The 57671-nt window shown below is 41.6% G+C and carries 50 protein-coding genes and 4 tRNA genes (2 of these 54 cut by a window edge); 20 read left to right on the top strand and 34 right to left on the bottom strand.

Features of this window, described 5'->3' with window-relative positions:
• The 8 genes from mshL to E2H97_RS02450 all read right to left on the bottom strand — a co-directional run.
• On the bottom strand, nt 1-475 hold the 5' portion of the coding sequence (gene mshL, locus E2H97_RS02485; protein WP_133405660.1) for a pilus (MSHA type) biogenesis protein MshL. Its footprint begins 1229 nt before the window's first position; 475 of the gene's 1704 nt are visible here — the first part of the coding sequence; it begins with the start codon at nt 473-475; the stop codon falls past the left edge of the window.
• Nucleotides 476-477: 2 nt separating this feature from the next.
• Complete coding sequence (locus tag E2H97_RS02480; protein WP_133405659.1) at nt 478-819, bottom strand: MSHA biogenesis protein MshK; 342 nt, start codon at nt 817-819, stop codon at nt 478-480.
• On the bottom strand, nt 800-1456 hold the full coding sequence (pilO, locus tag E2H97_RS02475; protein ID WP_133405658.1) for a type 4a pilus biogenesis protein PilO: 657 nt from the start codon (nt 1454-1456) through the stop codon (nt 800-802). Before pilO ends, E2H97_RS02480 begins: the two co-directional genes overlap by 20 nt.
• Nucleotides 1453-2085, bottom strand: coding sequence for a PilN domain-containing protein (locus E2H97_RS02470; protein ID WP_133405657.1), 633 nt, complete (start codon nt 2083-2085; stop codon nt 1453-1455). The genes pilO and E2H97_RS02470 overlap by 4 nt, the downstream gene beginning before the upstream one ends.
• Nucleotides 2082-2975 (bottom strand): type IV pilus biogenesis protein PilM, encoded by an 894-nt coding sequence (locus E2H97_RS02465; protein ID WP_133405656.1) that lies wholly within the window; start codon nt 2973-2975, stop codon nt 2082-2084. The genes E2H97_RS02470 and E2H97_RS02465 overlap by 4 nt, the downstream gene beginning before the upstream one ends.
• A gap of 215 nt (nt 2976-3190) precedes the next feature.
• On the bottom strand, nt 3191-5101 hold the full coding sequence (gene csrD / locus E2H97_RS02460) for an RNase E specificity factor CsrD (RefSeq protein ID WP_133405655.1): 1911 nt from the start codon (nt 5099-5101) through the stop codon (nt 3191-3193).
• A gap of 446 nt (nt 5102-5547) precedes the next feature.
• Entirely contained in the window at nt 5548-5820 is a 273-nt protein-coding gene (locus E2H97_RS02455; protein ID WP_133405654.1) for an HU family DNA-binding protein, read from the bottom strand.
• A 223-nt stretch (nt 5821-6043) separates the two neighbouring features.
• Complete coding sequence (locus E2H97_RS02450; RefSeq protein ID WP_133405653.1) at nt 6044-6439, bottom strand: hypothetical protein; 396 nt, start codon at nt 6437-6439, stop codon at nt 6044-6046.
• Between the two features lie 197 nt (nt 6440-6636).
• On the opposite strand from E2H97_RS02450, the gene E2H97_RS02445 reads away from it, so the two are divergent.
• Nucleotides 6637-7170: a DUF3016 domain-containing protein gene (locus E2H97_RS02445; protein ID WP_133405652.1), complete on the top strand. Its 534-nt coding sequence runs from the start codon at nt 6637-6639 to the stop codon at nt 7168-7170.
• 2 nt (nt 7171-7172) lie between these two features.
• Here E2H97_RS02445 and E2H97_RS02440 read toward each other — a convergent pair whose 3' ends face one another.
• The gene (locus E2H97_RS02440; RefSeq protein WP_133405651.1) at nt 7173-7484 is read right to left on the bottom strand and encodes a prephenate dehydrogenase; all 312 of its coding nucleotides are present in this window, start codon (nt 7482-7484) and stop codon (nt 7173-7175) included.
• Nucleotides 7485-7529: 45 nt separating this feature from the next.
• Here E2H97_RS02440 and E2H97_RS02435 point away from each other — a divergent pair, with 45 nt between their 5' ends.
• The gene (locus tag E2H97_RS02435) at nt 7530-8393 is read left to right on the top strand and encodes a TraB/GumN family protein (RefSeq protein ID WP_133405650.1); all 864 of its coding nucleotides are present in this window, start codon (nt 7530-7532) and stop codon (nt 8391-8393) included.
• 15 nt (nt 8394-8408) lie between these two features.
• On the opposite strand, the gene gad is transcribed toward E2H97_RS02435, so the two are convergent.
• The 4 genes from gad to rpmE all read right to left on the bottom strand — a co-directional run bounded on the left by gad (nt 8409) and on the right by rpmE (nt 12688).
• Nucleotides 8409-9785, bottom strand: coding sequence for a glutamate decarboxylase (gene gad, locus E2H97_RS02430; protein WP_133405649.1), 1377 nt, complete (start codon nt 9783-9785; stop codon nt 8409-8411).
• 96 nt (nt 9786-9881) lie between these two features.
• Entirely contained in the window at nt 9882-10664 is a 783-nt protein-coding gene (locus tag E2H97_RS02425; RefSeq protein ID WP_133405648.1) for a methyltransferase domain-containing protein, read from the bottom strand.
• Between the two features lie 62 nt (nt 10665-10726).
• Entirely contained in the window at nt 10727-11971 is a 1245-nt protein-coding gene (locus E2H97_RS02420) for a malic enzyme-like NAD(P)-binding protein (protein WP_133405647.1), read from the bottom strand.
• Between the two features lie 504 nt (nt 11972-12475).
• Nucleotides 12476-12688, bottom strand: a complete 213-nt coding sequence (rpmE, locus tag E2H97_RS02415; RefSeq protein WP_133405646.1) for a 50S ribosomal protein L31 — start codon at nt 12686-12688, stop codon at nt 12476-12478.
• A gap of 246 nt (nt 12689-12934) precedes the next feature.
• Here rpmE and priA point away from each other — a divergent pair, with 246 nt between their 5' ends.
• Together priA and E2H97_RS02405 are read left to right on the top strand one after the other, a co-directional pair.
• On the top strand, nt 12935-15133 hold the full coding sequence (gene priA, locus E2H97_RS02410) for a primosomal protein N' (RefSeq protein WP_133405645.1): 2199 nt from the start codon (nt 12935-12937) through the stop codon (nt 15131-15133).
• A 152-nt stretch (nt 15134-15285) separates the two neighbouring features.
• Nucleotides 15286-15552 (top strand): hypothetical protein, encoded by a 267-nt coding sequence (locus tag E2H97_RS02405; RefSeq protein WP_133405644.1) that lies wholly within the window; start codon nt 15286-15288, stop codon nt 15550-15552.
• 269 nt (nt 15553-15821) lie between these two features.
• Here E2H97_RS02405 and E2H97_RS02400 read toward each other — a convergent pair whose 3' ends face one another.
• Nucleotides 15822-16640 (bottom strand): DUF417 family protein, encoded by an 819-nt coding sequence (locus E2H97_RS02400; RefSeq protein WP_246029042.1) that lies wholly within the window; start codon nt 16638-16640, stop codon nt 15822-15824.
• 242 nt (nt 16641-16882) lie between these two features.
• On the opposite strand from E2H97_RS02400, the gene E2H97_RS02395 reads away from it, so the two are divergent.
• From E2H97_RS02395 to E2H97_RS02375, 5 genes are all read left to right on the top strand, one after another.
• A complete protein-coding gene (locus tag E2H97_RS02395; RefSeq protein ID WP_133405643.1) occupies nt 16883-17152 on the top strand; it encodes a hypothetical protein in 270 nt (89 codons plus the stop codon).
• 35 nt (nt 17153-17187) lie between these two features.
• Complete coding sequence (locus tag E2H97_RS02390; protein ID WP_133408548.1) at nt 17188-17880, top strand: aspartate/glutamate racemase family protein; 693 nt, start codon at nt 17188-17190, stop codon at nt 17878-17880.
• A 139-nt stretch (nt 17881-18019) separates the two neighbouring features.
• Complete coding sequence (gene argS / locus E2H97_RS02385; protein WP_133405642.1) at nt 18020-19765, top strand: arginine--tRNA ligase; 1746 nt, start codon at nt 18020-18022, stop codon at nt 19763-19765.
• On the top strand, nt 19765-20316 hold the full coding sequence (locus E2H97_RS02380) for an SPOR domain-containing protein (RefSeq protein ID WP_133405641.1): 552 nt from the start codon (nt 19765-19767) through the stop codon (nt 20314-20316). Before argS ends, E2H97_RS02380 begins: the two co-directional genes overlap by 1 nt.
• A 149-nt stretch (nt 20317-20465) precedes the next feature.
• Nucleotides 20466-21008: a dihydrofolate reductase family protein gene (locus E2H97_RS02375; protein ID WP_133405640.1), complete on the top strand. Its 543-nt coding sequence runs from the start codon at nt 20466-20468 to the stop codon at nt 21006-21008.
• A gap of 8 nt (nt 21009-21016) precedes the next feature.
• Here E2H97_RS02375 and E2H97_RS02370 read toward each other — a convergent pair whose 3' ends face one another.
• From E2H97_RS02370 to E2H97_RS02325, 10 genes are all read right to left on the bottom strand, one after another.
• On the bottom strand, nt 21017-23236 hold the full coding sequence (locus tag E2H97_RS02370; RefSeq protein ID WP_133405639.1) for a patatin-like phospholipase family protein: 2220 nt from the start codon (nt 23234-23236) through the stop codon (nt 21017-21019).
• Nucleotides 23237-23239: 3 nt separating this feature from the next.
• A complete protein-coding gene (locus E2H97_RS02365; protein WP_170308225.1) occupies nt 23240-27667 on the bottom strand; it encodes an EAL domain-containing protein in 4428 nt (1475 codons plus the stop codon).
• A 195-nt stretch (nt 27668-27862) separates the two neighbouring features.
• Nucleotides 27863-28315, bottom strand: coding sequence for a 50S ribosomal protein L9 (gene rplI / locus E2H97_RS02360; RefSeq protein ID WP_121838739.1), 453 nt, complete (start codon nt 28313-28315; stop codon nt 27863-27865).
• Nucleotides 28316-28342: 27 nt separating this feature from the next.
• Nucleotides 28343-28570: a 30S ribosomal protein S18 gene (rpsR, locus tag E2H97_RS02355; protein WP_025009344.1), complete on the bottom strand. Its 228-nt coding sequence runs from the start codon at nt 28568-28570 to the stop codon at nt 28343-28345.
• Between the two features lie 12 nt (nt 28571-28582).
• Nucleotides 28583-28888: a primosomal replication protein N gene (gene priB / locus E2H97_RS02350; RefSeq protein WP_133405637.1), complete on the bottom strand. Its 306-nt coding sequence runs from the start codon at nt 28886-28888 to the stop codon at nt 28583-28585.
• Between the two features lie 8 nt (nt 28889-28896).
• Nucleotides 28897-29298 carry a 30S ribosomal protein S6 gene (rpsF, locus tag E2H97_RS02345; protein ID WP_121838737.1) on the bottom strand — a complete coding sequence of 134 codons (402 nt, stop codon included), beginning with the start codon at nt 29296-29298 and terminating at the stop codon, nt 28897-28899.
• A 175-nt stretch (nt 29299-29473) separates the two neighbouring features.
• Nucleotides 29474-30220 (bottom strand): 23S rRNA (guanosine(2251)-2'-O)-methyltransferase RlmB, encoded by a 747-nt coding sequence (gene rlmB / locus E2H97_RS02340; RefSeq protein WP_133405636.1) that lies wholly within the window; start codon nt 30218-30220, stop codon nt 29474-29476.
• Between the two features lie 68 nt (nt 30221-30288).
• Complete coding sequence (locus tag E2H97_RS02335) at nt 30289-31593, bottom strand: protein-tyrosine phosphatase family protein (protein WP_170308224.1); 1305 nt, start codon at nt 31591-31593, stop codon at nt 30289-30291.
• Nucleotides 31594-31762: 169 nt separating this feature from the next.
• Nucleotides 31763-34171 carry a ribonuclease R gene (gene rnr / locus E2H97_RS02330; RefSeq protein ID WP_133405634.1) on the bottom strand — a complete coding sequence of 803 codons (2409 nt, stop codon included), beginning with the start codon at nt 34169-34171 and terminating at the stop codon, nt 31763-31765.
• A 33-nt stretch (nt 34172-34204) separates the two neighbouring features.
• The gene (locus E2H97_RS02325; protein ID WP_133408547.1) at nt 34205-34813 is read right to left on the bottom strand and encodes a tetratricopeptide repeat protein; all 609 of its coding nucleotides are present in this window, start codon (nt 34811-34813) and stop codon (nt 34205-34207) included.
• A gap of 333 nt (nt 34814-35146) precedes the next feature.
• Between E2H97_RS02325 and E2H97_RS02320 the strand changes: the two genes are divergently transcribed.
• The 5 genes from E2H97_RS02320 to E2H97_RS02300 all read left to right on the top strand — a co-directional run bounded on the left by E2H97_RS02320 (nt 35147) and on the right by E2H97_RS02300 (nt 40997).
• Nucleotides 35147-36676: a Re/Si-specific NAD(P)(+) transhydrogenase subunit alpha gene (locus E2H97_RS02320; protein WP_133405633.1), complete on the top strand. Its 1530-nt coding sequence runs from the start codon at nt 35147-35149 to the stop codon at nt 36674-36676.
• A gap of 11 nt (nt 36677-36687) precedes the next feature.
• Nucleotides 36688-38088: a Re/Si-specific NAD(P)(+) transhydrogenase subunit beta gene (pntB, locus tag E2H97_RS02315; RefSeq protein WP_133405632.1), complete on the top strand. Its 1401-nt coding sequence runs from the start codon at nt 36688-36690 to the stop codon at nt 38086-38088.
• A 201-nt stretch (nt 38089-38289) separates the two neighbouring features.
• Nucleotides 38290-39165 (top strand): death domain-containing protein, encoded by an 876-nt coding sequence (locus E2H97_RS02310; RefSeq protein WP_133405631.1) that lies wholly within the window; start codon nt 38290-38292, stop codon nt 39163-39165.
• A gap of 71 nt (nt 39166-39236) precedes the next feature.
• On the top strand, nt 39237-39686 hold the full coding sequence (locus E2H97_RS02305) for a hypothetical protein (RefSeq protein ID WP_133405630.1): 450 nt from the start codon (nt 39237-39239) through the stop codon (nt 39684-39686).
• 87 nt (nt 39687-39773) lie between these two features.
• Nucleotides 39774-40997 carry a sphingomyelin phosphodiesterase gene (locus E2H97_RS02300; protein WP_133405629.1) on the top strand — a complete coding sequence of 408 codons (1224 nt, stop codon included), beginning with the start codon at nt 39774-39776 and terminating at the stop codon, nt 40995-40997.
• Between the two features lie 54 nt (nt 40998-41051).
• Here E2H97_RS02300 and lysS read toward each other — a convergent pair whose 3' ends face one another.
• Nucleotides 41052-42560, bottom strand: a complete 1509-nt coding sequence (lysS, locus tag E2H97_RS02295; protein WP_133405628.1) for a lysine--tRNA ligase — start codon at nt 42558-42560, stop codon at nt 41052-41054.
• Nucleotides 42561-42649: 89 nt separating this feature from the next.
• Nucleotides 42650-43748, bottom strand: a protein-coding gene (prfB, locus tag E2H97_RS02290; RefSeq protein ID WP_170308223.1) for a peptide chain release factor 2 whose coding sequence is annotated in 2 segments (ribosomal slippage) — nt 42650-43672 and nt 43674-43748 — 1098 coding nt in all. Because the reading frame shifts where the segments join, the coding sequence is not laid out codon by codon here.
• A gap of 270 nt (nt 43749-44018) precedes the next feature.
• Between prfB and E2H97_RS02285 the strand changes: the two genes are divergently transcribed.
• Nucleotides 44019-45821 carry a coiled-coil domain-containing protein gene (locus E2H97_RS02285; RefSeq protein WP_133405626.1) on the top strand — a complete coding sequence of 601 codons (1803 nt, stop codon included), beginning with the start codon at nt 44019-44021 and terminating at the stop codon, nt 45819-45821.
• A 16-nt stretch (nt 45822-45837) separates the two neighbouring features.
• Here E2H97_RS02285 and chrA read toward each other — a convergent pair whose 3' ends face one another.
• Nucleotides 45838-46980, bottom strand: coding sequence for a chromate efflux transporter (chrA, locus tag E2H97_RS02280; protein WP_218938231.1), 1143 nt, complete (start codon nt 46978-46980; stop codon nt 45838-45840).
• Nucleotides 46981-47423: 443 nt separating this feature from the next.
• Between chrA and E2H97_RS02275 the strand changes: the two genes are divergently transcribed.
• The 4 genes from E2H97_RS02275 to sseE all read left to right on the top strand — a co-directional run bounded on the left by E2H97_RS02275 (nt 47424) and on the right by sseE (nt 50755).
• The gene (locus E2H97_RS02275; RefSeq protein ID WP_133405624.1) at nt 47424-47897 is read left to right on the top strand and encodes a SycD/LcrH family type III secretion system chaperone; all 474 of its coding nucleotides are present in this window, start codon (nt 47424-47426) and stop codon (nt 47895-47897) included.
• Nucleotides 47884-49494 carry a type III secretion system translocon subunit SseC family protein gene (sctE, locus tag E2H97_RS02270; protein WP_133405623.1) on the top strand — a complete coding sequence of 537 codons (1611 nt, stop codon included), beginning with the start codon at nt 47884-47886 and terminating at the stop codon, nt 49492-49494. Before E2H97_RS02275 ends, sctE begins: the two co-directional genes overlap by 14 nt.
• 14 nt (nt 49495-49508) lie before the next feature.
• On the top strand, nt 49509-50306 hold the full coding sequence (sseD, locus tag E2H97_RS02265) for a type III secretion system translocon protein SseD (RefSeq protein WP_133405622.1): 798 nt from the start codon (nt 49509-49511) through the stop codon (nt 50304-50306).
• 65 nt (nt 50307-50371) lie between these two features.
• Nucleotides 50372-50755, top strand: coding sequence for a type III secretion system effector protein SseE (gene sseE, locus E2H97_RS02260; RefSeq protein ID WP_133405621.1), 384 nt, complete (start codon nt 50372-50374; stop codon nt 50753-50755).
• Between the two features lie 87 nt (nt 50756-50842).
• Here the strand turns inward: sseE and E2H97_RS02255 are convergent.
• The 4 genes from E2H97_RS02255 to E2H97_RS02240 all read right to left on the bottom strand — a co-directional run bounded on the left by E2H97_RS02255 (nt 50843) and on the right by E2H97_RS02240 (nt 51239).
• A tRNA-Pro gene (locus tag E2H97_RS02255) sits at nt 50843-50919 on the bottom strand.
• A 37-nt stretch (nt 50920-50956) separates the two neighbouring features.
• Nucleotides 50957-51033: transfer RNA gene (locus E2H97_RS02250), tRNA-Pro, on the bottom strand.
• A gap of 5 nt (nt 51034-51038) precedes the next feature.
• Nucleotides 51039-51114, bottom strand: a tRNA-His gene (locus E2H97_RS02245).
• A gap of 48 nt (nt 51115-51162) precedes the next feature.
• Nucleotides 51163-51239 (bottom strand) — tRNA-Arg (locus tag E2H97_RS02240).
• Between the two features lie 210 nt (nt 51240-51449).
• Here E2H97_RS02240 and E2H97_RS02235 point away from each other — a divergent pair.
• On the top strand, nt 51450-53312 hold the full coding sequence (locus E2H97_RS02235) for a sensor domain-containing diguanylate cyclase (RefSeq protein WP_133405620.1): 1863 nt from the start codon (nt 51450-51452) through the stop codon (nt 53310-53312).
• 18 nt (nt 53313-53330) lie between these two features.
• Here E2H97_RS02235 and rep read toward each other — a convergent pair whose 3' ends face one another.
• The 3 genes from rep to E2H97_RS02220 all read right to left on the bottom strand — a co-directional run.
• Nucleotides 53331-55343 carry a DNA helicase Rep gene (rep, locus tag E2H97_RS02230; protein WP_133405619.1) on the bottom strand — a complete coding sequence of 671 codons (2013 nt, stop codon included), beginning with the start codon at nt 55341-55343 and terminating at the stop codon, nt 53331-53333.
• Nucleotides 55344-55463: 120 nt separating this feature from the next.
• The gene (locus tag E2H97_RS02225) at nt 55464-57302 is read right to left on the bottom strand and encodes a hypothetical protein (protein WP_133405618.1); all 1839 of its coding nucleotides are present in this window, start codon (nt 57300-57302) and stop codon (nt 55464-55466) included.
• Between the two features lie 146 nt (nt 57303-57448).
• Nucleotides 57449-57671 carry the 3' end of a hypothetical protein gene (locus E2H97_RS02220; protein WP_133405617.1) on the bottom strand. Its footprint extends 1787 nt past the window's final position, so 223 of the gene's 2010 nt are visible here — the last part of the coding sequence; the start codon falls outside the window, past its right edge; it ends in the stop codon at nt 57449-57451.

Below are 57671 nucleotides of genomic sequence, written 5' to 3'. Positions count from 1 at the left end.
TCACTGGGAAGGTTTCCGTTCTCAAGCCTGCTGGATAAACTCGTAAAATGCGGCCTTCACGACTGATCTCATAACCATAGATATCTTGAACAACTTGCAATACTTCCGACAAGGTCACCGCTTTTAGTGATAATGAAATTTTGCCCGTTACTTGCGGGTGTACCACCACGCTCAATGGTGTGTTTTGAACCAGACTGGCAAAGAATAATTTAGCGTCAACATCACTAGCATTAACATCGAATCGACGTTCTTGTGGTACCAATTGATTTGAGCCAAACGTTTGATTATTGGCTAACTCTTGCTCGACTTCAGTTGGCAAAGCCGGTGGTGGGGATAGTGGCTTTTGCTGATTATTTTGAGCAGAGATGGCTTGGCTCAATTCTGCTTTTGCTATCCTAGGCTGAGTTCTTTGTGTCGTTTGACATGCAACAAGCACTAAAGACAACAAAGTGATTAAATAGGCATTCGCTTTCATCTTTAGTGTCTACCCTCTGCTGAAGCAATTGATTCAAACATTTTTATTGTTTTTCCGTTCGCCAAAATCACTTGGGTTGGCTTGATGGCTACCACTCTGCTGCCATTGATGCTATCGCCTACTGATTTGATTTCGTTGTTAATAATGGCAACCGGACGTTTTCCTGAAATGATACTGGTTAACCCTGATTGGCTTTTCTTTACTGTAACTGTGCCTGCCTGCTTAATATTTGGCATCACCGCTGGACGGGTAGGATCATTCAAAGTGGCCGCATGAGAAAGGCCACCACAACTTAAACCGATGATCAGGCTGGCTTTGATTGAGCTATTGAATATTTGCAACACGGATAAGTTCCTTGTTAATGCTCACCGTTTCAAGTTCCAATTCGATTTCAGCCTTTGGATATTGAGTCACTTTGTAATTGACTCGCTTCCAATACAACTTGTTGGGCAATGCATCGATGGCCGAAACAAACTTGATGAATCCGAAATAATCCCCTGTGAGCTTCAACTGCAAACCGTGTCGATAAAGGTTTTCTGAAGAACTATCATCCAATGATAGAACTGGTACTGGTGCCACTGTTGTTAAACCAGTAAGTTTCACATTTGTTGTTTTACTTAAAATATCTTTAAGTAGCGTCGGCATATAGGTCGCCGACACCATATCAACCAGTTGCCCTTCAAGTCTTTCATTTAGTGCATTTTGTTGTTCTTCTAATGCTTGAATTTGAGCTCGATAGTCCTGATTAGGATCGGTTTCGAGTCGTTGGCGATACGTTTGGATCAACTGGTTCGATAATTGGTTTTGTTGTTCAAGCTCTTTATATGCCTGCTTTTGATCACACCACTTTTGATATAAATGTTCTACAGGCAGAGAACACAACCAAAGCAGCAGTATACCTGATGAAGCGGCGATCAGTACTCGTTCTCTTAGGGTTAACTGAGCAAACTTATCTTGCCATTGGCTATAGTTCAATTTCATTGATTCCCCTCAGCAACCGCTGTTGTTGCACTAGGAGCCTTTGAGAAATCAGTGCTTAAATGAAAATGAATCACACCTTTCTCATCTCTTTGTAGCTGTAAATCACTGAATTTTTGCCCTGCAAATGAGTGAGTTTGACTCAAGCGTTGGATCCATGCAGGAACACTTTGAGCCGATAAAGTTTCGCCTGATAACTTTAGCTTGCCTTCATGAACCTCAATATCGGTTAACCACGAACTGCCATCCGCTACTCTAGCTAAATCTTCCAGCATGGCGTCAAAACTGCGACTTTGAAGCTTACTATCATTATTCAGCTCCGCAATCATCTTGTGTTTAATGTCAAGCTGCTTACGTTTTAATTCAATTTCTTGCGCTAATGCTTGATCGGGCTGATGCAGTGCCAGCTGTTGTTCCAGTTGTTTTTGTTGTGCTTGGATTTGCTGACTTTGGTTTTGAAGTAGCTGCATCTTTGCCGATAGCGCATCATCTTTTGCCCAAAGTATGACGCTTAGCCCTACAGATAAACTCAAAATGACGGCAAAAGCCGACAACAAACGCGGTAAACTTAACTTTAGCCGTTTGGGGAGTAAGTCTTCTGAAAGTAGGTTAACCCGAGTTTTTACTGTCATAGGTTAACCTTCTCTGTATCTTCAGTTTGGCTGAACTCTTCTAATGCCAATTCGGCCAACCAAAGCGAGTAATTTTCTATATTTAAGCTTTCAATAGGCTGTTGTAAATTTTGTGCGAGTAATGGTTTTAGATCGTCGCCACGTTCACCCAACACTAACTGAATTTTATTAATTGGTGCTTGACGAGATTGGCTTTCATAAAAATCCATTGAGCGTTGAATTTCGAGACTTAAGGTATCTGCTGCCCCATAACTCAAGTCATCTTTGCTCATGGCGTTTAATGCATGAAACCCACGAATTCGACGCTGTAAACACAATTCACCATCCTTTATTACCACCAAGAGTAAATCAGCCCCTTCTTGATGACACAACATTAACCGCGCTTGCTCAGCTTCACCTTGAGTATTGGATAAGACGATTTCTTCAATACTTATCCCAGTAATAGTGAGATCTTGTTCGCAAGCCGCCGATACCATTTGTTGTAACATTGCTTTCTCGGAAACAACAACATTCAGCTTGTTATTGTTCGCAATGGAATAAGAAAAGTAATCAAGATGTAATTGAGTCACTGGAGTGGAAACCAGATCTTTGATTGACCAAATTAATGCTTGCTTTAGTTCAGCTTCATCGATCTGTGGTTTGTCTACCTGTAGAAGTTGATAACAACCTTGGCCTAGGATGATATGCAGTCGAGCTTGTGGGTAAGTCTCACTGATGGTTTTGAAAATACTGAGCCCCCCCTCATCACGAGTAAAACGTTGAGGTGCATCAAGCTCAACCCCATGTTTGGTAAAACACCATACATGAGTGCTATCTATATAAATCCCTATATTTATCGATTCTGTAGGCTTCTTCCAAAACGCCAATTTTCTGGACAGCACATTACCCATTAATTGCCTTTATCTTCTTTTTATTTTTGACCAAAGCCCCTTATTCAAGACGGTGAAATAAGGCAAACTTTTGACGATTTTCCAACAATTGGCGCTATTTGGTCAAGGAAAACCGAACAAAACTTACGGTTTAGAGTAGAAATTCACTATTTTTTTCAACAGTATGGAACAACATTTTCTGAACAAAACTCACTCAGCCGCATTATGAAGAATGGTTATGACAATTGTGTTAAATCATTAAAAAAACTACCTTGACCAGCACTCACCCCAAGCACTTGTAGTGTTTGCCACTCTTCAAAAGCTTCTACTCCTTCAGCAATGATTTTTGCATCGGTGCGATATAAAGCGCCATATAAGCTTCTTACAAATAACTGATTTTCAGGGCGAAGGTGGATCTGTCTCACAATCGATCTATGTAATTTCACATAGTTTACTTTCAATTCCTTTAGATATTGGCTACCAACCACTTGTTGACCAACACTGTCGATACTGATTTTCGCGCCTAAGGAGGACACCAAAGAAAACACTTGGTTAACTTCATTGGAGTGTTTTACCGCAACTGGCTCTGAAATCTCAAAAATAAGTTGATGCACGTAATTCGATTGCTCAATAAGAAAAGTCTTCAGCCAATTGCGAAATCGCTCACTCAATAAGGAATCCACATGTAAATTAATACAATATTGTGATTGTCGATTTTGCTTTTTACTTAAATGTAATCGCAATAAAGATTCGATGGTTAAGCGGTCGATCTGTGGCATTAACCCGCACTTTGCCGCCATAGCCGTATATTGGGAGGTACGAATAAAACTGTCTTTGGACTCTTTTATCCGTGAAAATACTTCGAAATAGAGGGTTTGCTGCTCAGTATCTATGACTTTTTGGACGAAGGCGACGAATCTTTGCTTTTCAATGGCGTTTTCGAGCAAGCTACGCCATCTTACAGAGCCCTTTTTCACATCTTCAATCACAGACTCTTTTTCATACATAAACCAACTGCTGTTTCCCTGAAATTGAGCGGCCCTTAACGCCATTTCAGCTTCGTCTAAGATTGATTTACTGTCATCGCCGACACTGAAAAATGCGCCACCGATATGGAAAAAGTCATCCATTCTTTTGGAAGTCGGTAAAGGCAGTCGCAAGCAAATTTTTAATATTCGACCCGCTAATTTATCGGCGTCAGACAAAGACAGCTGAGGAACGACAATGGCAAACTGATTAAACGACCGACGAGCAACAAAACTGTTTGCTTGGCTTTGAAGCGCAACGTCAATGGCACTCAAGCACGTCGTCAAAAAACCTCGAATGGCTTCTTCACCTTCTTCTTGCTGCAAAAAATCAAGGTCTTCCATCTCCAAAAAGTAGACCACACCATCGGACATCATGCCCTGTTCGTTAGATAAGGCGGCGAGTCTATTTTTAAGATAAAGTCGGTTACCTATCCCAAGTTCAGGATCTAAAAAGGTGTTACTTCGAATGTATTTATCAAATCGTGATCTTTCTTTGTGGGCGTCTTTGAGCTCTTCTAACAACAAGGTCATAGCATGATTAATGATCCTAGGTTGCCCTCGGCCTTTTTCCGATAGCGCTTGATCAAATCGCTTCTCAAGGATCATTTGCCCTCTCGCAGCTAACTCTTCCACGCCGTTCAGTTGACTTTCTATCCAGCGATAGCCATAAAAGGTAAATAGTCCAATTAACCCCAAAGTAATCAACAATAAAATCAGTTCAAATTGACTGATTTGATGTTGCATGTAAGGAGATTCGAGTTTTAAAGTGGCGTTAATCGTATTGTTTTTATCTAAGCTAAATTGATATTCATTGATAAAACGAGTCTGAATATTGCCCTGATAATGAAACAGCACCTTATTTTCTTTTCTGACCTCAAAGCTTACTGTGTTATAGCTCATCAATACTGGCGGGAGCCAGTCATTTAAATTCCATTGAGTATATTGATGCCGATGCTCAACAAGCATACTTTGCAACTCATCGACTTGTTTATTTTGTAAATGATTAGCAAGATGGAAAAAGCTGATTAAAGAACTAGACATGAACACGACTGCTACGGCCAATAAAGACAGCAGCCAAAATAACGCAAGCTTCTTAGTGAGTACTCGAGTCAGCTTCATACAAAATCCAATGCGGGTGTTATAGCAAGTAAATAAGCTAAATTGTCATTATTGACACTTTTGTAACAATACTTGCTGATTATTCGTGAAGCGGGTGCAAAAGGCAATTGGATCTGGAAAATAGATACTCGTGATACTTGCAGATGCAGGATTTCAGCGAGAATTATTTGCCATTAAGGCAAGGCATTTATCCGTAGGAATAGTTGTGCTATTTCAAGGGTAAATAACGCTGTATAAATGGCAAATAAACTCGCACTGCGTGGGCTTTTCAGCATTGATTCTTCTTTGTTGTGAAAGCTTGAATTAACCCGCTATTACTGTACTTTCACGCCTCGAATAATACAACGCTGAATAAGCCCTGAAAGTTGCATCTTCAAGTATCACGAGTATACAACTAAAACGAACAAAGCCTCCTAATTTGGAGGCTTTGTTGGACTGTGAGCTGTTTACTTAACTCCGTCTTTTAACCCTTTACCCGCTTTGAACTTAGGCACTTTAGCCGCAGGAATTTTGATTTCTTTACCCGTTTGAGGGTTACGGCCTGTACGAGCCGCTCTTTTCGAAACATCAAAAGTTCCAAAACCAAGAATGGATACTTTTTTGCCTGATTTTAAAGCTTTGGTAACTGCACCTTCAAATGCACTTAGAGCACGTCCAGCATCCGCTTTTGTTAGCTTTGCTTCTTTAGCAATGACTTCAATTAATTCACTTTTATTCATATTTATGTCTCTTCTTTCCATAGATGATCAAGATGGTTAAGCACTGTCAGTGTTCGGCTTAACTACCCATAACAAAGAGATAACTGAGCAGAGTGCTCTCTATCCCACCTTATGTGCACTTTATATTGAATAATTTGGACTGAAACGACTTGAATACAGGTTCAATAACGACTAAAGCGAAGCAACCATAGAGTAGGCTGCCTCCCTAGTATAGACACAGTTTTTAATCTGTTGCAGTAAATCTTGAAAAATATTGACGATTTTCTTTAGAAAAAGCCACCCACAGCTGAAAAATCAGCAATAAAACAACAGAAATTGACAAAGGTAGCAGTGGAATGTTCATGCCTTTAAAGTTAACAGCAACATCTTGTGGCGTGATTTGATAAGCGATAATCGCTGTCATCGCTAATGCGCTAACACCCAAAATTTGTATCGCTAAATACACCCTAAGGCAAATCAAGGTCCAAGCTTTATCTTTAAATATCCCATATAAAACCGGAATAACACCGAGTGTAAACAACTCTAATCGACTGGTATCAAGAAAACGCCAAATGGCGGCCAATAAAACCAGAATATATAGCGCTGTTAGCACCTTGAGAGAAATCGTTGAATTTTTCATTTTCCTACATCCAATTAGCCATACTTCCCTCTGTGACTTGAGGAGAATTTATTAACAATAATACACTTAATACCTAGGAACTTAACCTATTCTCAACTATTCTAAGTAAGTACATCCTTGCTACCACCATGAACATTCTCGACTAGAGAGTGACATGGGATACCCCCAACCTAGAAAACAAACTACAGGAGTCCCATATGAAGCACCTCATTTATGCATTCACCGGTCTTTTCTTACTTTCAGGTTGCGCCTCAAAACCTGTTCCAGAACCCGTTACCGTTACAACCACCTCAGGTCCAGTAACAATAAACTGGAAAGACCCTTCAAAATTCACAGACATTAAGTCATCCGGTGAATTGCAAAGCAGATTCGAAAAACGTCTGTTTGATGAACTGACAAAAGACGTTAACAAAACTGCCTCAACATTCCTAAAGCCAGAGCAAAAGTTAACGCTTAAAGTTACTAACTTAGACTTAGCGGGTGACATGCAACCTACTTTTGGCGCAACCAGTGATGATCTTCGAATCGTCAAAGATATCTATCCACCTCGTATCAAGTTCAGCTATAAAGTCACCGTTAACGGTAACATTGTCTCTTCGGGTACTCAGAACTTAACCGATCTGGCCTTCCAAGATCGTCTGATCAGCAACCTTGACAGACCTTTTGCTTATGAGAAAAACCTGATCAATAACTGGTTGAAACGGACATTGAAAAAACAACTAGCTAAGTAACCTTATTTAACTTGCTGTTTAAACGCTTGCTGCATTTGTAATATAACCCCAAGTCTAGCGACAATATCGGTAATATCCGATTCAGCTAGATTTGGGGTTTGTTTTAGGCTATCAAACTCTTCCACCAATTCCAGTACATAAGGCTTAAAACGGTTACTCTTAGTAACAAACCCCATATCTTCTTTAAAGATTTGAGAAAACTTACCCTTACCTTCTTGCTTTAGTCCATCCAATTGATTATCAAGATCAATGGCTTTACGATAAGCTAATTGTAAATTTTGATGGATTTGCTCAAGCACCTTTTGGTATGACATCTGAAAGCTCTAAATTAATCAATAATAAAAGGGATTATATCTGATATGAATCGTCAAAACATGACCCTGTTTGGGCTTATGTTGAGCACTATACTTTTTTGTAGCTCTGCTTGGGCAAAACTCACAGACACGCCTCCTTTTTATCTCGTTGAATATCAGGGCAAAACCGCCTATTTACTCGGCTCCGTTCACCTTGGCAAACCCGATTTTTACCCGCTTCCCAAAAAGATTGAACAAGCGTTTAACGAGAGTAATACGCTTGTGGTTGAAGCTCTGCCCGATCAAAACACCAACAACTTAATTCTAAAAAGCCAAACCGCGAGTACCTTGCCTAAAACGAAATCAGCAAAGTATATCCAATTTTGTGAATTACACTTATTGGTTTGCCAAGCGATTGAGCACCTTCCTATGTGGATGCAAGCCGCACAAATTACCTTATACAGGCTCATTCACTTTGGCTATCACCCAGATTTAGGGATCGATATGCACTTTATTAACCGTGCTAAAAATAAGCATAAAGCTCAGCTGGAAAGCATGGAGTATCAATTAACGCTGCTGAACAGTATTGATAAAAAAACGCAGCGACAGATGATAGACGAGGCCATCACGACCCCAAATGATGAACTGGAAGATCTATTTATCGCTTGGCGTCAAGGTGATAGTGAGAAAATCAGCTCTGTTATCAAGCAATCCATGAATAAAAACAACAATACAGATTTGCTAGACAAATTAGTGTGGAAACGCAATAAACCAATGAGTGATGGGATAATTCGTTTAATGAAAAACACGAAAGCTGGAACATCTATTTTTGTTGTGATTGGCGCAGGCCACCTAGAAGGTGACCACAGCGTCAATCATTATCTAAAACAAGCAGGGGCCCACGTAAAGAGCGTATGGAAAAAACCATAGCCCTTGCAAAAGCCATTAATGCTTAAAGCCTCCCGCTTCATCTTCATTAAGCGAAACACTAACAGGATGAGCCGTTAGGTGCTGGATGGCTTGCTTGTAATCATCAAGCAGTAAGCTTGCAAGATCAAAACTAAAGCCACGTTTAACAAGAATACGCTGCACAATAGTTTCTTGTTCATTAGCAGGCATAGAGTAAGCGGGTACCAACCAACCTTGATTGCGTAACCTGTCTGCTAAGTCATATAAAGTGAAGTCTTTAACATGAGGTTTCAGTTTCCAACTCAGAGCAGGAATACCACCATCACCATTATAAATGATATCGAAGTAGCCTAATTTATTGATTTCTTCGGCCAAAAACATCGCCACTTTTCGGCAGTTATCGTGGATCGCAAAATAGCCCTTTCGTCCTAAATGTAAAAAGTTATAGTACTGCGCGATAATTTGGCCACTGGGTCGAGAAAAATTCAGGGCTAAATCAGGCATATTTCCCCCCAAGTAATTGACATGAAAAATCAACTCTTGGGGTAAATCACACTCTTCATGCCACATGATCCACCCAACCCCCAAAGGCGTTAAACCAAACTTGTGACCTGAAGCATTGATAGAACGAACGCGGTCCAAACGAAAATCCCATTCCAGTTCAGGTTGCAAAAATGGCGCAATGAATCCACCACTGGCCGCATCCACATGCATTGGAATGTCATGACCCGTTTGCCGCTGAAAATCATCTAACGCCAGTGAAATATCTTTTACTGGGTCGTAGCTTCCTGTAAAAGTAAGCCCTAACGTTGCCACTACGCCTATGGTATTCTCATCACAATGCGCCACAGCACCCTCTGGCGTTAGGTGATATTGATCTTTCTCCATTGGGACTTCTCTCAGCGTTACTCCCCAATAGCGAGCAAATTTGTGCCAGCAAACTTGCACAGGGCCAGTCACTAGGTTGGGAGTATCTACTGAGAGCCCTTGGGCTTTCCTCTTAGCTTGCCATTTTCTTAAAAGAGACAATCCTCCAAGCATCGCTGCTTCGCTAGAGCCTGTCGTTGATGTGCCAATGGCGTTTTTGGTTTCTTTACTGTTCCATAGATCGGAAATGATATTGACACAACGACGTTCAATCTCTGCAGTTTGAGGGTACTCATCTCTGTCCACGATATTTTTATCAATCGCAATCGACATTAAATCGATGACTTCTGGTTCAAACCAAGTTTGGCAAAAAGTCGCAAGGTTTTGACGAGAGTTTCCATCAAGTATCAATTCATCTTTGATGAGTTGATGAATAACATTACATGGATGGGTTTCTTCGGGTAAACGGTGCTTTTCCAGCTCATGCTGAGATTCTGGTGAACTGAACACTGAACATTCTGAACTGTCGTGCTTGTTGTGTAACATACTTCCTCCAACGCTTAAAAAAGGCCAAGAAATCACGCTACAAAAAGCTTAACCCATGATCCGATAAAGTACAGTTAACTCATACAACTTCTACTACTATATTGTCAGCTGAGATTCAGTTCTAACCAACATATGCACATAGCGCCCTAAAGGAATGTAGTTTTTATATTTGGAGTACTCCAGCTCCATTCTGATCAGTTGAGTATTATCTAAGGTCTGGTTTTTTCTTAGCTTCAGATAATCATTAATGACTCTCACGCCACTTCGACAGACTTCTTGATAACGCCACTCATCCATCCATGACTCGACATCTTCAATAAGCAGCGGGTATTGTGGAGTCAGTCTAACTGGCTTTTTTACTTTTAATCCGGCTTCAACATAATCGAAATTTCCCGACACTAGGCTGTGAAAACGTTGAGCATCCTTGTTGTAAAACATCAATGATAAGTGCGCGTTGGGTTTTAAAAAATCCAATAGCCCTTTGACTGTTTCTTTGGCATCGGCCAACCACTCCACTACGGCATGACACAGTATTAAATCGAACTGACCTAACGCTTCAACCGATAAATCTTGGATAGAGGATTGAATCAAAGTGATATCTAATTCTTTATCCTTTTCTCGGATTTGCTGCTCAGCCAGTGCCAACATTTCAGCAGAGATATCGCACAATACGATACTATGGCCGAGTTCAGCTAACTGTTGGCTCAAATAACCAAAGCCTCCACCAGCATCTAATATTCTCAATTTACCTGTTGTTAAGCTGGGTATGCTTTCAAACAAATCTCGCTTGAGCACTTCAATACGAATTTGCCCTTTTGCTGTACCGTAGATATTTTTGGAGAACTTAGTCGCTAATGAGTCAAAGTTTTTATCTTGCATAAACACAACGCATAAAAAGAGGGCGCTTGCCCTCTTGTAGTGTAATTTCGTTCGTAACTTAATTATGCCATATAGTTTTCAGGTAATGCGATTTTCGCCACACCTGATTGAATCGCAGCTTCAGCCACGGCTTTAGCTACGCGAGGCAATAAACGAGGATCCATTGGCTTCGGAAGTACATACTCAGCACCAAACTCCATGCTATCTACACCTTCATAAGCGTCCAATACACTTTTAGGTACAGACTCTTTTGCGAGTTCAGCTAGTGCATGAACCGCTGCAACCTTCATTTCATCATTGATTTCTGTCGCTCTTACATCCAAGGCACCACGGAATAAGAATGGGAAACAAAGCACATTGTTTACTTGGTTTGGATAGTCACTACGACCCGTACCCATGATCACATCAGGACGAACGGCTTGGGCTAATTCAGGTTTGATCTCAGGATCAGGGTTTGAACAAGCGAAAATCACAGGCTTATCTGCCATTAATTTAATGTCTTCTTCACCCAAAAGATTTGGACCTGATAAACCTAAGAAAGCATCAGCGCCTTTAATCGCATCTTGCAAAGTACGCTTGTCAGTATTGTTAGCAAATAACGCTTTATACGCATTTAAATCATCACGCTGAGTATGAATAACGCCTTTGCGATCGAGCATGTAAATGTGCTCACGTTGCGCGCCACATTTAACCAACATGGTCATACAAGCAATCGCAGCGGCACCTGCACCTAAACAAACAAAAGTTGCATCTTCAATCTTCTTACCTTGAATTTCCAACGCATTGATCATGCCCGCAGCGGTAACAATTGCTGTACCGTGCTGATCGTCGTGGAATACTGGTACGCGACAACGCTCAATCAAGGCTTTTTCGATTTCAAAACACTCTGGTGCTTTAATATCTTCTAAGTTAATACCGCCAAAGCTATCAGCAATCGCTGCCACGGTATTAATAAAATCTTCAGTCGTGTTGTGCTTTACTTCGATATCAGTAGCATCAATATTGGCGAAGGTTTTGAAGAGTAACGCTTTACCTTCCATCACAGGCTTAGAAGCCAATGGGCCAAGATTCCCTAACCCTAAAATTGCCGTACCGTTTGAAATCACCGCAACCGTGTTCCCTTTTGAGGTATAGCGATAAGCATTTTCTGGATCAGCTGCAATTTCCCGCACTGGCTCCGCCACCCCAGGGCTATAGGCAAGGGACAAGTCATGGCTAGTTTTAGCTGGCTTAGTTAAAGTTACTGCCATTTTCCCTGGTACTGGGAATTCATGATAATCAAGAGCTTGCTGACGAAAATCCGACATGAGTGTGTCCTAAAATGTGTAGCTGAATACGACGTTATAAAAAATAATTCCATTTTTTATGAAAATAAAGACAGCGATCTTCATCACATAAAAATTGTTGCACATTCTAGACTTTGGCAGAGATGCAAACAAGTAATTTCAGGTCGTACATGTCGATAATATCTCATTGATTATATTAGTTTTATTTATGTTAAAAATGTTAATGAAAACACCAAGAATTTAAGTTTTGAAACTGGATTTCAGTTTAGAAATGAAAGTAAAATTTAGACGAATAAATTATGGACAGGCACATCAAAAATAGTAAGTTTTGATCATTGTTATTCAATTTGCTTTTTAAATCACTAACTTTGATTTTTAATAACCTTAATGAGTTTAAGAATGTCATAGCCTTATTTCTTTGCTCTTCAGAAATAACACACTGTAGACATTGAACATTTTAATCTGACTAACGTTAGGCATAAAAAAAGCGCCAATTGGCGCTTTTTAAAAATCAGTAAGCAGCAATTATTTCTTGCTAAGCATACCGAAACGCTTGTTGAACTTGTCGATACGACCACCAGTGTCAACAACTTTTTGAGTACCAGTGTAGAATGGGTGACACGCACCACATACGTCCAAGTGCAAATCTTTACCTACGGTAGAGTTTAGCTTGATAACGTTACCACAAGTACAAGTTGCAGTGATTGCTTCGTATTTTGGGTGGATACCTTCTTTCATTGGATTACCTTTAGCGTTAAGGCCATGTCGCCCTCCCAACCCGAAGTTGGGCACCACATGCGTTAAATTCAAAATTCGTTTCTTTGGATTAACCTACAACAATTAGGCAAATTCCAAGGCGCGAAATTCTACAAGAAATAGACAATTCATACAAGTCCGTTGCATTAAGTGAATTTTACCTAGCCGTTATCTACTCTACTAAGTAAACTAAATATCATGTTTCTATTGGTTTTCTCTTAATACTAAATGTCATCTGCTTTTGTTGAAGTCGCTCTACCTGTGCCTATGCGCCAATGTTTTAGTTATGCTATTTCTGAAGCTCAGCAAGCTTGTGTGCGTATCGGCGCCCGAGTAAAAGTCCCCTTTGGCCGACAAAAGTTAATTGGCATTGTGCTGAATATCAATACCCACTGTGATGTACCAGCCGATAAGATTAAAACGGTCATCGAAGTATTAGACAATCAAGCCTTACTTCCTGAAACCTTAACCAAGCTATGTGACTGGGCGGCTAACTATTATTTTTGTAGCCAAGGGCAGATGTTTTCTCAAGCTTTACCTGTGGCATTACGAAACGGCGGGGATAGTCAAAATGCTAAACGCATCGAATACAGGATCACTCAAGCTGGCCGAGAGATAGACGAAGCTCTTCTTAAACGAGCAACTGCCCAGCTAAAAATACTCAGAACACTGAAAAACCAAGCCCTATCTCCACTTGAAATTAATGACTTAGAACTAAGCAAAGCTGCGCTTAATTCGTTAATCGAAAAAGGCTTAGTCATTAAACTAGAGCTTGAGCATAAAGTAGATTTACGCTGGCGTGAACAATTGGAAATGGGCGAAACACCGCTTCGTCTCAACCCTGAACAAGCTATTGCCGTGTCAGCGATTAATCAACAACAAGGTTATCACTGTACTCTAGTAGAGGGAGTGACAGGATCAGGTAAAACCGAAGTCTACCTTTCGATACTGGAATCCGTATTAAAACAAGGTAAGCAAGCTTTAGTCTTAGTACCAGAAATTGGGCTAACCCCACAAACCATCAATCGGTTTAAATATCGTTTTCAGGTTACTATTGCGGTTATTCATTCAGGCTTAACCGATAAACAGCGATTCGAAGCTTGGCAGTTGGCGAGAAGTGGTGAAGCCGCCATTATTATCGGTACGCGCTCAGCCTTATTTGCACCAATGGCTTTTCCCGGCATGATCATTTTAGATGAAGAGCACGACGCCAGTTTTAAACAACAAGAGGGGGTTGGCTATCACGCTAGGGATTTAGCGGTAATGCGAGGTCACTTAGAGCAAATTCCAGTAATATTAGGCTCAGCCACACCGTCTTTAGAAACTCTGCAAAACGCCTTAACCGAGCGCTATCAACACCATGTTCTTACCAAGCGTGCAGGTGCCGCCGAAAACGTTAAACAAGGCATAATCGATATTCGCAGCCAGCCACTAAAAGCTGGACTCTCGATACCTCTTATTAACGAAATTCGCATCCATCTAAATGCAGGAAACCAAGTATTACTGTTTTTGAATCGCCGTGGTTTCTCTCCTGCCTTACTCTGTCACGAATGCGGTCATTTACATGAATGTGACCGCTGTGATGCTTACTTTACGGTTCATCAAGGATTAAATGAAATCCGCTGTCATCACTGTGGGCAGCAATACGCTATTCCTAAGCAATGCCACCAGTGCAGCAGTACAATGTTGTTTGGTCATGGTGTCGGTACAGAGCAACTCGAAGCTGAACTTACAAAAGAATTCCCAAATTTTCCAGTGGTGCGGATCGACCGTGACAGCACTCGTCGCAAAGGCTCTCTGGAACAACACTTAAATGCCATACACAAAGGTGAATACAAGATTTTAGTTGGCACCCAAATGCTTGCCAAAGGCCATCACTTTCCCGACGTTACTTTAGTCGGTTTATTAGATGTTGATGGAGCCTTGTTTAGTGCAGATTTTCGAGCACCGGAACGCTTTGGACAACTCTATACCCAAGTTGCTGGACGAGCAGGACGAGCCAGTAAACCCGGCACGGTTTTGCTACAAACCCACCAAGCCGACAATCCACTGCTGCGTGATTTACTTCATCGTGGTTATGGTGAATTTGCCAGAACACAATTAGAAGAGCGCAAACTGGCACAACTACCGCCAAGCTGGCACATGGTGTTAATTCGTGCAGAATCGCATAAACCTGAAGATGCCGATACGTTTTTGGCTGCACTCAGCCAATTGCTGCCACAAGATAAGCAATGTGAAGTCATCGGCCCAATGCCCGCGCCAATGGACAGAAAAGCGGGAAAACACCGACGCCACTTAATGTTCCAAAGTAAACACCGCCCTTTACTTCAACAAGTCTTCGAACAAGCTTTAGCGCAAGTGGAACAAATGCCTGAAGCCAAACGCTGCCGCTGGAGTGTGGATAGAGATCCGCAGGATTTGTTGTAGATATTCAAATACCACAAAGTCTAATCACCCAATACCAACAAATGAATAAAAAATTTAAAATTAGTATTTAATTATTTGTCAATAACATACTGATTTTACAACAAATAAAAACAGTGAGATAATTATTTCAAGTAAAGACTTGGAGTAATATCATGCCAATATACAAACTTGTAAAGCCAACTACTGGTCAGTGTTACATTCAGCCATTAACTGATGATTTAAACGAATTAGTTATCGAAGCTAGTCGAGCCGATTTTTCTGAATATATTGTAAGATTTAAAGATCATGCGTGGATCTATGATGAATCTCTTATTAATCAAAATGATGTCGCTAAATGGGAAGAAAATAGAAATTTGATGGCTTACGGTATAGGGATTTTTAATGGTGATAAGAGTCAGATCCAATTGGTTTTCAAGTAATCAAAATTAACGAGCTCCACTTCCCCTCCAAAGCTGTTGAAAATCGTTTGAATATAAAATGCCGTAAGCTCAACATGGATGTTGAGCTAGGTTCTGAGGTACATGGATGTACCATCAGAACCGTTAGGTATTTATTCAATAAGATTTGAAACGTTTAGCTTTGATGGGGCGGCATTGGGGGATCCAAGGGGGAGCTTGCTGCAGAGCTCCCCTTTGGGCGGTGTGGTGTGCAACACCACGACTTTAGATGAATTTAGGAAATATAAATGTTACTCAGCTTCAGACAACTTCCACAAACAGACCAAGTTTGCAATAAACCATAGATCTTTAATTAAGAAATGCCCTGTAGTCGTCACAATGCTATCTGCAGAAAACACACCATCAGCGGTAAATAAAAAGGTTTGAGTAACAACAAATACCGCACCTGACATTAGAACCGCAGGCAAGAGGAATTGGCGCTTAAAAATCGCCGCAATAACTAATGCCATGGCAATCAAGTCATAGACACCAATCAAATTTGAGGTCATCTGTACATCCCAAATCTTGTACATCCATGACATCAATGGCGAAGTGTTTACTAAGCTTTCAATGCCTTTGGCTTCGAGCTCAGTAAACTTCATACCGCCAATCCAGAGCAATACTAAGATCACAGGAAAGGCGGCAATGGCTTTTTGCGTCGTTTTTTCTAAATGAGGTAATAAAATTAATAAACCTACAGATAACAGAGCAAAATATTTGATCACACCTTGACCTGCACCAATGGCAGGAAAACCACCTAATGATCCAATCCACATTTTTGATGAGAACAAGGCAATTAATGGCACTGCACCGATAATGGTTAACCAAACTCCTAACGGTTTTCGGCACTCAATTTTCTTAATACTGAATAGAGAAAATATGGTCACTAATAAAAAGCTGACCGCTGCCGTAACATTAAACACAGCGCCGGAAGCTAACGCTTCTAAATGATAAAAATCGATCACTAAGGTGATATGTCTATGATCTCCCATCAGCAACATACTCAGTCCCATCAAGGCTGAAGATACGGCTAGGAGAATATAAACAGGAGTTGGAATTGAGGCTTTCATGGACTTCGTCTCTTGTCGAGTTCATTGGAATTGTATACCAGACCTGACAAACCCCAATAGAATTTCATGCTGATCACTCTACTGGACGCAAAGTATACAGCGTTTAGTTTAAGTAACGATATTCCCTTCAACTTTTTACAAATGCACTCACCTTTAGCTCATTGATTTTATCTTGTAGAATCGGTAACTTAACGGATATAAGCCTATTCTTAATAAGTAAACAATTTCATGGAGTATCTGAAATGGAAATTTTCACAATCGTCTTAACTTTATTATTTTTGATCTACTTACTTATTGGCTCTGTTTTGACCTTGTATGTTGTCATCAGTTACTTCATTAATGGTTATACCGTATTCGATGCCCCTAGAAAGCCAGCCATTCCTTTTGCCCACAAAGTCAGTTATGTTTTTGTCATGCTTAATATTTTCCCTTATTTCTATGTTGCTTTTCTTAAAGAAATTTTCTCATTGCATAAGAATGTTGCACTTGGAAAAGCTAAGAATGCTGGATAGTGATCACTCAACAACATCAGTCGAATAAGGAAGCTATGAAAACCATTGGCCTACTAGGTGGTATGAGTTGGGAATCGACAGCAAGCTACTACAAAGCCATAAATGAAGGTGTAAAAGCCAAATTAGGCGGCTTACATTCAGCCAAAATATGCTTGTTCAGTGTTGATTTTAATGAAATAGAAACACTGCAGCATCAAGGGAAATGGGATGAAACTGCCACAATTTTAGTACAGGCGGCACAATCGGTAGAAGCAGGTGGGGCTGACTTTCTCCTGATTTGTACCAATACCATGCATAAAGTCGCGTCAAAAATTGAAAGTGCCATTTCCATCCCTCTGGTGCACATCGCTGACGCGACCGCAGAACAACTGATAGCCGATGGCATTACTCGAGTTGGGTTACTTGGAACCCAATTTACCATGCAACAAGACTTTTATAAGAACAGAATGACAAAGCAGTTCGATATTGAAGTTCTTGTACCCAATGAAAAAGACCAAGAACTGGTGCATCAAATTATTTATAAAGAGTTATGTTTGGGGGAAATACACGACGATTCCAGAGAAAAATACCTTCAAATCATCAATAAATTGTTCGCCCAAGGCGCAGAAGCCATTATTTTGGGTTGTACTGAAATAGCGTTATTGATCCAACAGCAACATACCCATATTCCATTGTACGATACCACCCAAATTCATGCAGAGCAGGCCGTAAAATTAGCGATAAATTAACTCATGACACAACCAGTGTTTAATTACGGGATAAACGAAAATATCTGATCATAAAAATCCACCACAGACTATGTTTTTTGTGTAAACAAAAGGATAAAATATCAGGCTAAAATTTTTTCGACGTAATTGAAGACCGCCAATGAAATCACATATTCAATCTTTGCTAGAGCAAACCTTACAGTCCTTAATTGAACAAGGCATTGTGCCAACAGACATTCAGGCACGCATTCAGGTTGACCGAACCAAGGATAAGAACCATGGCGACTTCGCAACCAACCTAGCCATGATGCTGACCAAAGCGGCGCGTAAAAATCCACGTGAATTGGCACAGTTGATCATCAACAATTTACCAGAGTCCAGCCACGTGGCTAAAGTTGAGATTGCAGGCCCTGGTTTTATTAACTTCTTTATTGATGGCAATGCCCTTGCCAATCAACTGCAAGAAGCACTGGTTGACCCTAAATTAGGTGTAACTCTACCTGAGCCTCAAACCATTGTGGTGGATTACTCTTCGCCTAACCTAGCAAAAGAAATGCATGTTGGTCATTTACGTTCCAGTATCATCGGTGACAGTGTAGTCCGCACTTTAGAATTCTTAGGTCATAAAGTTATCCGTCAAAACCATGTGGGTGATTGGGGTACTCAATTCGGGATGTTGCTGGCCTACATGGAAGAGTTACAAGCCAAAGACGAAGGTAAGGCTAGCCTTGAACTGTCTGACTTGGAAACCTTTTACCGCGCGGCAAAAGTTCGCTTTGATGAATCAGAAGAATTTGCCACTCGCGCTCGTAATCTTGTCGTTGAACTGCAATCTGGCGATGAATATTGCAACAAACTCTGGCGCCAATTTAATGATATTTCACTTAGCCATTGTCACCAAGTCTACAAAAAATTAGGCGTGAGCTTAACTCGTGATGATGTCCGTGGTGAAAGTACCTACAACGATGACTTACAACAAGTGGTGGCCGATTTAGATGCTCAAGGATTACTGACCGAAAGTGAAGGCGCGAAAGTCGTATTCCAAGACGAATTTAAAACTAAAGACGGTGAGCCACTGCCTGTCATTATTCAAAAAGCCGACGGTGGTTTCTTATATGCGACCACTGATTTAGCGGCAATGCGCTATCGTGCAAACGTATTAAAAGCTGATCGCGCTCTGTATTTTGTTGATCTTCGCCAAGGTCTTCACTTCCAGCAAGTATTTAGCCTAGCTAAGCAAGCGAAGTTTGTACCAGAATCACTATCACTAGAGCACTTAGGCTTTGGTACCATGAACGGTGAAGACGGTCGTCCATTCAAAACCCGTAGCGGTGGCGTAGTTAAGCTTGTCGATCTACTTGATGAAGCGGTTGAGCGTGCCGTTGAGTTGGTTCGTAGTAAAAACCCAGATATGGATGAAGCGGAAGTTCTGCATATTGCTAAAGTGGTAGGCATTAGCTCAGTTAAATACGCTGACCTTTCAAAAAACCGTGCCAGCGACTATATTTTCAGCTTCGACCAAATGTTGAGCTTTGAAGGTAACACTGCACCATACCTACTTTATGCTTACACTCGTGTTGCGGGTATTTTCAAAAAAGCACAAGATATCGACTTATCTGACGCTAAAATTGTGCTTGAGCATGAAAAAGAGAAAGATTTAGGTACTAAACTTGGACAGTTTAACGAGATCTTGAGCAGAGTTAGTGCTAAAGGTCAGCCGCATGTACTGTGTGGCTATCTGTTTGAGCTGGCTGGAGCATTCTCAAGCTTCTATGAAGCTTGTCCTGTGTTAAGTGCTGAAACGGAAGCTCAAAAGCATAGCCGACTTCAATTGGCTAAACTCACGGCACAGACTTTAAAACAAGGTCTGGCGCTTCTAGGGATTGAAACGTTAGAGAAGATGTAATGAGCCGCGATTACGCTAATCGTAAACCGACTAAACGCGCACCTCGCGCCAAGAAAAAGCAAGCGCCAACGTCGCGCTTGCCTATTCTGCTTTTGCTTATTGTTCTCATGGCAATAGGCGGCTTTGGCTATTTTTTATGGAACATTAAAGACAGTGCTGAAACTGCAAAACCAGCGCCTACGCCAGCAAAAGTTAAGCCAAAGAAAAAAGATGAGCTGCCTCCAAAACCCGATGATAAATGGATTTATCAAGATTTATTGGAAAATAAAGAAGTTAAAGTTGATGTTCCTAAACATCAGCCTAAGGCCAATCTCAGCTATCAGATGCAATGTGGTTCATTTAGGTCGAAAGCTCAAGCTGAAACCATGAAAGCAAACATTGCTTTTCAGGGACTCACGGCTGAAATACGTAAAATTGAGGGCAAAAAATGGACTTGGTATCGAGTTCAGCTGGGTCCATATGAAAGAAAGCGTTTAGCAGAGCGAGATCGTCACAAACTGCAAGCCATCTCAATCAACACTTGTATTATTGTGTCGAAAAAGAGCAAGTAACCTCCTCAGGGATACCTGAAAATTTCGAGGTTCTGTAAGAATTAAGAAGGACACCCTTTCAATATGGTGTCCTTTTTTCATAAACAGTTACCCAAACAGCCAAATTATGGCAATCTAAGTAACCCCATTCATCAAATAGTAAAAATTTCATGGCTAATATCGTCTTCATTGCGACAAGTCTTGATGGTTATATTGCAGATAAAAACAATCAAGTAGACTGGCTTCATGCCATCCCAAATCCTGATAATTTGGACATGGGATTTAACGAGCACATGCAACGTATTGATGCCCTTATCATGGGACGAAAGACGATGGAGTTGGTGATCAGTTTTGATTGTGATTGGCCTTATACCAAACCTGTATTTGTACTGAGCAATACGTTAGAACAAGTGCCTGAAGGTTATGAAGACAAAATACAGCTCATAAGCGGTGAACTACCTGAGCTTATAAATCAACTCAGACGCAGAGGGTTTAACGATTTATACATTGATGGTGGGATCACCATTCAACACTTTTTAAAGCAAGATTTAATTGATGAGATGCTCATCACCACGATCCCAATCGTACTGGGTAGTGGTATTCCACTATTTGGAGAACTTCCTCAACCTCTGGAGTTTCGATGCAAAGTTTCTACTCGTTTTGACAATGGCATCTCTCAGAGTCATTTTGTACGCCATCGTGCTATGCCCTAACCTCTGTCTTAAAACGTTTTTCCTAAAAAGAAGTAAACAGAAGTATTGCCCCCATCAGCAACGCCAACACCTAAAGCGGCTGGGCCAAACTCGGTTTGTGTGCCTAAAAATAAACTACCGCCATAGATGAGATCGTTGAGAGACACATCTTTACGATTTACCCACACATTTCCCGCTTCTATGCTCGTACCTAGGTATAAAGGTAATTCATTTAGTCCTAACACACCTCGACCAAGATCATATTGGTACACCAGAGCAGCCAACACTTTATGATTTCCAAGCAGAGCGTCACGATGATAACCAGAAAGGTTTAGAAATCCACCGAGTTCTGCAGGTTCAGCAACCAATTCACCTTTTGTGTTATTTGCACTTTCTAAATCGAGTTTACCTACAAAAACATGGTTTCCTATATTTACGGCGCCTTTCCAATTCAGTTGGTAATGTAAATTAAAATCCGATGAAAAGTGTTCGTTAGGGCGAGTAACATCATTGCGGCCAAACTCTAAGCCAAACGTAAGCCTATCCCCATCTGTAGGAAAGCTAATACTGTCTAAACCATCATAACCTAGCTCTAAATACCCTCCATAGCCTCTAATATTAAAGCTGGATTTTAAGAGAGCATTGTTTGAGACTCGTCCATATAGGGCTCTCATACCTAACTCAGCAAAACCATCGCGCCCAATGTTTACCCCAATCCCAGATTCCAGTTCGTGAGATCGTCGATTAACATCAAGAGCCAGCTTATTGTCTTCAAATACGCCTTGGTTCTTTTTTATAAAGGTATAACGTGTTCTGAAATACAGGTTTTGAGAGCCATCCAAGGGTTGATAAAATTCGGTCGAAAATCGTTTATTATCTCCAATTTTTAGCTCGTTGCGCCATTCACCACCATTTTGAGTAATATCAGTGAGGGTATAAGCCAAATCTAAACTAATAAACGAGCCGACCTCTAAATCATCTTCCCAATTCAAACCAAACTGAAAGTAATTAGGTCCCCAAGACTTTGCTTTTGTTGTTAATGTTAACACTCGCCCTTGTGGCGTATCGGAAAACTCAGTGGTGACTTTTTCAAATTTATTGAGTGCATATACCCGCTTGACAGCTTGCTGTAGTTGTTGCTTTTTAACAGGTTTCCCTTCTTGGATATCAAACGCATTTAAAATGATACTGGCACTGGTTTTTGAGTTGTTCTTTAGCACAATCTTATAAATGGGCTGGTTCAACGGTGATGTAATTTGCTGCTTCACTTCAGCTTTATGGGATTGATAATGGGCATATTGGGTATCGGATACCGTCAACAACTTCAGTTTTGAGAGTTGTTTTTTTGCCGCTTTTTCACCTAATTTATAAGCCATTGGCAAAATACTAAAGTCTGTGGTGCTTAATGAGCCAACGTTCGGGCGGATCAATATGTCCTTTTTGCTTAACAAAGCAATTTGCTTTTGGGTACTCGCGTTCGTCATTATGGTGGACAGTTGATTTAAAACCGATACAGCATCATTAAGATCTGACTTCTTAGCTAAAGAAGAGCCAATATCAATCGCAATCACAATATCGGCGCCCATAGCTTTGACCACATCAACGGGCATATTGTTGGAAATGCCGCCATCGACCAGTAACTTGTCACCATATTCAAGCGGCTGTAATGCACCTGGAACGGTCGCTGACGACTGCATAGCAAACACTAAGCTTCCTTTATTGATCACCACTGCATGGCTAGTGATCAGATCGGTCGCTACCGCACGGTAAGGGATCGGTAATTGGTCGAAGTTGTTAAATTGATGAACTAATCCGGTTGAATTACGCAATAACTCAGACATGGTCTGCCCGAGAAGTAAACCAGCTGGAGATTTCAGCTTTTCGTCACTGTAGCCCAAAAAAAGCGGTACATTAAATTTATCTCGGTTCTGTTTATCTCTGAAACTTAAATCCTTACGAGCAATGAGATCTGAATACCCTTTGTCCCAATCGGTAGACAACATGATTTTTTTTATTTCGTCAGCACTGTACCCCAGTGCATACATGCCACCTACATAAGCACCAATACTGGTGCCAGCGATATAATCAACAGGAATATGATTTTCTTCTAAGACTTTTAAAACACCAATATGCGCAGCGCCTTTGGCGCCACCACCACTGAGCACTAAGCCAATTTTTGGGCGAGCATTGACCGACTGAGCCATAAGGCTAATGGCGAGCAATAGACTTATTATTAGTGCTTTTTTCATCAGTTAAGTTTCTCTTTCGAGGGCATCTGCATGTTCAAGATATTGCTCAATATGTTTAATATCAAGTGGTTTTGAAAAGTAGTAACCTTGCATAAGGTAGCAACCTCTCCCAATCAAATGCTCAAGTTGTTCATAAGTCTCAATGCCCTCGGCCACCACCTTTAATTTTAGGTTTCGAGCCAGCTCAACAATACTATTTACAATCGCTTGGTCGGCACGATTTTGGGCAATATCAATAATGAATTTACGATCGATTTTTAAGGTATTTACCTTAAAGTTACGCAGATAAGCCAAAGAAGAGTAACCGGTACCGAAATCATCAATCGCGACTTCTACACCCATTGCGTGCAACTCCGATAAATGCGATTGTGCAATATCAAGCTCATTCATCAGCACGCCTTCGGTGATTTCCAAGCCCACACTTTCTGGCTGAACTCCTGTTTGCTCAATGGCAGACTTAACGGTTCTAACATAATCAGGTTGACGGAAATGCGCAGCTGACACGTTAATTGAAAGCCTAAATTTACGTTGATATTTTTTCTGCCATTTTGCCAGTTGTCTCAGTGAAGCAAATAGAACCCAACGATCGATATCGACAATCAAACCACAAGACTCGGCAATCGGGATAAAGACATCTGGTCGAATATAGCCCTTTACAGTATGATTCCAACGCAGCAGAGCTTCCATACCAACCATCTGATCGTCATCTAGCACACTTATCTGCGGTTGAAAGTTAAGCTCAAACTCGTGTTTTTTAAAGGCATAGCGAAGATCGCGTTCCAGCTGTAATTGGTATTGGTTGGCTTGGTATCGCTCTAACGAGTAATACTGATGATTTCCCCGACCTTCGTCTTTGGCGTGATACATAGACAGATCTGCATTTTTGATCAAGGCTTCTGGCGTACTAGCATGCTCTGGGAACAAGCTTATGCCAATACTGGTACTGATATAAAACTCTCGTCGGTTGATGATAAACGGTGTTTCAATTTGTTTTAAAATAATGCCAGCCAAAATATCCACTTGTTGAATATCCTTAACTTGCTTCATCAAAACAACAAATTCATCCCCTCCGAAACGGCATAAAATTGTATTTTCATCAATGGAGTCAATTAATCGCTTCGAGGCCTCCATCAACACAGCATCTCCCATGCTGTGACCGTATGTGTCATTAATATCTTTAAAGCGGTCTAAATCTAAAAACATCAGCGCAAGTTGCTGATTTTCTTGTTTTGCCTCATGAATAGCTTTTGTCAGCTCACGGTTAAATAAAGTACGGTTGGGTAAGCCTGTTAAGCCGTCATAGTTTGCCAGTTGAATCAGTTCCGCTTCAGTGCGCTTACGTTCCGTTATATCAGAAATGACCGCTACAAATTTGGCATCATTACCTAAACTAGAGTGCATCTGAGATAAGTTCATCCATATAGGGCAATAGCGCTGACTAGAGGTTAAAATAGCAAGCTCACCATGCCAACTACGCTGTTCAGCCAACAACTCATGCATCGAACTCATTGTTTGGCTATGCTTAATCATTTCTGAAAACGTTCGACCGTTTAAGTGTCTTGCTTCAAAGCCTACAATCGAATGAGCAGCATTATTACTTAAAATGATTTCTTGGTTTGCATTGAAAATTAATACGCCTTCGGAGGTATTTTCAAACGCTTCAACCATAATGCTAAAGGTATCTTCCAAGTTTCGGGTAGCGGTAATATCAGTGTAAATACCCGAAATCGTTAATATCGAGTTGTCTTCAAGGTTTCGATCAGTAGCCCGTCCTTTCGATCGGATCCAGCGCCATTCGCCACCTTGATTTTTTTGTCGATATTCCGCTTCAAAGGTTTCTTTTTCACCCGAGAGCACCCTATTCCAGCGAATATTCACTCTGTCTTGGTCATCTGGGTGAATCCCCAAATCATTTAATGACTTAACTTCAATGATTTGGTCGTGATTGGATAGTTTATTGTAATTTCCAAGCACTAACTGAGAACTGTCAGTTCTCCACTCCCACAAATCAGATTCACTGTTTTTTAATGCTTGGCCTAAACGCTCTTGGGTCGTTAATAATTCATGGTTTAATCGCTTGGTCTGATTCGCTCGGCTTTGATGACGCAACAGCAATATTAGGCCAAGAATCAATGCTGTAAATGCCAATCCAGTTTTGAATTCATTCGCTTGCCACCAATTTTGCAGTACTTTGAAATGATACTTATGAGGCAGCTGATAATTCAATCCATTCACTTGCCCTTGAAGCTCTAAAACGTAATTGCCAGCAGCCAAAGAAGATAGGTTAATCTGGGATTGCCCTGTTAAATTAACAAAGGCTCCTGGTGTTGATACCCCCTCATTGTAGAAGCGATACTGGACATTACGCAGTTGCCCCTCAAGGTAATCATGACTCGCAAGCTGTAAGCTTAATAAACTCACATCAGGAGCAAATGCATGACTTCGGCTTGGATGTAGAATTAACTCTTCTCTATCTGGGTAATAAGCTCGAATGTGGCTTAGAAATACCCCATCGTTTTCTAATCGATTTTGGATCTTATTAGGATCAAGTAATAACAAGCCACGTGAGGTACCCACATACAATCCCGCCTTAGGATCATAAAATGTCGCTTGTTCATTAAAATCAGCATTAGGTAAACCATCCGCAGGCTCAACAGCTCGAATATTATAGGGCGCTTTGGTTGCGATAGTGATGATCCTATCATCACACCCCACGAGTATGTGCTGCTGAACTTGCTCCATGAAGGTGATTTTCTGGCAGTTGGTATTCCAGCGAGAATTGAGAGGCTGAAGTTTCTGAGTTTGAGTATTATATTCAAACATCCCTTGTGCATAAGTACCTAACCAAAGCGTATTAGGCGACATTTCATAAAGCTGATTATAGGTGGGTAATTCACTCACTCCTATTTTCTTAGGATGTAAATTTTGTAAGTGTCCGTTTTCTATAAAACCAAAAAACGAGGTTCCACTAAGCCAAGTTTTACCGTCCGAAGCTATCATCAGATCTCGAGTAGAACTCAGATCCACTGAGGCATCATGAGTAATGGTGAGCTTCTTTATAATGGACGTTGCTCTATCCCAATAAAAAATATTGTTTTCGACAACAAACCAGATCCGATTTAAAGAATCATCTTTGACCGCCTTGTGGATATGACGATTCTCCAATGACTCAGCACTGTTTGCCCATTGAGCAAAACGAAGGATGCTGTTATCAGTAAGATTTAAAATAAAAAGACCATTACTGCTCGTTAGTAATAAATAGTTCTGATTAATTCTCAACAAGCTGGTTACGGTGTCATCGGAATCTAATTCTGGGATCTCTAATACACTGGCAGTCTTAGTTTCTCGATCAATTTGTAGTAATTGGTTATTTGCGGCAGCCCATACATAGTGGACATCAGCGTATATTTCTTTGATATCTTGAGAAATGAGTCGATAAGGATAGCGGCTAGAAATAAAATCACGAATAAACTCAGGGGTTTCGTTGAATACAGCAATGCCGTTGTAACGCCCAACGCCCCACATCAAGCCCGTCGGTTCGGCAAACAATTTCTTTATCGTGCCAAGGCTATTATCATATTCCACAAAATGAAATTGACTATGCTTGGGAATATAAATCTTTACGCCTGTATCTGTTGCCAACCATAACTGACCTTGTCTATCTTCACTTAAGGAGAACGTCGCATGACCAGTGTGCTGTTCAATAATAGGTGTAGTAAACAGGTTTTGGGCTTGGAAGGTACCTTTACTGGTGGCTAACCACAAGTGATCTTGGCTATCTTGGATTATTTGATTGATGGTGCCGTATTCTCTAGGCCAAGCATAACGACTGATTTGCTGAGTGGTAGGGTTAACCTTGACCAATTGATGCTTGTTGTAAACAAGTAACTGATCAACACCCAACTTGAGCATACCTTTAAATCGAAAATTGGCGTCATCAAGTTGTGCGAGTTTTTCTGCGGGGATTTGCCAATCTTTAACCCGATAAATTAATCCGTGGCTGGTTAACATGACAAAACTGCTATCGTCGTATGTCACGACCTCAGTAAAACCATCCTGAGCTACAGACTTAAAGGCAGGAAAATCGCTAAGCGGCTTAAATTGATTTTCATTGATGTTGAAACGGTAGGCATTAACTAAGGAGCTGACTAACAAATAATTTCTATCAAGCACCTTTCCTTTTACAAAAAAAGAATTTCTAGACTGATGTTTAAGAGAGCCAGCGCCTACTTTAGTGATATGAGAGTTGAGAGTACGATACAGCCCCTTTTCTTTCACCAGCCATGCATAGCCTTTTTTATCAAACAAGACCTGTTTAACAGCAGAATCTAAACCGTCTTGCTTAACGAGGATACGGCTAGTGGTATGCTCAGCTTGTATTGGAAATGCAACCACATAAAGTAACGCAAAAAAGAAAAATACTCTGGACATCTTCATTGAACTTATAACATTTATTGTCTGCAAAACAACTTACTCTAACCCAATGATATTACTAAAAGATTTCAGATGTTAACAACTTATATCATTCGTATCAATTAACTATGTGAATGGTATTATTCAAAAAATTAAAATAGGCAAAAAAAAACCTCGACAAAAGTCGAGGCTTTTTTGAGTTAATGCAAGTTATTAGTCTTCAGCAACAACTGAAACTTTAACGATAGCTTTAACTTCAGTGTGAAGTTGAACGTCAATTTCAAACTCACCAGTGTGACGTAGCGCACCGTGTGGTAGACGAACTTCAGCTTTAGCCAGTTCAACACCAGCTGCGGTAACTGCATCAGCAATATCGCGAGTACCGATAGAACCGAATAGCTTACCTTCTTCACCCGCTTTAGAAGCGATAACAACAGCTTCTAGAGCAGCTAGCTTTTCAGCGCGCTCGTTAGCTACTGCTAATTCACCAGCAAGTTTAGCTTCAAGCTCTTGACGGCGCTCTTCGAAGAACTTTTCGTTTTCTTCGTTAGCAACAACCGCTTTACCTTGAGGTAAAAGGAAGTTACGAGCATAACCAGCTTTAACTGATACTTTGTCACCTAGGTTACCTAGGTTAGCAATTTTATCTAGTAGAATTACGTACATTATCAAATCCTCTATTTTTGACTGCTATTACTGATGTAAATCAGTGTATGGCAGTAGAGAAAGATAACGAGCACGCTTGATAGCGCGAGCTAGTTGGCGTTGATATTTAGCACTAGTACCAGTGATACGGCTAGGAACGATCTTGCCGCTTTCAGTGATGTAGTTCTTTAAAGTGGCAATATCTTTGTAATCAATTTCTGTCACACCTTCAGCAGTGAAACGACAGAACTTACGACGACGGAAATAACGTGCCATATTGACAGTCTCCTAAGTTTTCAATTCGACTTGTTCGGCATGAAGTACGGTCTTTTGTTGACCGTTACGACTGGTTTGTAAAGAAATAAAACCGTCGACTTTAACTTCCATGCCAGCTTCTAAACTTTCAGCTATGAGCGCAAAACGCTCGCCACTTAATACCACTTTCATTTGCAGATAAATGTTACGGAGCATATCGGCTTCATAACGTTGCGATTTGTGTTCCAACAGAATCACCCAATGGGGAATGCCTGATGGACTTTTTAAGCGTTTCAAGCGAGCAATTTCACCTGATAGGCTTAAGTGGTTAGTGGTCACTTAGAAAGTTACTCAGCGGCTGCTTCAGCGCTTTCTTTGGTTTCACTTGCTGGCTTTTCTGCAGCTGGAGCACGACGAGAATCACGCTCTTCTTTTGCTTTAGCCATTGGTGAAGCTTCAGTCACAGCATGCTTAGTACGCATTACCATGCTACGCAGTACAGCGTCGTTGAAACGGAAAGCTGTTTCTAGTTCTTCAATCGCTTCTGCAGTTGCTTCAACGTTCATTAGAACGTAGTGTGCTTTGTGCAGCTCAAGAATTGGGTAAGCCAATTGACGACGGCCCCAATCTTCTAGGCGGTGAACGGTACCGTTTGCAGCGGTGATAACACCGGTGTAACGCTCAATCATACCTTGAACTTGTTCACTTTGATCTGGGTGAACCATAAATACGATTTCGTAATGACGCATTTATTGCTCCTTACGGTTAATTAGCCTCTTGTTGGGATCAGTCAAACCAGTTTGAGGCAAGGAACGGATTATTTGGACTGAATTAGGCGCGAGATAATACAGAAAACCCGCCTAAAACACAAGCGAATAATGGTTTATGGCGGGTTAAAGTGTGACTTAACTGCTTTGAGTTACATTACCGTGATTCCGATCTCTGTCTTACCGCTTCAAATAAACAAATACCTGTAGCAACAGAAACATTTAAGCTCGAAACGGTTCCCGCCATCGGAATCGAAATCAAACTATCACACGCTTCACGGGTTAAACGGCGTAATCCTTTGCCTTCTGCGCCCATAGCAATCGCCAACGAGCCTTTCATATCAGCATGATAAATATCGCTGTCAGCTTCACCAGCGGTACCTAAAATCCAAACCCCTTGTTGCTGAATGTGACGCATAGTACGGGCAAGGTTTGTCACTTGAAATACCGGCACCACTTCCGCGGCACCACACGCTACTTTGCTTACAGTAGATGTAATAGACACAGAGTTGTCTTTTGGAATGATAATGCCATGTACGCCTGCGGCATCGGCATTTCGTAAACAGGCACCAAGGTTGTGCGGATCAGTCACGCCATCTAGGATCAATAAGAAAGGTTGTTCTGTCTTTTCAAGCAGTAAATCTAAGTCTTTTTCAACCAATGCCTTTGCTGGTTTAACTCGAACTACCACACCTTGATGTTGATGAGATTGCGCTTTGTCATCCAATACTTTACGAGATGCACGCTGCAGCGTGATGCCAAAATTTTGTGCCAGCTTGATAACTTTATGCAAACGGTCATCATCACGACCTTGTAGAAGCCACAGCTCTAGAACACGTTCAGGGGATTGTTTTAACAAGGATTCGACGGCATGAAGACCGTACATGATTTCAGACTTTTTCATAAAAAATCGCTGCACTCAAAAAGAATGTAGCGATTGTAGTGTTTTTTAGTTTTAACCGCGAGTAGAAGTTAATATTTAGGTGTACTAGGCCTTCTCAACATAGGATCATTTGTGAGCCAAGCGTAACAAATATCCAATAATAATTTATATTGTTCTTCAGTTTGAACTGCTGTAGGGCTGCGTTTATCTCTCATATCTAACACTGTGTTATAAACCTCTTTTGTATAATTTTCTAGTGTGAGTTGACCACGATTGAATTTATCTAATAAATCAATGGCAGCTATCACAGTCATTGTTCTACCAACCCCTGCTTTACAATGGATAACTGATGGATAATTCTTTGTTTGAGCATGTAATGTCCGCACTAAGCGATTAAACTCAACAAGATTCATAACACCATGATCAGGCCAATTTTGTATATGAAGCCGAGAAACGTCTTGCTTAAAATCATCATGCTCAACTTGAAAAACCGTACTATCCAACCTGTGGGCTGTACGTTTGGTTATAAGCTTAGGGGCTTTAGGGTGTTCTTCGTGTTTAAATACTTTTTTACCTTTATCAGGATAGTAATGTTTACCTACCGAACTATCATCTCTCGAATTAGTTAAATCAATGATGTATCTCACCCCTTTTTGCTTAACCATGACCCAAAACATATACTGAGCCGTCTCGTCATCTAACGGGTATTGAGAAGCAATTATTGGCTTGCGCTCAGGTAATTCGATTTCATTGGCATGTAGAATATTTTTACCTCCAGGGATCTGTCCTCCTTTATAGTCCACTGGTTGCAACTCAACATTGGTATCTTTTGACGAGTATACACTGGTCTTATAACGTGCATATAACGGATCGGCAAGGTGTAACGGTTTAATGGAAGGATTGCCATAATACCTTCTTACTCTATCGACCATCTCTTCTTCTGCTGCCGCAAAACCACCCGCTGCAATCATATGAGTAGGTTTATAATCTTTTGCCTGTTTTGCTTCCGAAGAGGCTTGGGGTTTATTTACAGTGGGTTGCCCAGTGGTTGAAACGCTTTCGGCTTCTTCACCCTTTTTATCAGTATACGCCTGACTTTCTCCACTAGGTGTTGAGTTTCTTCTACGGCGTTGTGGCTTTGGTGGCGGCACTTCAGCATTGCCTTCTGCTCTTGAGCTGGAACTACTAGAGTCTGACTTAATTTCCCCATCAGGTATTAAGGTGCGGTTGCTCAGTAAAGTGTTGATACTTTCATTGGGATCTTGTTCAGTAACGTCAAATGGCTGAAGCTCTCCCAACTGCAACGTCGAATTTTCTCCTGAATCACGATCATCTAATGGACCGTTATCAATTGGTAAAACTGGTGCTTTGTTATTACTGGGTGGAGTTGCCATATTCCGTACCATTGTGGTGCATTGCACATAAACCTATACAAAAAGTTTATGTTACAAACATGGGAATACAACTTAATGATCGTTAATTTAATGTTTAATAATTTAGGGATTTTTAAATAAAAAAGCGCTCTAATACGAGCGCTTTGAAACCTAGCAAGATGAATTTGACTTAACGCCTACGTTTGGTTTTGGTTTTGGTTTTGGTTTTCTTTGCCTTGCCTGAAACTTTACTGCTTTTCTTTTTTGATGAGACTTTTGTATCGTCAGTCTTTCTTGAAGCTGGTTTACGCTTAGAACCTGACTTTTTACCGTCTCCTCGTTTAGCCCCTTCAATGTTAACTCGTTCTCTGGCTGTCAGCGGTTTACGTCTATTACTTTTACGGCGTTTAGGCTGAGCATCACCGTGGATCACTAGATCGATCATGCGATCATCGAGATTCACACTGGCAACTTGTACCGTGACTTCATCACCAAGTTGATACACTTGACCTGTACTTTCGCCCACTAGCTTTTGACGTTCATGATCAAAGTGAAAGTAATCATTACCAATGGTAGAGACATGCACTAAGCCATCAATGAATAAGTCATTTAAGCGAACGAACATGCCGAAATGAGTGACTGAAGCAATCACACCATCAAATACATCACCGACATGATCTTGCATAAACTCACACTTGAGCCAGTCCGACACATCACGAGTAGCTTCATCAGCACGGCGCTCACACATAGAGCAACTTTCAGCCAGCTTATCCAACTCATCAAGCTGGTAGTGATAACCGCCTTCTGGTGTCCATTTCTCTTTGGTGTCACCTTGCTCTTTCGCTAATAGATAACGAATGACTCGGTGTAAGATCAAATCCGGATAACGGCGAATTGGCGAGGTAAAATGCGCATATTGCTCTAGTGCTAAACCAAAGTGCCCATTGTTATCTGGGCTGTATACCGCTTGACGCATAGAGCGCAGTAACATCACTTGAATAAGCTCAGCATCAGGGCGATCGGTAATTTGCTCCATCAAAGCTTGATAATCAGCCGGTTGTGGCTCTAATCCACCACCAAGGCTTAAACCACGTTCAGCCAAAAAGCTCTTAAAGTTGGTGAGCTTCATATCAGATGGGGCTTCATGGACGCGGTATAGCACTTCGCCTTTGTGTTTTTTCACAAACTTAGCCGCAGCCACGTTAGCTAAAATCATACATTCTTCAATGATCTTATGGGCTTGGTTGCGATGGCGTGGTTCTATACGATCAATTTTACGTTGCTCATTGAAAATGAACTGGGTTTCCACCGTTTCAAAACCAATAGCACCACGTTCAGCACGTTTTTCCTCAAGTTTAAGGTATAAGCTTTGCAAACTTTGTAAGTGTGGAAGTAATGCTTGCTGAGGATGATCACTGACTTCACCTTCTAGCATGGCTGCTACATCCGTATAGGTGAAACGAGCGTGCGAATGCATGACGGCAGGATAGAACTTAAACCCAGATAAATTACCGCGATCGGAAATCGTCATTTCTGCCACCATACACAAACGATCCACTTGTGGATTGAGTGAGCATAAGCCGTTAGACAGCTTTTCGGGCAGCATAGGGATCACTTGCGATGGGAAATACACCGAGGTACCGCGAGCCTGCGCTTCTTTATCAATCGCCGATTCAGTTCTTACATAGTGACTGACATCAGCAATGGCGACCCATAAACGCCAGCCGCCGCTTTTTTTGCGCTCGCAATACACAGCATCATCAAAGTCACGGGCATCTTCACCATCAATGGTGACTAACGGCAGATGACGTAAATCCACTCGTCCTTGTTTTTCGGCTTCGGTAACTTCATCGGGGATACGGCGTAGTTTCTTTTCAATCAATGGCGACCAAGTGTGTGGCAGTTCGTAATTGCGAAGCGCAATTTCAATCTCCATTCCCGGTGCTTTATCTTTACCAATTACTTCGGTCACTTTGGCAGTGGCTTTAATGTATCGGCTCGGACGACGAGTAAGCTCGACGACCACCACATCACCATTTCGGGCGCCGTTTTTATCTTCTGGGGCAATGATGACTTCTTGCGTGATGCGTTTATCATCCGCCACGAAAAAGCCCATGCCGGCATCAAGATAATAACGGCCGACTAATGGCGCGGTTCTTTGTGTAGTTAAGCGGACGATTCGAGCGTCTTTTTTACCGCGTCCATGTTCAGCCGCTGGTTGTGCCAGCACTTTATCGCCGTGAAAGTACATTTGCATATCACGGGCTGAAATATAGAGATCATCGCCACCTTGATCGGGCTGAAAGAAGCCAAAGCCGTCTTTGTGCCCAAGAACGGTTCCGGATAATAAGTCCATACGCTCAGGTAAGCCGTAGCAACGGTTACGCGTAAATACTAACTGCCCGTCTCGCTCCATCGCTCTCAGTCTTCTTCTGAGCGCTTCCAGTTGTTCTTCATCAGTAATATTGAGCGCCGCAGCAATTTTTTCACGGCTCATGGGGGCAGTTTGCTTGGTTAAATGGTCAAGAATGAATTCTCGACTAGGAATTGGATTTTCGTACTTTTCTTGCTCTCGCTTTAAATGCGGATCTTGTGTCATTCAGTTTCCTTTATGGCGCAGGGTCATTTTACGTTACCTTCTTTTCTGCGCCCTTTTTACAATACTTGCTGGCATTTTAGTCGCCAATCGTTTCAATAATTTTTCAGCTTTATCTTTGCTGACTTTATCGTCAAATACATTGTGATACAGCAGCTTGTAACTCTGTTCATAATCAAAAGGACTGCCGTAGCCCTCATTGAGCAATTTCACCAATAACATTTGCGCTGGGATATAACCACCACTCGCCGCGGGTAATGCGTATTTGACTGCCGTTTCATTATTTTCTATGACGCGATCACCTTCGTCATAATAGCGTGCCAATCGAAATAATGCCTCATTACTGCCTTGGTTGGCACTGGCTGTTAGCTGTGTCATTCCGCGACGACTGTCTTGTGGGACACACGTACCTGTCAGCAGCATCTCACCCCATAAAAATTGATACAGGGGCTCTTTTAATACTTCAGCTCTGGCTTCAATATCTTCAACGAGCTGACAATCATCATGTTTCACTTGCTGTAAGTAACGATCTTGGTGGATCAATTGACTCAACTGTTTAACAGAATAGATATCAACCGCTTGTATTTCAGCCTTAACAGGAACAGCAGCTATGAGTATGAGAGAAATTAAGAATGTTCGCATCATAAATGAAATTGTTATCGTCTTCTTATTGAAGATCATCGACAGTATACCGCATTTCTTGAATGGCATTGGATAAATTTCACTCTAAGATACACAGTTATACCCACACACCTCCTACCTGTAACTTCGATTTTTGTGATTACAGCAACAACTTAGCCAACTTAATTCGCACCAAAGCGGCCAATAATGCAATGTATTTTCCCATTCTACGGTCTACAAAATATACAGAGTACAAATAACAAGCTAATCGTGATTGCTTTTTAAGCATGTCTACCATATTGTTGAAAACGCTTGTTTTTTACTCAGTAACATTTTCATTCAAATTAGAGAACCGCCATGCTTATTGGAATACCAAGGGAACAAGTCGGTGAACATCGAATTGCCGCGACTCCCAACAGCGTCAAGCAATTAATCAAATTGGGATTTGATGTTGTTGTTGAAAATGAAGCTGGAGTCGCCTCCAGTTTTACAGATAACGCCTTTACTGAAGCTGGGGCGAAAGTCTCAAGTGATGTTTGGCATGCTTCAATGATCTTTAAGGTCAATGCGCCCACTCCTGAAGAAATCAGTAAGATGCAGGCTGGCACAATTTTAGTCAGTTTCATTTGGCCTGCTCAAAACCCTGAGTTAGTTCAACTACTGGCCGATAAAGACATCACAGTTTTAGCAATGGATATGGTGCCGCGTATTTCACGCGCTCAGTCCCTAGATGCCTTGTCATCCATGGCTAACATCAGTGGTTATCGTGCTGTTGTTGAAGCGGCTCATGAATTTGGGCGCTTTTTTACAGGGCAAATTACCGCAGCCGGAAAAGTTCCACCAGCCAAAGTGTTAGTGATTGGTGCAGGCGTTGCAGGGCTCGCCGCCATTGGCGCAGCAGGCTCATTGGGTGCCATTGTTCGCGCCTTTGACACTCGCCTAGAGGTCGCTGAACAAATTGAATCCATGGGTGGTGAATTTTTAAAATTAGATTTTAGTGACGAACAAGGTGGTAGCTCAGATGGCTACGCTAAAGTGATGTCTGAAGAGTTTATCGCCGCTGAAATGGCACTATTTGCCGAGCAAGCTAAAGATGTAGATATCATCATCACCACAGCCCAGATCCCAGGAAAAACAGCGCCTAAATTGATCAGCAAAGCCATGGTGGACTCCATGAAACCCGGCTCAGTCATTGTAGATTTAGCCGCAGGTTCTGGCGGTAATGTTGAACCCAGTGTCGCAGGACGAAAAATTGTTACCGACAATGGGGTGACGGTGATTGGCTATACCGATTTAGCGGGTCGTTTGCCGACTCAGTCCTCTCAGCTTTACGCAACTAACCTCGTCAACCTGATGAAGCTACTTTGCAAACAAAAAGATGGTGAGATTGAGTTGGATTTTGACGATGTCGTCACTCGTAATATGACGGTTAGCCACGAACAAAGTATTTTGTTCCCGCCACCGCCTATATCTGTGTCAGCCGCTCCAGCTCAGCCTAAGCAAGAAACCATAAAACCTACCGAAGTCAAAGAAGAAAAACCGTCTTCAATGAAATATTGGTTCGCAGGGCTTGGCGCTCTTGCCTTTACCGCCATTGCAGCGACGGCTCCAGCGGCATTTTTATCACACTTTACCGTATTCGTGCTGTCTTGTGTGGTGGGCTATTACGTGGTGTGGAATGTCTCTCACTCGCTACATACGCCGCTAATGTCGGTGACCAATGCCATTTCAGGCATTATTGTCGTCGGGGCTTTATTGCAAATTGGTCATGGCTCAATCGTCATTAACCTTTTGGCATTTGCCGCCATTCTTATTGCCAGCATTAACATCTTTGGTGGCTTTACCGTCACTCATCGCATGCTGAAAATGTTCAGAAAAGATCAATAGCGGAGGTCATCATGTCTGAAGGGATCATTACAGCCGCTTACTTGATTGCAGCGGTATTATTTATTTTCAGTTTGGCGGGGCTTTCTAAGCAAGAAACGGCAAAACAAGGCAACATTTCTGGTGTTTTAGGGATGTCCATTGCACTGTTAGCCACCGTCTTTCGTCCTGATACTCTGGGCTTGGAATGGATTATCGCGGCAATGGTCGTAGGTGCCGTCATTGGTGTTTATCTTGCCCGCAAAGTGGAAATGACTCAAATGCCGGAATTGGTTGCCATGCTTCACAGCTTTGTGGGTTTAGCCGCGGTATTTGTTGGCTTCAACAGCTTTTTAGATCTACACCCAGTGGAAGGCCAAGCGCTTCATGTGTTAACAGGTGCTGAGTACACCATTCACCTCGTTGAAGTGTATTTAGGGATCTTTATTGGTGCAGTGACCTTTACAGGTTCAATTGTCGCCTTTGGGAAGCTTCGTGGCATCATCAACTCAAAAGCGTTAACCCTACCTCATCGCCATAAGCTCAATTTATTGGCTCTGTTAGTAAGCTTTGCCATGCTGATCCACTTTGCTGCAATCGAGCAAAGCGTCACAACGTTGATCATCATGTCAGTTTTGGCGGGATTATTTGGCTGGCATTTAGTGGCTTCCATAGGCGGCGCCGATATGCCAGTGGTGGTGTCTATGCTGAACTCTTACTCGGGTTGGGCTGCGGCAGCGGCTGGATTTATGTTATCCAATGACTTATTGATCATCGTCGGTGCCTTGGTTGGCTCATCAGGGGCAATTTTATCTTACATCATGTGTAAGGCAATGAATCGCTCCTTTATCTCAGTGATTGCTGGCGGTTTTGGTAACGATGTTCAAGTATCTAGTGGCGACGAGGAACAAAGTGAACACAGAGAAACCTTTGCAGAAGATGTCGCAGACATGCTGAAGAATGCTCGTAATGTGATTATCACCCCTGGATACGGCATGGCAGTGGCTCAAGCTCAATATCCTGTCGCAGAGATCACTCAGAAACTTCGAGACAAAGGTATTAACGTTCGCTTTGGTATTCACCCTGTTGCAGGACGCTTACCAGGTCATATGAATGTACTGCTTGCAGAAGCTAAAGTGCCTTATGACATCGTATTAGAAATGGATGAAATCAATGATGATTTTTCTGATACCGATGTGGTATTAGTGATTGGTGCTAACGACACGGTCAATCCTGCGGCAATGGACGATCCAAACAGCCCGATTGCCGGTATGCCTGTACTTGAGGTATGGAATGCGGGACAAGTCGTCGTATTTAAACGCTCGATGAATACTGGCTATGCGGGTGTACAAAATCCATTGTTCTTCAAAGACAACACACAAATGTTGTTTGGGGATGCCAAAGCAAGCTGTTTACAAATTTTAGATAAAATCTAACTGGCGCCTGTTCAGCATTGCTTCAATAAACATATAGAATAATTGGATATCCTTGGCAGCGACAACAAGTGGTATCCAATTATGAAAGCCACACTTAATAAGAGCGTTAGCTATAAGTCAGTAGCTTTATTTTAATCACTTAAGTTCAGTTGCAAGCCTAAACCTTAGTCACTCGCACTCAACCAATTAAGTGAGAAAGTTATGGCTGCTCATGCTGTAGATACAACAAGCTCTGTCCCGCCTGCGGCTCCTGCCTTACCCCCCTCTAAGCAACAAAAAACGTACAGAATGTCCGCCATATTTCCCTTTGTCAAATCTGAACTTTCATTCGATTTTTTTGCTCGGCTAGGAATTGGGTTTTCTCAATATCAGGGCTGGGACAAGCAGTACAGACACAATTCGGTTTGTGTGGGCTTAAAAGCACTCTCAACCGTCATGGCTAAGGGCACCAATGTTGATGGTATTATCCGTACGTTAAAAGCACTTAGAAAATTTAATGAAAGTGAACAGTTAGAGCATGCTCACCAAACTAATGGCAGTCAATTCTATCTTGAAACATCCAGTAGCTACTTAAATCCTTCAAATCAACAAGCCCCTCAAGAACAGCAAATAAACCCTGACTCAATATTTCAATACTTTACGGGGGAACAAAATAATTGGTGTTTGCTGGGAATACATTTAGACATAAGTGTCGATGAACTGTTGAACTATGAAGACGAGGAACGAGGTAACTGTGAATTTTGCCTTCAAAAGGTACTCAAAACGGCTTGTCAAGCTCATGCTCGATTCTCAGATCTACATCAAGCCCTAAACATCATCAACAAACATGATGCAGAAAACTTTTTACAAGCCTTTCAAGGAAATGAACAAGACTTTTATCTGACAGAGCCGAGTGCTTCATCTCATATTTTTGCAATGGATAAAGCCACTACAGAGCAACAGATTAAAATACTGTTAGCCGAAAACAAGAGCCTGAAGAAATCAGTTGCTGAACTTTCGAAAGTTGTGGCTCAACTCAAAACCGAACAATCGAGTTTAAACGAAAGAGTAAAATTACTTGAGAAAGCTGTTGGCTAGAGAGCTTCAATAGAGAATGTTACGAACACATTTCGTAATAAGTATTAAGTTTAATTCATAGGTACCTAAATATGAAACCTTTTAATTTTGCATCATTTCAAGTAATCGTGGCGCTTTTAGCATCACTTTTTCTAACATCAGCTCATGCTGATAACTATATTCACAGCTACTTTATCAACAACACACCAATTTCAGTATGTGGTATCCAACCTAAGACTAAGGCCGAGCTTAGTAAGATAATAAAAGGCAGTACAAGTAATGATACTCGAGGTTGTAGCATAGATGGAATTGATACCAAGCTCGTTCTTAAAATGATACAAGGGATCCCTAGTGTTGGGATCGACACACCACGCAACTGCATACCTACAGCCACTGAGCCAGAGCTGAGAACAATGACGATTATTGCGAGAGACAGCAATTTTGAACTCTCGACACAAATTATCGGTGATGAAATAGACTTTTCTGCGAGTTTAGCTCCAATGAATAATTTTCAATTTATTCCTAAGTCGACTTTTAGATAAAGAAGGTTGAACGCTCAGCTCTATTCAGCGTAGTTTAAGTCATGAATGCTATTAATGGACTTCTCTTTCCTTTAAGAGCAACATCCGATGAAACTTCAATTTGATCGCATATTTGGATTAATGACAGCTGTTTGTTTCTTTTTCCATCTAAACCTTGCCCACGCTGAGTTATTTAACACTTATATTGCCAACAACACCGATAAAGAAATCTGTACCGTTCCAGCTCTGAAAACCCAGCCATTCTTTAGTATTAGTGATGGTGCTTCATCTGAAGACTGTCTTGTCGATAATGTACAAATTTGGATTGGACTTTCGATTAAAAATAATAGAGTTCAAGCAAGCATTAAAACGCCAGATACCAGCTTGCCATTTTCCGATTCAAACTTGATCCGCCGAGTTAATATTCATGGACAACATGGTAATTATGAGATTGCGGTCAAAGCCAGTGGGGACAGCGCAACATTTGCCATCACTCCCCTCCCAAACAAGTCGCTGATCACAGATGCTAACAAACTCTCCATATTGACTTACAACTTATGGGGAACCAGCATTTACGGAGCAAAAAAAGTCTCAACCCGTTTTGCTGAAATGCCAAAATACTTTCATAACTACGATGTATTGGCATTTGAAGAACAATTTGATGTAGCGCCAACACAAGCACTCCACAAGGCATTAAAGTCTGAATATCCTTATCAAACAACTAAACTAAAAAAAGCGGATAAACCACTTCAAGCTGGAATTTACCTTCTTTCTCGCTACCCCATCTTAAAACAAGCTTCAATGATTTATAACGCATGTAACGGTTTACAGTGTCTTACTTCTAAAGGCGTGATTTATGTAGAAATCATCAAGAATGGCCAGAAATATCATATCTTTGATACTCACACTCAATCAGGTACTTCGGCTAAGGACGTTCAAGCACGTATGCAGCAAGTCGTTGAGCTTGAAACATTTATCAAATCTCAACAAGTACCGGATAAGGAACCCATTATTATTTCAGGCGATTTTAATATTGATATGATACATGAGCAGGAAAATTATACAGACATGTTGACCCTACTTAATGTCACACATCCCGACAGTACTGGTTATCCATTAACGTACGATAAAGATGTAAATAAATGGTCTGATGATGAGCACAGCTATGTCGACTACCTGATGTATGACAATGCTCATTTACTTCCTATTTCATCAAGCCTTAACGTCATTGAGCCAAGAAGCACAATCGCACCTCTCTGGAACTATTGGGATCTATCCGATCACTTTGCCGTTGAGGGTGTATTTGAATATGCCACGCCATCTCAAAATTAATCCATAAAAAAGCCCTGAATTAATCAGGGCTTTGAATATCTACTTAATTGGCAATTAAGCTTGTGCTTGAGGACGCATTGCTGGGAACAAGATCACATCACGAATCGTGTGAGTGTTAGTAAATAGCATCACCAAACGGTCGATACCAATACCTTGACCCGCTGTTGGTGGCAGACCGTGTTCTAGTGCAGTGATGTAGTCTGCATCGTAGAACATGGCTTCATCGTCACCCGCATCTTTGGCTTCAACTTGTGCTTTAAAGCGGTTGTCTTGATCTTCTGCATCGTTAAGCTCAGAGAAACCATTTGCTACTTCACGGCCCCCAATGAAGAACTCAAAGCGATCAGTGATGAAGTGGTTTTCATCATTACGACGAGCCAATGGAGAAATATCCGCTGGGTAACCGGTTATGAAGGTCGGTTGCATCAGTTGAGGCTCAGCCGTTTCACCGAAGATCTCTTCAAGCAGCTGACCACAGGTCCAGAATGGTTCTACTTCGATGTGCAAGCTCTTAGCCAACTTACGCATGAATTCGACATCTTTCACTTCTTCGTAAGTCATCGACTGAATGGTTTCATTGTCAGGATTGTAATGCTTAATTGCTTCTAACATACTCATACGAGCAAATGGACCACCAAAGTCTACCGTGTGCTCACCGTAAGGCAGCTTAGTTGAACCACACAGTTCTTCAGCAATTGAACTTAGCATTTCTTCGGTCAGATCCATGAGATCTTTGTAATCAGCGTACGCCATATAGAATTCCATCATGGTGAACTCTGGGTTATGACGTGGCGACAGACCTTCGTTACGGAAGTTACGGTTGATTTCAAATACGCGCTCGAAACCACCTACAACCAAACGCTTCAAATAAAGCTCTGGTGCGATACGCAGGTACATTTCGATATCCAGCGCATTATGGTGAGTGATGAAAGGACGCGCAGAAGCACCACCAGGAATGGTGTGCATCATTGGCGTTTCCACTTCCATGAACTCTTTTTTCACCATAAAATTACGGATTGCCGTAACCACTTTAGAGCGCATTTTGAACGCTTCACGAGACTCTTCGTTTACGATCAAATCAACGTAACGCTGACGGTAACGCATTTCTTGGTCAGTTAGACCGTGGAACTTTTCAGGAAGTGGACGCAGTGCTTTAGTGAGCAACTGATACTCTTCCATGTTCACGTATAGGTCACCTTTACCAGAAAGGTGAAGCTGTCCTGTAACACCAATGATGTCACCAATGTCTAAACCTTGGTACTTAGCTTTCAGTTCTTTTTGAACTGGCTTACCCGCATAAGCTTGAATACGACCGCTTACGTCTTGGATCACCAAAAATGGACCACGCTTGGCCATAACACGACCAGCGATAGAACGTTGAATACCCATTTCTTCTAGCTGCTCTTTGCTGTATTCGCCATACTCAGCTTGAATATCAGCGGCCTTGTGTTTTCGATCGAAGCTGTTTGGGTGACCATTAGCAGGACAAGTTTCGCGAATATGCGAAAGCTTTGCACGACGCTCAGCAATGAGCTTATTTTCATCTTGGACGTGTTCAGTCATTTTCTTCTCTCGAATAAACCTTAAAAATGTAGTTGTATAATTTACAAGTTAAATTGCCTAGACCATACCATTAATGGCTTACTCTAGGCTTACAGGCCTGATTTCAGGCTGGCTTCAATAAATTTATCTAATTCGCCATCAAGGACAGCTTGGGTATTGCGATTTTCAACACCTGTACGAAGATCTTTAATTCTTGAATCATCAAGAACGTAAGAACGAATTTGGCTACCCCAACCAATATCCGATTTCGCATCTTCTGCCGCTTGTTTATCGGCATTTTGTTTCAGCATTTCCAGCTCATACAATTTCGCTTTCAACTGCTTCATTGCTGAATCACGGTTTTTATGCTGAGAACGATCGTTTTGACACTGCACCACGGTGTTCGTTGGTAAGTGAGTAATTCGGATCGCTGATTCTGTTTTGTTTACGTGCTGACCACCCGCGCCTGATGCTCGGTAAGTATCGATACGTAAATCGGCAGGATTGATATCAATTTCAATGGAGTCATCCACTTCTGGATATACAAACACAGAGCAGAATGAAGTATGGCGCTTACCTGACGAATCAAACGGTGATTTACGTACTAAGCGGTGAACACCTGTTTCAGTTCGTAGCCAACCAAAAGCGTATTCACCGGTAAACTTGATGGTTGCACCTTTAATACCGGCAACATCACCATCGGTCACTTCGATAAGCTCTGGTTTAAACTCGTGGGCTTCCCCCCAACGTAAGAACATACGCAGTACCATATTGGCCCAATCTTGGGCCTCCGTACCACCTGAGCCAGATTGGATATCAAGGTAACAATCCGAAGCATCATTCTTACCTGAGAACATACGACGGAACTCAAGTTCTTCAAGACGCACTTCTAAGTCCGCAAGCTCAGTATTAGCATCGTTGAAGGTTTCTTCATCATCTTCTTCAACAGCCAATTCCAATAAGCCTTCAATATCTTCAAGCCCGCTGTCCATATCATCAATGGTTTTCACAACGGCTTCTAGAGAAACGCGCTCTTTACCTAGTGCTTGGGCGTTGTCTGGGTTGTCCCATACTTCTGAGCTTTCAAGCTCACGAGTCACCTCTTCTAGACGCTCTTTCTTAGCATCATAGTCAAAGGTACCCCCTAAGAAGATCTGTCCGCTCAGACAACTCCTTAATTTTGGTTTTTACTGGATTTACTTCAAACATGAAATGGATTCTTTTTCGAGTGTATATCTACATGAATAAATGTAGATATCTGTATAATATCAAGCCAGTTATTCTACCTTAAGCCAATGTCGCTGAAAATAGCGATATCGGATATTCAATATTATCTCTGCGCTTAATTTCAAGGGACTGGCTATATCTATAATTTAATAAGACGGTAAATTAAATTTTATTAACCTTTTAAATCAACTCTTTACAGAAAAACCAAACTATGAATAATTATTCAACAATGTTCATAACTTATTGAGTTATATGACAAGCGCAGTTGTAAAAGTTTCCGATGTAAAAAATCCCAACTTGGATGCTGAATCCAATCAGCAAGTATTCTGGAGCTGTACCGAAGCAAAGGTGCATATCGAAACTAAAACCAAAGGTGGGAAATCGAATACTGTCGACTTTATGATTCATGTATCAGCTAATGAATTGATATCTGCTTGGCATATTGGAACTGAGCCTCCTACTTACAGCAAGGTTACTCCAATAGGTAGAGCTAAAATTACTAAGGGTGATCATATCGCTAGGGATCTAAGGAAAATTGTTAAAGCGCATAAAGCAACAATTTTACATTTCCATGCTGTAGAAGCTGAAAAGCAAGATAAATTGAATAAGCAGACTGCGTCGCCAAAAGCGGCAAGTCAACCTCCAAGTGTTCATAGACATACAACTCAACGTTCACAGAAACAAACAACGCCAGTAAAAAGCAGTCATCCTCTCGTGCATTCATTCTCACAATCAGTGGCAGAGCAACCATGCCTTTCTCAAGAACCCATGGCCTCACAAATGAGTCTAGCCGATACTCATACATTCACTCATGATGCAACCTTATCCTTGGCTACACAGCCACTTTACCCACGTGGTTCACAGACAAGTTTTTCTCAAATATCAGCGCAATCGAGCCCCAATGCCTTAACGAGTAAACAAGTTCCTCGACAATATTTTTCCCGACAACATCCATCGCAAAAATCGCAAGAGACTGCTAAATCAAGACCATCATCTAGAGTCGATCAGTTAAAAAAACAAGAGTTAGAATCCCATAGTGGTACTTCGATAGGTAGTACAGCCTCAGAAAAAGAAAGACAAATAAAAGTTAAACAACATTGGGCTAATCACCATTTTTCTTGCGGGAAATTGGTACCCAATGGATTCTCATCAGATGAAGTTGCGTTAACTCAGCCTGCAAAACCAGCAGCACCAACTCCGCCTTTAGCAAAAACAGCTCTAGCCCCCTCAGCTTCACTTACTCAACCTGTAACTTCTGAGTCTCCCACTTTTATATATTGTCCGTCACCAAGTAAAACTAGGCCTTTAACCCACGGTGAATTACAAAATGAAAATGCCACGCTAAGATCACAACTAAGACCAATACAAGAACGAAATTTCGAACTACAACATACGCTAAGATCACTGCAACAGCAGCTAGTTGAATCAGAACAGAAAGTGATGACTCTACAGCATCAAAGTAGGGAGCAACAGAAAGTGGTTATGGCGTTAAAAGAAGACCTGAGAGAAGCACAAGTTAAATCAAAACAAGAAAGGATTGCTATACAGCATTATTGGCACCAACAAGAGAGCCAATGGCGATTATCTCAACAAGCAAGCCAACTATCACAAACATTAACGGCTACAGGTTTTACTCAAGGTTCTGGTCTCCAAATTCAACAGGCTCACATTCAAGCTGAAGAGATCATCCGTCTCGCCCAATATAAAGCCAAAGAAACGGAATCAAAAGCAAACGATTTGATGAAAACGGCTAAAGCCAAACTACAGCAAGCTAATGAAGCAAAGGAATATATTGACCTTCAATATAAAAAGTTAGCGCAATCACAAAAAGAAGATAAACAGAGAGCTCATAGACTTGCACAAACAAACGCTAAACTGTCTTCTCAAATCCAAAGCGAATATCAAGAGATTCTTAGGGTTTATCAAGAAATACAAAATCTCCAACTGAAACTACCAACAGAAACCGATGAGTTATTGAGCAAAAGAATCAAGAACTTTCAAACTCATTTAGGTCGGCTAAGTGCTCGGTCAGTATCCAAAACGGCTCAGTTATAATCTTCCGATTTTACGTTTATATTAATGACAAAACTAAATTGCTTGTAATAATACAAAGACCAACCCAAAACACATTCAACTTGGCAAAGCGTAATAAACCAAAGCCAAAGAGTGCAATAAGTACATCACTGAAATCTTCTACCGCAGATGTGAAAACAGGGTTAATCCAAGCCGCCATTAAAATGCCTACAACACAGGCATTAACAGTGCCAACAATGGCTTTTATTTTTTGATTCTGCGCTAAAGCAAACCAGCCGTTGATCATAGCAAGCATCATTAAAAAGCCCGGGGCAAAAATAAACAAAGTGGCCAACAATGCGCCTATGAAAGCACTACCTTGCCAAATGGATGCCCCTAAAAAACTCGACAGGGTAAACATAGGGCCGGGGATCATTTGCGCAAATCCATAACCACTTAAAAAAGTTTGTGGTTCAACATAACTGCTAAGCCCATTTTGCAATAACGGTAACACCACATGGCCACCACCAAAGACTAACGTCCCCGATAAATAAAACTGCTTAAGGGTATCGCCGTAAACCGAGCCCGAAAGTAATAGTAGAACTGATAATACGCCTATGAGAATAACTAATGGTACAAAGCTAATTTCAACATTTTGTTCAAACTTCGCATCTCGAGATTGCCAAAAGCCTATGACCGCCGCGATAAGAAGCAAGCCCACTTGTATACCAACCGAGGGCACCAAGACTAATACCGCAGCAGCTGCAATCGCATAAACTTTATGAACGGCAGATTGACAAAAGCTCTTCGCCATCGACAACACCGCATCAGCCACCACCACCACAGCAAGCAATTTTAAAGCAGATATTATGCTCATTATCCAAGGTGAAGTTGACCAATATTCCATTTTGAGCAATAAAGCCAAACCATACATAATAAAAAATGAAGGTAAGGTAAACCCAACAAAAGCAGCAATTGCTCCTATCAGTCCCGCTTTTTGATAACCAATGCCGAAGCCTAATTGACTAGAAGCAGGGCCAGGAAGAAATTGACACAAAGCCAATATATGAGCAAAACGATCGGCATCTAACCATTGCAATTCGTCTACAAAGCGGCGTCGAAAATATCCAATATGAGCCGCAGGTCCCCCAAAGCACACCCACCCTAACAGAAAGAACTGTTTAAAAACTGAAATGACCACCGACACGTTTCCTACAAAAGTAAACACCATTCGAAAAAGGGATTATATGACAAAATTGTTGCAAAAATATGGCGAGGTAAATCATAAAAACATCGTCATCTAAGGTATTCACCCTAGACAATACAACAAAAAACCACACTCATCAGACCAGTTACATTTTCCCTTCCTTATTTTTCGATATCAATCATTGATAGATCTCTTATGCTTTGTATTACACAAGGTTTGATTTGTCGTTTTGAAGACTTAAGCAATAAATCGGATTTAGTGTCTATACTAAAAGACTAAATACGATAAATACTCCAATAACCTGCGCTCACCTAACTCTTAAAACGATGTCATAACCATAATTAAATCCGCGCTATAGGCTTCTCGCTACAAGCTAATTGCTACAAACAATGTTGTGAATTGATTCATCAGCATACTGGCTCCCAAGGAGAATCTAAATGGAACACGAAGAGTTTGATGTTTTACAAAACTTTATCGAACAAGGTGGCACTTTAAAAATGCTGGCCGATGTGGACGACGAAGAGCTAGGTACTTTATATCAATACAGTTTGCAACTTGTAGGCTGCCGTGATTATGAAGGTGCAAAGCGGATTTTATACCTCTTGTTCCGTATCGACTCATGGAACTATGACTACTGCTTCAATCTTGCTCAAGTTTATCAACACTTAGGTGAACACCACGAAGCAATATACCTCTTTGGACGTGCTGGAATGATTCAAGTGGATAACCCTATGCCCGCCTTCCAAGCTGGACAAAGTTATTTAGCCTGCAAAAACTACGAATTCGCTGAAAAGAGCTTCAACGCTTCAATACGCTGGAGTGAAGGACGCCCACAATTTGCCGAACTTGAAGCCAACGCCCAGTTTGCGCTTGAGCAACTAGCTAAGGAGAATAATCATGTCGGATCTTAATCGAGTTGGCGATACCAGTATTCATCAACCTATGATAGACCCATCACTATTGGATGGTTCACATGGCAGCCAAAGTGTTCATCATGCCAAGTTACCTACTTTTGACCAAATCGCACACCAAAGCGCAAATGCTTATAACTTAGCCGATGAAATTGATAAACGTAATGGTCTTATTTCACGAAGAGAAGCAGATAAGGCCCTCAAACAAGTATTGGCTAAATTTGATGGCAACGTCCCACCATCAATTGCAGACTTAGAAAAAGCCAACATGCAAGCCATGGTGTTATTAGCTACAAACCTGAGTATTTCAACCTTTAGTGATACGGCTCAAGCTAAGTTAAAAGCCCAAAAAATCATGACAGATACCCAAGCTTATTTGAATGATCAAAAAGTGAAAAAGTATCAACAACAAATGAAGGATCGGGCAGATCAACAGGCTAAGGCGAGAAAAGCTGGTATTTTTACTGCTATCTTTGACTGGATCATCAGTGCCGCAGAAGCCATCTACGGCATCATAAAAATTGTTGAAGGTGTTGCCTCTGCTATTTGTAGTTTTGGTGCCGATGCCGAAGCCTATGTCGAAGTACTCAGTGGTGCTACCTATCTTGCCGCTGGAGCTGCCGGTCTAGTAAAAGCTGCCGCAGAAACCTGTGAGCTTGCAGGTGTTGGCGATAAAAAAACCGAAGAAGAAGTCGCTAAGATAGCGGGTTATGTTCAACTCGGTTGCGAAATCGCTGGCATGTGTACCGACATATTTGGTGCTGGCCTTGCCTTTAAAGCCGCAAGAGGCGCTGCCTCTGCCGTTGAAGAAGGCGTTAAAATTGCCGCAGATGTTGCGATAAAAACCACCACAGATCTTGCCGAAACCACTGCTGCGGCCTCTATAGATGCAGGTGCAGAAGGTATGGTTGAACTCGAAAAACTCGCAGCAAAAGAAGCTGTTGAGCAGCTATCAAAAGATATCGCAGAGCAAGTCGCTTCAGATGTTGGTGACAGTATTGTCACCAAAATTTCATCAAAGGCGGCTGAGGTAGCTTCAGAAAAAGGCACGGAAGAAGGTGCCACTCTTGGCCGCAAAATTGCGATAAAACTTACCAGGCGCATGTTTAAGCGTGTTTCGAAAGAGTTTGGTAAGGAAGCCATTAAAGAGATGACCCAAAAAGTGGTACAAGAAGCCATTGAAGAAACCGCTAAACAAGCGGCCAAAGAAGGGGGGGAAATCACCGAAGATACAGTCAAAGATATGGCCAAGTTAGCCAGTAAAAAAGCGACACAAAGGCTTATGAAAGGCTGTGTAAAAATCTCCACCAACCTTGCCCTAGATATGGGTCGAGGCGCAGTATCTGGTGGACAACAAATCACTCAAGGCACCATTGCTGAAGTACGTGCAGTCACTGAAAAAGCCATTGAAGAGCTTATTCTCGAACAAGACTTCCTTGAATTTACCAGTGATTGGTATGACAGAACAAAGCAAGATGAAACCAAGTCAGCAAAAGATCTGATTTCAAAAGCAGGCACCGCGGTACAAGGAGGCACTGACGTCATCAGCCAAACAGGTACAATCCGAGCTCGCATTGCCAGCTCAATAGCAGGATAAGAGAGGTAATCATTATGTCAGGAGTTTCACAAGTATCAGGAAGCGCAGGAGTCAAAAGTGATATGCCAACGCATTCCTTTGACGATGCTCATCAAAATTTAGATCATTTAGATCATGGATTGAAAGGCATTGATCATCATATGAACAAGATCAATAAGTCATTTAGCAATCTATCATCACAATTCACTCCAGTGAAAGATCCAAAGCATCAAGATGAAAAAGATCTTAACGATTTACTGAATGAGAAAATTGATGATGGTTACGATTCAGGTTCGCTTGATGGAAGTGCCAGTATGAGTGGTGCCGCAGCCATTGAAGAAATTAACCAGTTGATGATTAAACTCGCCGACTTATTCAAAAAACTGCGTAATATCTTACAGGATTTTAACGTTGTACAGGAAAAACTCGCGTGGGATATCCAGCTTGCTTCGCTAGCGAAAAAACGTGAAGGGATCCAAGACGCCATGATTGGTATGGTGATCTCTGGAGCTGCCAGTATCGCAGGTGGTATGTTCAGTGTCGGGTTTGGTGCCGGTGGTGCTTTTAAAGGCAGTGAGGCACTAGGCATTTTTGGTCAAGGTTTAGGACGAATGACTGAAGGTGGTGGTTCAGCAACCAACGCTTATATGACTCAGTTAAGTGAAAACGCCAAACTCTTAGGTTCATTTGATGAAACCAACGCCAATACTTATATTAAAAAGTTTGGTGAGACCATGGAAAGAGCCCGTAGAACTTCAACCGATATGGTGTCTACACTAACTGAACTTACCCAGTTACACCGTAGTTTAGAAAACGCATTAATGGTGAAATAATCACAACCTAGCAGTAGGGATTTATTTTCACTACTGCTAGGTTTTTGCATATTAAGGAGTTACACATGGATGAAGTCACCTACCACCTCCAGCAACAAGGTATTGTTGTTCAACCTGCCTACTTTGGTGAAAGCCAGTTCGAATATGGTAAAAGATGGGAAACCGAGCATTGGCGTCTAATATATCGAGTCGAAGATCATGTCATGACCATTTGCGAAATTGAAAGTAAGAGTAAACCAGAGGGGATCCGTGGTGCTATGCTCGACGTGATAAGCCAACTAAAGAAATTTAAAAAAGAAATCACTTCATTAAAATCCATAAGAGGCCGAGTGCTCACTGAGTTTGGATCACCACAAGAGAGAGAGCGACGTCAACTTCAAGAAAAGCTCTATCTCAAACAAGGTGCGAAAAAAGTAGAAAACGAAGAAGGTATTTGGTTAGTTTATTAATTAACCTGAGCTCAGGTTAATTAATACTTCAGATACAACAAAGCCCCGTAATCGACGGGGCTTTTTTGCATCTTATACAAAGATAAGTGGTCGGTGATAGAGGATTCGAACCTCTGACCCTCTGCTCCCAAAGCAGATGCGCTACCGGGCTGCGCTAATCACCGAAATTGGGGTAAGCTGAAAATTCAACTTTAGAGAATGTGGTCGGTGATAGAGGATTCGAACCTCTGACCCTCTGCTCCCAAAGCAGATGCGCTACCGGGCTGCGCTAATCACCGAGAAGTGGGGTGACTGATGGGACTTGAACCCACGACAACCGGAATCACAATCCGGGGCTCTACCAACTGAGCTACAATCACCACATTTACATTTGCTAACAGAATATTTGGATACCGCTTAATTCCAAATGGTGCGCCCAGAAGGATTCGAACCCTCGGCCTCACCCTCCGGAGGGGTGCGCTCTATCCAACTGAGCTATGGGCGCTCAATTCGGTTAGCGCGGCATATACTAGGGATAACCGATGCCGCTGTCTAGCACTAGTTTCATATTTTTAATCAATTGGTCATCTTTTAGCAATTTAACTCAATAATTATACATAAGATGATTAAAAATTATCTTGGCAGTTAAGTTTATTCATGTTAATTCTAGATATTATATAAGAAAAAGATAATATGACTGGAGCTGACGTATAAAATGGAATTTGACGTTATTGATCCCCTAAAGCTCAACAATGAAAACCTTAACGACCGTCTTCAAAATAGAATTCGGCGGCTTAAGGGTGTCTTACAAACTTATAAACAAGCAAAAATTGCTCGTGATGTCTTAATTGAGATCTCCAACCTCGCTGAGCGCACATCCTCATTAAAAGACTTCTATAAAGGCGTCCATCAACTCCTAAAAAAAGTGATTGCTGCTGATAACTTTTATGTCGCGACTCTCTGCCCTTTAACCCATGATATTGAGCTCATTTTCTTCATTGATGAGCACGAACCGACTAAAGAAAAAATAAACCAAAGCAATTTATCAGAGCTCCTTAGAGCTGGTTTAACCGGTTATGTAATTAGAACCGGAGAAACGCTATTGTGTGATAAAAACAAATTTCAGGAATTACTTGAGCAAAAAGAAATCGAGCTGGTTGGTCCAATCGCCCATGTTTGGCTTGGTACACCTATTATAAGTGGAGAGCAAGTTCTGGGCACTTTAGTCGTACAAAGCTACCACGAGGATGTGAGCTACAGTAATAATGACATCGAACTGATGAAGTTTATTTGTCAGCACATTGCAGGGGTATCTGAGCGTATTGAACATCAGCACAGCATGGAACAAGCCATTACTATACGTACCAATGAATTGATCCATACTCACGACGAACTCAAGCAAGAAATCGCCGAACGAATCCAAGCTGAAAAGTTACACAAAACCTTATTTGAAATTGCCAATCTTTGCCATGATGATCTGGATGACGATGATTTCTACCAAAGGCTCAGCGAGATTTTAAAAGAGTTCTTAGGAGATGGGCATTGCTATATCTCGCTATATGATAAAGAAAATAATACCTTATTCTTTCCATTTTATGCTCATGATCATACTCATAATCAAGATATACCGAGTGAACGCCCTTTTTTAGATGGGCTGACTGAATACTTGATGAAACATAAAAAACCTCTCTTGCTCAACAGTAATGACCTCTATCAACTCATCGACAAAAAACTTATTTACCAACAACTAAAGTTTCCTAGAGCTGTAGATGAGTGCTCGCAGTGGATGGCTGCCCCGTTGTATATAGAGGAACACATCAATGGTGTGCTTGCGGTATACCATTCCAACCCTGATATAAAATACCACGAGTCTAATTTAGAACTGCTCAATTTTGTGGCGCAACAGATTGCCATCGCGATTGAACGTAAGCGCGCTAAAGGGATCATGCAGCAAAACTATCAAAACCTTGAGCGTGAAGTAAAAAGGCGGACTTGTGAATTAGCAAAAGCCAATAAAGAGCTCAAAAAAGAAATCACCCTCCGTCGCAAAATGGAATTGCAACTTATTTATGATGCTAACCATGATCCTCTCACAGGCCTCCCCAATAGAGCCATGTTTATGGAAAGACTTGAACAAGCGATCAGCCAAATTAATCGCCACCCAGAGCGAGTCTTTGCATTGATGTTTATTGATCTCGACAAATTCAAACGGGTCAATGATACGCTAGGACATATTGAGGGCGATCGGTTTTTGATTGAAACCAGCGATCGCTTAAAAATGTGTATCCGACAAAACGACACTCTAGGTCGATTAGGTGGGGATGAATTTGTGGTGTTGCTAGACAGCATACAATCACCACAAGATGCAATAGAAATTGCCGACCGTATCTTACAGCTGCTATCTAACCCATATAAATTAAGTGGTAAAAAGTTTTATTCCAGTGCCAGCATAGGCATTGCTATCAGCTCTCAAGAGATTCAAGAAACAGAAAACTTATTACGCTCAGCCGACCATGCCATGTATCAAGCCAAAGCTAAAGGGCGTGGGCGCTACGAAATCTATCAGCCACCGCATTAGGTGGCTGCTAACAATATTTTACCCTTTAAGCATATTTCTCAAATTTGAGATATTTGCTTTCCCTGTTTGCTGACGCTGCTGTTCACTTTGCAATGGTTTCTGGTTTTCCCATTTCACATCATCTTGTGGTAATTCCATTAAAAAGCGACTCGGCTCTGTGCGCATGGTTTCTCCGAACTGTCGACGTTCTCGACAAATCACAAACCACAATTCTTTCTGGGCACGAGTGATCCCCACGTAGGCTAAGCGTCTTTCTTCCTCGACATTGTCTTCATCAATACTGGTTTGATGTGGAAGCAATCCTTCTTCCATGCCCACCATAAACACATAAGGAAACTCCAAACCCTTTGACGCATGCAAAGTCATTAACTGCACTTGATCGCCAGCTTCTTCTTCACTGTTGCGCTCCATCATGTCACGCAACGTGAGTCGAGTGACCACTTCTGGCAAGGTCATAGGCTCGTCTAAGTCATCGCCATTGAGCATTTCAGTCACCCAACGATACAGCTCAGAAATGTTCTTCATTCGCATTTCAGCAGCCTTAGGGCTGGTACTGTTTTCGTAAAGATAATCTTCGTAATTGATATTTCGGATCAGCTGTTTGATGGCATCTATGCCCTCACCTCGCTTAGCAATTTCTCCTGTATCAACAATAAATCGACCAAACTCATAAAGCGATTTACAAGCTGCAGGGCTCAATTCATGGTTCAACTCAGGCTCAAAAATAGCACTGAATAAAGAAATGTGTCTTTGATTCGCAAAATTTCCCAAATGCTCTAATGTGGCTGGTCCTATCCCACGCTTAGGTAGGTTAACTACCCGTAAAAAAGCATTGTCATCATCTGGATTCACCACTAAACGGAGATACGCCATGATGTCTTTGATTTCAGCCCTAGCGAAAAACGAGGTACCACCACTCAGCTTATAGGGAATACGGTTGGTCATTAATGCTCGTTCTAATAATCGCGACTGATGGTTACCACGATACAAAATGGCATATTCCCCATAGCGGGTTTTGCCCACAAATTTATGGCGAACAATTTCAGCAACAACTCGCTCAGCTTCTTGTTCTTCATTGCCCGCCATGACCACCCTCAGAGGCTCACCGTAGGCCAGTTCACTAAACAAGGATTTTTCATAAACGTGGTCATTATTGGCGATCAGAATATTGGCCGCTTTTAGAATACGCTGGCTTGAGCGATAGTTTTGCTCAAGCTTAATGAGTTTAAGCTGCGGGAAATCTTTACCGAGTAGCACAAGGTTTTGCGGTTTTGCCCCACGCCAAGAGTAGATAGACTGATCGTCATCTCCAACAACAGTAAAGCGCGCGCGCTCACCCACCAGTAGCTTCACCAATTCATATTGGCTTGAGTTGGTATCTTGGTATTCATCCACCAGCAAATATTGAAACCTAAGCTGCCAGCGTTCACGTGCGACTTCATTGTGTCTTAATAATAACGTCGGCAGTAAAATCAAGTCATCAAAATCAAGGGCATTGTAGGCTTTCATGTGTTGGGCATAACGCTTATATAGCAACGCAAACAATTGCTGTTGTTCACCCTTGGCCGTTTTGATGGCGTGTTCAGGGATCATCAAATTGCCTTTCCAATTAGAAATGGCGGACGCTAATGCGCGAAGTAAATCCTTATCTTCTTGAAGTTCTTTTTCAGTGAGTTCTTTTAGTAAAGCCAAAGTATCTTGATCATCAAACAACGAGAATCCCGCTTTTAGACCCAGTGTTTTGTATTCTTTTTTAATGATTTCCAGCCCAAGGGTATGAAATGTGGAGATCCACAGGCCACGAGAGAGTTGTTTTCCAATCGATTGCGCCACACGCTCTTTCATCTCACGTGCCGCTTTGTTGGTAAAGGTAACTGCAGCGATATTTCTGGCTCGGTAACCACACTTTTCAAGTAAATAAGCAATCTTATTAATGATCACCCTAGTCTTACCACTTCCTGCTCCAGCCAAAACCAGGCATGGGCCAGAGACATAGTGTACCGCTTCATTTTGACCAGGGTTGAGTTTCATTGATTGCAATCTACCAAGCTAAAACGTAGATCCTAGCGTATTTATAGTGCTACTCGCTACGGTTTTCTTAGTATCAATGTACAAACACTTGATGCTAACGACGTGACGAATATAGGCAATTTAGCTTAATACTTTACCCGCTTTACTCAGGCATTTATCAAGAATAGATGCAAAATACGCGTTCCCAGCTCCTCTCCCAAAGCCTTGATGAGAACGACTCACTGTCAAGCTAAACAAAATATTTTTCCATGTTCGCTCTTTATTACCAGAAATTGGAAAACCGATTAACCAACGATTGAGCTGCTCTCTCACATATGGGTATCGATACTCAGGGGTATCTTCTTTAAATGGTTTTTTAGGGCATTGAAAGCCGACGGTATTTAAACTCTCAAAGAAGATGTTCAATGATTCAGCATCAAATTCTGACAGAGCATCAATAACTCCAAACTCTTCTAATACTTCTATTGATATTGGAGTGCTTGGTCCTACTCCCCCTTTTGCTTGCACTTCAACTAGTGTCCCCCAGTCACCTTTGACTTCTTGTTGATCTTCAACGAACTCAAAGGTCTCTTGTATTTTTGGATGTAAATCGTGTATTTGTTCATCCTGTGTAACCTCTTCTGTTGGGAAAGGGTTGTGTATGTCTTCCCAAGTAGGGGCTGAGGGTCTTACTAAAGGTTCACCTCTTATTTCTCTGATCCTCTCGTAATAGTCCTGTAATTTTTTAGCAGCCCTCTCCCCAATTAGGGAGCGCTGCTCTTTAACAAAACGTTCTACAATATCAAGAAACTGACCCCAAGATTTGTCATCTCCCTTTTCATCCGCTAACCATGTCCGTATCGTCGCTTTCATGATGGATAGAGGCTCGCTATGCATACTTGCACAATCTTTCAAAACAATGGCCATTTCAAGAGCACCACTCTCCATAAACAGCATTTTACCAAACTGCTCCAATGCTTTCTTCGGTAGTGACTCTAAGGTTAAGAACAAACAATATTCATTTTTGTTATCCCTATTCGATACATCCAAAACGGTAACGGCCTCAGTTAACGCTTCAGAATCACTGACTCTGGTTTGTTTTTTAGGGTGCTCGACCCAATTTGAGAGACTTGGCTGAGCAAATTGTTGTAGATACTCTTCTAATTGATGAGCGATTTGAGCTTGCCCTCCTCGTTTAAGCGCCCAAATAAAATGTGGCCAATTTCGAGTGTGAATAAAGCGTTCATCAGTGAGCCATCTTTCGATGTACTGTTCTCCGATTTCTTCAGGTTTTAAGTAATGATAGTGTCGTTTGATCTTGTTCATTAACTCAGCATTGTCGTCCTCTAACAATGTCATGGCAAAACCTGATTCATCCCGATAAACAGCGGCTGCTGGGAGAGGATGCTTAGCATCGGGTAATTGCTCATGGATATATTTGATTGTGTGTAAGGTGAGTTCAGGGTATCTGGCTGGAATATCCGCTACAACGCTACCTCTAACGTCATGAGGCGGCTCAACAGGGAACCTGTCCACTTGAAGATTCTCACGTTCCACAGAAGGCATAGTAAATTCTTTTCGAGGGGAATTTACTTCATGGTGTCTAGATGTAGCTCCATATAGCGGATGATTTGCATCCGTCTCTTGATTAACGATAGGAGGTACTGGCGAAGGCATTTGCTCCCATGCATAGTGGGGCATTGCTTGGCCTTCAGTCTGTGGACATGTTACATCTCGTGTATCGTGTTGAACCAATATAACAACTGGCTGTGGATCAGAAGTTTGTGCAGAACTTGGAAGGACACAATACGAATTATTTCCCAGCGGCACCACTTGTCCATTATTCGGTGACACCGCACCACCTTGACTTTGAGGTAGATTAACAAGAGGGTTTCTGTTGCCATGGCCCCGTGAAACCTTCCAAGGTAAAAAAGGGAATACTCTATTTAACAATGCAGTAGGGCTTAATGAGCTTGCCATATGTCACCTTTCACACTTAAACCAGTTTGCTTTTAGAACGTCATACCAATAAATAAGAGTTATGACATAAAGTTGCTGTATATAAGCTGAACTACGTATTTGTAGTCAGGTTAAATTGAGTTTACAGAGTATACTTTTGTCCTACTTTAAGGCTTGCTGTTCGTCGTTAAAGAATATCGAGCCTGATGAATTTTCATGCACAGTCCCCCTGTTAGAATGGGAGAACCAATTTTAGGGCGACACTCATCAAATATATCAAACAGCTGCTTCCAACTCGCCGAAGGCGTGTTATCTAGCCATAGCTGAATAAGTTCTGTTACAAAACATACCGCATCTTTTTCCGATTTTGCCTGAAAAGCTGTCATAGCA

Origin of the sequence: Parashewanella tropica (assembly GCF_004358445.1) — a bacterium.
Lineage (GTDB): Bacteria > Pseudomonadota > Gammaproteobacteria > Enterobacterales > Shewanellaceae > Parashewanella > Parashewanella tropica.
This window is presented reverse-complemented; position numbering and strand designations above follow the sequence as displayed.

Excerpts from the sequence above, each read along its gene's own strand:
- pilO (WP_133405658.1), bottom strand. The coding sequence starts at position 1,456 with ATGAAATTGAACTATAGCCAATGGCAAGATAAGTTTGCTCAGTTAACC.
- E2H97_RS02470 (WP_133405657.1), bottom strand. The coding sequence starts at position 2,085 with ATGACAGTAAAAACTCGGGTTAACCTACTTTCAGAAGACTTACTCCCC.
- E2H97_RS02465 (WP_133405656.1), bottom strand. The coding sequence starts at position 2,975 with ATGGGTAATGTGCTGTCCAGAAAATTGGCGTTTTGGAAGAAGCCTACA.
- csrD (WP_133405655.1), bottom strand. The coding sequence starts at position 5,101 with ATGAAGCTGACTCGAGTACTCACTAAGAAGCTTGCGTTATTTTGGCTG.
- E2H97_RS02455 (WP_133405654.1), bottom strand. The coding sequence starts at position 5,820 with ATGAATAAAAGTGAATTAATTGAAGTCATTGCTAAAGAAGCAAAGCTA.
- E2H97_RS02450 (WP_133405653.1), bottom strand. The coding sequence starts at position 6,439 with ATGAAAAATTCAACGATTTCTCTCAAGGTGCTAACAGCGCTATATATT.
- E2H97_RS02445 (WP_133405652.1), top strand. The coding sequence starts at position 6,637 with ATGAAGCACCTCATTTATGCATTCACCGGTCTTTTCTTACTTTCAGGT.
- E2H97_RS02440 (WP_133405651.1), bottom strand. The coding sequence starts at position 7,484 with ATGTCATACCAAAAGGTGCTTGAGCAAATCCATCAAAATTTACAATTA.
- E2H97_RS02435 (WP_133405650.1), top strand. The coding sequence starts at position 7,530 with ATGAATCGTCAAAACATGACCCTGTTTGGGCTTATGTTGAGCACTATA.
- gad (WP_133405649.1), bottom strand. The coding sequence starts at position 9,785 with ATGTTACACAACAAGCACGACAGTTCAGAATGTTCAGTGTTCAGTTCA.
- E2H97_RS02425 (WP_133405648.1), bottom strand. The coding sequence starts at position 10,664 with ATGCAAGATAAAAACTTTGACTCATTAGCGACTAAGTTCTCCAAAAAT.
- E2H97_RS02420 (WP_133405647.1), bottom strand. The coding sequence starts at position 11,971 with ATGTCGGATTTTCGTCAGCAAGCTCTTGATTATCATGAATTCCCAGTA.
- rpmE (WP_133405646.1), bottom strand. The coding sequence starts at position 12,688 with ATGAAAGAAGGTATCCACCCAAAATACGAAGCAATCACTGCAACTTGT.
- priA (WP_133405645.1), top strand. The coding sequence starts at position 12,935 with ATGTCATCTGCTTTTGTTGAAGTCGCTCTACCTGTGCCTATGCGCCAA.
- E2H97_RS02405 (WP_133405644.1), top strand. The coding sequence starts at position 15,286 with ATGCCAATATACAAACTTGTAAAGCCAACTACTGGTCAGTGTTACATT.
- E2H97_RS02400 (WP_246029042.1), bottom strand. The coding sequence starts at position 16,640 with ATGAAAGCCTCAATTCCAACTCCTGTTTATATTCTCCTAGCCGTATCT.
- E2H97_RS02395 (WP_133405643.1), top strand. The coding sequence starts at position 16,883 with ATGGAAATTTTCACAATCGTCTTAACTTTATTATTTTTGATCTACTTA.
- E2H97_RS02390 (WP_133408548.1), top strand. The coding sequence starts at position 17,188 with ATGAAAACCATTGGCCTACTAGGTGGTATGAGTTGGGAATCGACAGCA.
- argS (WP_133405642.1), top strand. The coding sequence starts at position 18,020 with ATGAAATCACATATTCAATCTTTGCTAGAGCAAACCTTACAGTCCTTA.
- E2H97_RS02380 (WP_133405641.1), top strand. The coding sequence starts at position 19,765 with ATGAGCCGCGATTACGCTAATCGTAAACCGACTAAACGCGCACCTCGC.
- E2H97_RS02375 (WP_133405640.1), top strand. The coding sequence starts at position 20,466 with ATGGCTAATATCGTCTTCATTGCGACAAGTCTTGATGGTTATATTGCA.
- E2H97_RS02370 (WP_133405639.1), bottom strand. The coding sequence starts at position 23,236 with ATGAAAAAAGCACTAATAATAAGTCTATTGCTCGCCATTAGCCTTATG.
- E2H97_RS02365 (WP_170308225.1), bottom strand. The coding sequence starts at position 27,667 with ATGTCCAGAGTATTTTTCTTTTTTGCGTTACTTTATGTGGTTGCATTT.
- rplI (WP_121838739.1), bottom strand. The coding sequence starts at position 28,315 with ATGTACGTAATTCTACTAGATAAAATTGCTAACCTAGGTAACCTAGGT.
- rpsR (WP_025009344.1), bottom strand. The coding sequence starts at position 28,570 with ATGGCACGTTATTTCCGTCGTCGTAAGTTCTGTCGTTTCACTGCTGAA.
- rpsF (WP_121838737.1), bottom strand. The coding sequence starts at position 29,298 with ATGCGTCATTACGAAATCGTATTTATGGTTCACCCAGATCAAAGTGAA.
- rlmB (WP_133405636.1), bottom strand. The coding sequence starts at position 30,220 with ATGAAAAAGTCTGAAATCATGTACGGTCTTCATGCCGTCGAATCCTTG.
- E2H97_RS02335 (WP_170308224.1), bottom strand. The coding sequence starts at position 31,593 with ATGGCAACTCCACCCAGTAATAACAAAGCACCAGTTTTACCAATTGAT.
- rnr (WP_133405634.1), bottom strand. The coding sequence starts at position 34,171 with ATGACACAAGATCCGCATTTAAAGCGAGAGCAAGAAAAGTACGAAAAT.
- E2H97_RS02325 (WP_133408547.1), bottom strand. The coding sequence starts at position 34,813 with ATGATGCGAACATTCTTAATTTCTCTCATACTCATAGCTGCTGTTCCT.
- E2H97_RS02320 (WP_133405633.1), top strand. The coding sequence starts at position 35,147 with ATGCTTATTGGAATACCAAGGGAACAAGTCGGTGAACATCGAATTGCC.
- pntB (WP_133405632.1), top strand. The coding sequence starts at position 36,688 with ATGTCTGAAGGGATCATTACAGCCGCTTACTTGATTGCAGCGGTATTA.
- E2H97_RS02310 (WP_133405631.1), top strand. The coding sequence starts at position 38,290 with ATGGCTGCTCATGCTGTAGATACAACAAGCTCTGTCCCGCCTGCGGCT.
- E2H97_RS02305 (WP_133405630.1), top strand. The coding sequence starts at position 39,237 with ATGAAACCTTTTAATTTTGCATCATTTCAAGTAATCGTGGCGCTTTTA.
- E2H97_RS02300 (WP_133405629.1), top strand. The coding sequence starts at position 39,774 with ATGAAACTTCAATTTGATCGCATATTTGGATTAATGACAGCTGTTTGT.
- lysS (WP_133405628.1), bottom strand. The coding sequence starts at position 42,560 with ATGACTGAACACGTCCAAGATGAAAATAAGCTCATTGCTGAGCGTCGT.
- E2H97_RS02285 (WP_133405626.1), top strand. The coding sequence starts at position 44,019 with ATGACAAGCGCAGTTGTAAAAGTTTCCGATGTAAAAAATCCCAACTTG.
- E2H97_RS02275 (WP_133405624.1), top strand. The coding sequence starts at position 47,424 with ATGGAACACGAAGAGTTTGATGTTTTACAAAACTTTATCGAACAAGGT.
- sctE (WP_133405623.1), top strand. The coding sequence starts at position 47,884 with ATGTCGGATCTTAATCGAGTTGGCGATACCAGTATTCATCAACCTATG.
- sseD (WP_133405622.1), top strand. The coding sequence starts at position 49,509 with ATGTCAGGAGTTTCACAAGTATCAGGAAGCGCAGGAGTCAAAAGTGAT.
- sseE (WP_133405621.1), top strand. The coding sequence starts at position 50,372 with ATGGATGAAGTCACCTACCACCTCCAGCAACAAGGTATTGTTGTTCAA.
- E2H97_RS02235 (WP_133405620.1), top strand. The coding sequence starts at position 51,450 with ATGGAATTTGACGTTATTGATCCCCTAAAGCTCAACAATGAAAACCTT.
- rep (WP_133405619.1), bottom strand. The coding sequence starts at position 55,343 with ATGAAACTCAACCCTGGTCAAAATGAAGCGGTACACTATGTCTCTGGC.
- E2H97_RS02225 (WP_133405618.1), bottom strand. The coding sequence starts at position 57,302 with ATGGCAAGCTCATTAAGCCCTACTGCATTGTTAAATAGAGTATTCCCT.